Source organism: Shewanella sp. 4t3-1-2LB (assembly GCF_017368415.1).
Lineage (GTDB): Bacteria > Pseudomonadota > Gammaproteobacteria > Enterobacterales > Shewanellaceae > Shewanella > Shewanella fodinae.
The window spans coordinates 1-57391 of the sequence record NZ_JAFNJD010000022.1 but is presented as its reverse complement, the minus strand read 5'-3'; the positions used below and the strand labels follow the sequence as shown (position 1 = coordinate 57391).

Annotated in this window: 56 protein-coding genes (1 of these 56 cut by a window edge); 32 read left to right on the top strand and 24 right to left on the bottom strand. The window is 49.3% G+C overall.

Going from position 1 to position 57391, the window contains the following annotated elements:
• From hemW to J3L11_RS09790, 7 genes are all read right to left on the bottom strand, one after another.
• A protein-coding gene (gene hemW, locus J3L11_RS09820) for a radical SAM family heme chaperone HemW (protein ID WP_207570872.1) crosses the window boundary here: on the bottom strand, positions 1-68 show its start. 1066 nt of this gene lie to the left of the window's left edge; only the first 68 of its 1134 coding nucleotides appear in the window; it begins with the start codon at positions 66-68; its stop codon lies off the left edge, out of view.
• Positions 68-670 (bottom strand): RdgB/HAM1 family non-canonical purine NTP pyrophosphatase, encoded by a 603-nt coding sequence (gene rdgB / locus J3L11_RS09815; RefSeq protein ID WP_207570871.1) that lies wholly within the window; start codon positions 668-670, stop codon positions 68-70. Before rdgB ends, hemW begins: the two co-directional genes overlap by 1 nt.
• A gap of 67 nt (positions 671-737) precedes the next feature.
• Positions 738-1169, bottom strand: a complete 432-nt coding sequence (locus J3L11_RS09810; protein WP_133039381.1) for a DUF4426 domain-containing protein — start codon at positions 1167-1169, stop codon at positions 738-740.
• A gap of 83 nt (positions 1170-1252) precedes the next feature.
• Complete coding sequence (gene yggU / locus J3L11_RS09805) at positions 1253-1540, bottom strand: DUF167 family protein YggU (protein ID WP_189617119.1); 288 nt, start codon at positions 1538-1540, stop codon at positions 1253-1255.
• A complete protein-coding gene (locus J3L11_RS09800) occupies positions 1540-2088 on the bottom strand; it encodes a YggT family protein (RefSeq protein WP_133039383.1) in 549 nt (182 codons plus the stop codon). Before J3L11_RS09800 ends, yggU begins: the two co-directional genes overlap by 1 nt.
• A 25-nt stretch (positions 2089-2113) precedes the next feature.
• Positions 2114-2938 (bottom strand): pyrroline-5-carboxylate reductase, encoded by an 825-nt coding sequence (gene proC / locus J3L11_RS09795; protein WP_189617118.1) that lies wholly within the window; start codon positions 2936-2938, stop codon positions 2114-2116.
• 95 nt (positions 2939-3033) lie between these two features.
• On the bottom strand, positions 3034-3741 hold the full coding sequence (locus J3L11_RS09790; RefSeq protein ID WP_207570870.1) for a YggS family pyridoxal phosphate-dependent enzyme: 708 nt from the start codon (positions 3739-3741) through the stop codon (positions 3034-3036).
• 37 nt (positions 3742-3778) lie between these two features.
• On the opposite strand from J3L11_RS09790, the gene J3L11_RS09785 reads away from it, so the two are divergent.
• The 4 genes from J3L11_RS09785 to J3L11_RS09770 all read left to right on the top strand — a co-directional run bounded on the left by J3L11_RS09785 (position 3779) and on the right by J3L11_RS09770 (position 7781).
• Positions 3779-4816: a type IV pilus twitching motility protein PilT gene (locus J3L11_RS09785; RefSeq protein ID WP_133039386.1), complete on the top strand. Its 1038-nt coding sequence runs from the start codon at positions 3779-3781 to the stop codon at positions 4814-4816.
• Positions 4817-4825: 9 nt separating this feature from the next.
• Positions 4826-5938 carry a PilT/PilU family type 4a pilus ATPase gene (locus tag J3L11_RS09780; RefSeq protein ID WP_133039387.1) on the top strand — a complete coding sequence of 371 codons (1113 nt, stop codon included), beginning with the start codon at positions 4826-4828 and terminating at the stop codon, positions 5936-5938.
• A 114-nt stretch (positions 5939-6052) separates the two neighbouring features.
• On the top strand, positions 6053-7150 hold the full coding sequence (locus J3L11_RS09775; RefSeq protein ID WP_207570869.1) for a hypothetical protein: 1098 nt from the start codon (positions 6053-6055) through the stop codon (positions 7148-7150).
• 70 nt (positions 7151-7220) lie between these two features.
• Positions 7221-7781 carry a glutathione peroxidase gene (locus tag J3L11_RS09770; RefSeq protein ID WP_207570868.1) on the top strand — a complete coding sequence of 187 codons (561 nt, stop codon included), beginning with the start codon at positions 7221-7223 and terminating at the stop codon, positions 7779-7781.
• A 55-nt stretch (positions 7782-7836) separates the two neighbouring features.
• Here the strand turns inward: J3L11_RS09770 and ruvX are convergent, their stop codons facing one another.
• The 4 genes from ruvX to J3L11_RS09750 form a co-directional block, all read right to left on the bottom strand.
• Positions 7837-8259, bottom strand: a complete 423-nt coding sequence (ruvX, locus tag J3L11_RS09765) for a Holliday junction resolvase RuvX (RefSeq protein WP_133039389.1) — start codon at positions 8257-8259, stop codon at positions 7837-7839.
• Entirely contained in the window at positions 8256-8816 is a 561-nt protein-coding gene (locus J3L11_RS09760) for a YqgE/AlgH family protein (RefSeq protein ID WP_207570867.1), read from the bottom strand. The genes ruvX and J3L11_RS09760 overlap by 4 nt, the downstream gene beginning before the upstream one ends.
• A 25-nt stretch (positions 8817-8841) precedes the next feature.
• Positions 8842-9171, bottom strand: coding sequence for a stress response translation initiation inhibitor YciH (yciH, locus tag J3L11_RS09755; protein WP_133039391.1), 330 nt, complete (start codon positions 9169-9171; stop codon positions 8842-8844).
• Between the two features lie 186 nt (positions 9172-9357).
• Positions 9358-9681: a hypothetical protein gene (locus J3L11_RS09750; RefSeq protein WP_207570866.1), complete on the bottom strand. Its 324-nt coding sequence runs from the start codon at positions 9679-9681 to the stop codon at positions 9358-9360.
• Between the two features lie 174 nt (positions 9682-9855).
• Between J3L11_RS09750 and J3L11_RS09745 the strand changes: the two genes are divergently transcribed.
• The 3 genes from J3L11_RS09745 (at position 9856) to tpx (ending at position 12117) form a co-directional block, all read left to right on the top strand.
• Complete coding sequence (locus J3L11_RS09745) at positions 9856-10416, top strand: DUF4136 domain-containing protein (protein ID WP_133039393.1); 561 nt, start codon at positions 9856-9858, stop codon at positions 10414-10416.
• 237 nt (positions 10417-10653) lie between these two features.
• Entirely contained in the window at positions 10654-11478 is an 825-nt protein-coding gene (locus J3L11_RS09740) for a mechanosensitive ion channel domain-containing protein (RefSeq protein WP_133039394.1), read from the top strand.
• Positions 11479-11541: 63 nt separating this feature from the next.
• Positions 11542-12117, top strand: coding sequence for a thiol peroxidase (tpx, locus tag J3L11_RS09735; RefSeq protein ID WP_133039395.1), 576 nt, complete (start codon positions 11542-11544; stop codon positions 12115-12117).
• A gap of 48 nt (positions 12118-12165) precedes the next feature.
• On the opposite strand, the gene J3L11_RS09730 is transcribed toward tpx, so the two are convergent.
• A complete protein-coding gene (locus J3L11_RS09730) occupies positions 12166-12801 on the bottom strand; it encodes a trimeric intracellular cation channel family protein (RefSeq protein ID WP_189617113.1) in 636 nt (211 codons plus the stop codon).
• Between the two features lie 261 nt (positions 12802-13062).
• Between J3L11_RS09730 and ltaE the strand changes: the two genes are divergently transcribed.
• Both ltaE and J3L11_RS09720 read left to right on the top strand, forming a co-directional pair.
• The gene (gene ltaE, locus J3L11_RS09725; RefSeq protein WP_207570865.1) at positions 13063-14079 is read left to right on the top strand and encodes a low-specificity L-threonine aldolase; all 1017 of its coding nucleotides are present in this window, start codon (positions 13063-13065) and stop codon (positions 14077-14079) included.
• A gap of 219 nt (positions 14080-14298) precedes the next feature.
• The gene (locus J3L11_RS09720; RefSeq protein ID WP_207570864.1) at positions 14299-14667 is read left to right on the top strand and encodes a hotdog domain-containing protein; all 369 of its coding nucleotides are present in this window, start codon (positions 14299-14301) and stop codon (positions 14665-14667) included.
• Between the two features lie 232 nt (positions 14668-14899).
• Here the strand turns inward: J3L11_RS09720 and J3L11_RS09715 are convergent, their stop codons facing one another.
• Together J3L11_RS09715 and yegQ are read right to left on the bottom strand one after the other, a co-directional pair.
• Positions 14900-15157 (bottom strand): YfhL family 4Fe-4S dicluster ferredoxin, encoded by a 258-nt coding sequence (locus J3L11_RS09715; RefSeq protein ID WP_189617111.1) that lies wholly within the window; start codon positions 15155-15157, stop codon positions 14900-14902.
• Between the two features lie 12 nt (positions 15158-15169).
• Positions 15170-16546, bottom strand: coding sequence for a tRNA 5-hydroxyuridine modification protein YegQ (yegQ, locus tag J3L11_RS09710; protein WP_207570863.1), 1377 nt, complete (start codon positions 16544-16546; stop codon positions 15170-15172).
• A 302-nt stretch (positions 16547-16848) separates the two neighbouring features.
• Here yegQ and J3L11_RS09705 point away from each other — a divergent pair, with 302 nt between their 5' ends.
• Positions 16849-17691, top strand: a complete 843-nt coding sequence (locus J3L11_RS09705; RefSeq protein WP_189617109.1) for an HDOD domain-containing protein — start codon at positions 16849-16851, stop codon at positions 17689-17691.
• 77 nt (positions 17692-17768) lie between these two features.
• The gene (locus J3L11_RS09700) at positions 17769-19271 is read left to right on the top strand and encodes a bifunctional diguanylate cyclase/phosphodiesterase (RefSeq protein ID WP_207570862.1); all 1503 of its coding nucleotides are present in this window, start codon (positions 17769-17771) and stop codon (positions 19269-19271) included.
• Positions 19272-19405: 134 nt separating this feature from the next.
• Here J3L11_RS09700 and J3L11_RS09695 read toward each other — a convergent pair whose 3' ends face one another.
• The 3 genes from J3L11_RS09695 to ettA all read right to left on the bottom strand — a co-directional run bounded on the left by J3L11_RS09695 (position 19406) and on the right by ettA (position 25485).
• A complete protein-coding gene (locus J3L11_RS09695; RefSeq protein ID WP_189617107.1) occupies positions 19406-22513 on the bottom strand; it encodes a multidrug efflux RND transporter permease subunit in 3108 nt (1035 codons plus the stop codon).
• Positions 22500-23609, bottom strand: a complete 1110-nt coding sequence (locus J3L11_RS09690; protein WP_207570861.1) for an efflux RND transporter periplasmic adaptor subunit — start codon at positions 23607-23609, stop codon at positions 22500-22502. The genes J3L11_RS09695 and J3L11_RS09690 overlap by 14 nt, the downstream gene beginning before the upstream one ends.
• A gap of 208 nt (positions 23610-23817) precedes the next feature.
• Positions 23818-25485: an energy-dependent translational throttle protein EttA gene (gene ettA, locus J3L11_RS09685; protein ID WP_207570860.1), complete on the bottom strand. Its 1668-nt coding sequence runs from the start codon at positions 25483-25485 to the stop codon at positions 23818-23820.
• A 205-nt stretch (positions 25486-25690) separates the two neighbouring features.
• Between ettA and J3L11_RS09680 the strand changes: the two genes are divergently transcribed.
• Positions 25691-27160 carry a sensor domain-containing diguanylate cyclase gene (locus J3L11_RS09680; protein WP_207570859.1) on the top strand — a complete coding sequence of 490 codons (1470 nt, stop codon included), beginning with the start codon at positions 25691-25693 and terminating at the stop codon, positions 27158-27160.
• A 49-nt stretch (positions 27161-27209) separates the two neighbouring features.
• On the opposite strand, the gene J3L11_RS09675 is transcribed toward J3L11_RS09680, so the two are convergent.
• Positions 27210-29099: a peptidase M61 gene (locus tag J3L11_RS09675; RefSeq protein ID WP_347566508.1), complete on the bottom strand. Its 1890-nt coding sequence runs from the start codon at positions 29097-29099 to the stop codon at positions 27210-27212.
• A gap of 391 nt (positions 29100-29490) precedes the next feature.
• Here J3L11_RS09675 and J3L11_RS09670 point away from each other — a divergent pair, with 391 nt between their 5' ends.
• The gene (locus tag J3L11_RS09670; RefSeq protein WP_189617103.1) at positions 29491-29850 is read left to right on the top strand and encodes a DOPA 4,5-dioxygenase family protein; all 360 of its coding nucleotides are present in this window, start codon (positions 29491-29493) and stop codon (positions 29848-29850) included.
• 7 nt (positions 29851-29857) lie between these two features.
• Here J3L11_RS09670 and J3L11_RS09665 read toward each other — a convergent pair whose 3' ends face one another.
• On the bottom strand, positions 29858-30421 hold the full coding sequence (locus tag J3L11_RS09665) for a hypothetical protein (RefSeq protein WP_207570858.1): 564 nt from the start codon (positions 30419-30421) through the stop codon (positions 29858-29860).
• A gap of 135 nt (positions 30422-30556) precedes the next feature.
• A complete protein-coding gene (locus J3L11_RS09660; RefSeq protein ID WP_207570857.1) occupies positions 30557-31627 on the bottom strand; it encodes an FAD:protein FMN transferase in 1071 nt (356 codons plus the stop codon).
• 176 nt (positions 31628-31803) lie between these two features.
• On the opposite strand from J3L11_RS09660, the gene lgt reads away from it, so the two are divergent.
• The 4 genes from lgt to J3L11_RS09640 all read left to right on the top strand — a co-directional run bounded on the left by lgt (position 31804) and on the right by J3L11_RS09640 (position 34746).
• The gene (lgt, locus tag J3L11_RS09655) at positions 31804-32580 is read left to right on the top strand and encodes a prolipoprotein diacylglyceryl transferase (protein ID WP_207570856.1); all 777 of its coding nucleotides are present in this window, start codon (positions 31804-31806) and stop codon (positions 32578-32580) included.
• A gap of 135 nt (positions 32581-32715) precedes the next feature.
• Positions 32716-33279 carry a cytochrome b gene (locus J3L11_RS09650; protein ID WP_189617099.1) on the top strand — a complete coding sequence of 188 codons (564 nt, stop codon included), beginning with the start codon at positions 32716-32718 and terminating at the stop codon, positions 33277-33279.
• Between the two features lie 158 nt (positions 33280-33437).
• Positions 33438-34202: a CPBP family intramembrane glutamic endopeptidase gene (locus J3L11_RS09645; protein WP_207570854.1), complete on the top strand. Its 765-nt coding sequence runs from the start codon at positions 33438-33440 to the stop codon at positions 34200-34202.
• Between the two features lie 85 nt (positions 34203-34287).
• On the top strand, positions 34288-34746 hold the full coding sequence (locus J3L11_RS09640) for a YaiI/YqxD family protein (RefSeq protein ID WP_189617097.1): 459 nt from the start codon (positions 34288-34290) through the stop codon (positions 34744-34746).
• A gap of 236 nt (positions 34747-34982) precedes the next feature.
• On the opposite strand, the gene flhA is transcribed toward J3L11_RS09640, so the two are convergent.
• Entirely contained in the window at positions 34983-37079 is a 2097-nt protein-coding gene (gene flhA / locus J3L11_RS09635) for a formate hydrogenlyase transcriptional activator FlhA (RefSeq protein ID WP_207570853.1), read from the bottom strand.
• Between the two features lie 1084 nt (positions 37080-38163).
• Here flhA and J3L11_RS09630 point away from each other — a divergent pair.
• From J3L11_RS09630 to fdhF, 13 genes are all read left to right on the top strand, one after another.
• Positions 38164-38793 (top strand): 4Fe-4S dicluster domain-containing protein, encoded by a 630-nt coding sequence (locus tag J3L11_RS09630; RefSeq protein WP_189617095.1) that lies wholly within the window; start codon positions 38164-38166, stop codon positions 38791-38793.
• Positions 38790-40814 carry a hydrogenase 4 subunit B gene (gene hyfB / locus J3L11_RS09625; RefSeq protein WP_242695174.1) on the top strand — a complete coding sequence of 675 codons (2025 nt, stop codon included), beginning with the start codon at positions 38790-38792 and terminating at the stop codon, positions 40812-40814. Before J3L11_RS09630 ends, hyfB begins: the two co-directional genes overlap by 4 nt.
• Positions 40815-40824: 10 nt before the next feature.
• Positions 40825-41775: a respiratory chain complex I subunit 1 family protein gene (locus tag J3L11_RS09620; RefSeq protein WP_278250731.1), complete on the top strand. Its 951-nt coding sequence runs from the start codon at positions 40825-40827 to the stop codon at positions 41773-41775.
• 15 nt (positions 41776-41790) lie between these two features.
• Complete coding sequence (locus J3L11_RS09615) at positions 41791-43230, top strand: hydrogenase 4 subunit D (RefSeq protein WP_189617093.1); 1440 nt, start codon at positions 41791-41793, stop codon at positions 43228-43230.
• A 12-nt stretch (positions 43231-43242) separates the two neighbouring features.
• Positions 43243-43893 carry a hydrogenase 4 membrane subunit gene (hyfE, locus tag J3L11_RS09610; RefSeq protein WP_133039419.1) on the top strand — a complete coding sequence of 217 codons (651 nt, stop codon included), beginning with the start codon at positions 43243-43245 and terminating at the stop codon, positions 43891-43893.
• A gap of 5 nt (positions 43894-43898) precedes the next feature.
• Positions 43899-45509, top strand: a complete 1611-nt coding sequence (locus tag J3L11_RS09605; protein ID WP_189617092.1) for a hydrogenase 4 subunit F — start codon at positions 43899-43901, stop codon at positions 45507-45509.
• Positions 45502-47232 carry a hydrogenase large subunit gene (locus J3L11_RS09600; RefSeq protein ID WP_207570852.1) on the top strand — a complete coding sequence of 577 codons (1731 nt, stop codon included), beginning with the start codon at positions 45502-45504 and terminating at the stop codon, positions 47230-47232. Before J3L11_RS09605 ends, J3L11_RS09600 begins: the two co-directional genes overlap by 8 nt.
• Positions 47233-47250: 18 nt before the next feature.
• Positions 47251-47799, top strand: a complete 549-nt coding sequence (locus tag J3L11_RS09595) for a formate hydrogenlyase complex iron-sulfur subunit (RefSeq protein WP_189617090.1) — start codon at positions 47251-47253, stop codon at positions 47797-47799.
• On the top strand, positions 47796-48569 hold the full coding sequence (locus J3L11_RS09590) for an NADH-quinone oxidoreductase subunit B family protein (RefSeq protein ID WP_207570851.1): 774 nt from the start codon (positions 47796-47798) through the stop codon (positions 48567-48569). The genes J3L11_RS09595 and J3L11_RS09590 overlap by 4 nt, the downstream gene beginning before the upstream one ends.
• Positions 48566-48970, top strand: a complete 405-nt coding sequence (locus tag J3L11_RS09585) for a formate hydrogenlyase maturation HycH family protein (RefSeq protein ID WP_133039424.1) — start codon at positions 48566-48568, stop codon at positions 48968-48970. Before J3L11_RS09590 ends, J3L11_RS09585 begins: the two co-directional genes overlap by 4 nt.
• Positions 48963-49466: a hydrogenase maturation peptidase HycI gene (hycI, locus tag J3L11_RS09580; RefSeq protein WP_207570850.1), complete on the top strand. Its 504-nt coding sequence runs from the start codon at positions 48963-48965 to the stop codon at positions 49464-49466. Before J3L11_RS09585 ends, hycI begins: the two co-directional genes overlap by 8 nt.
• A 190-nt stretch (positions 49467-49656) precedes the next feature.
• The gene (gene hydN / locus J3L11_RS09575; RefSeq protein WP_133039426.1) at positions 49657-50202 is read left to right on the top strand and encodes an electron transport protein HydN; all 546 of its coding nucleotides are present in this window, start codon (positions 49657-49659) and stop codon (positions 50200-50202) included.
• Between the two features lie 20 nt (positions 50203-50222).
• The gene (gene fdhF / locus J3L11_RS09570; RefSeq protein ID WP_207570849.1) at positions 50223-52400 is read left to right on the top strand and encodes a formate dehydrogenase subunit alpha; all 2178 of its coding nucleotides are present in this window, start codon (positions 50223-50225) and stop codon (positions 52398-52400) included.
• Positions 52401-52529: 129 nt separating this feature from the next.
• Here fdhF and J3L11_RS09565 read toward each other — a convergent pair whose 3' ends face one another.
• On the bottom strand, positions 52530-53642 hold the full coding sequence (locus tag J3L11_RS09565) for an iron-containing alcohol dehydrogenase family protein (RefSeq protein WP_207570848.1): 1113 nt from the start codon (positions 53640-53642) through the stop codon (positions 52530-52532).
• Between the two features lie 328 nt (positions 53643-53970).
• Here J3L11_RS09565 and J3L11_RS09560 point away from each other — a divergent pair, with 328 nt between their 5' ends.
• Together J3L11_RS09560 and J3L11_RS09555 are read left to right on the top strand one after the other, a co-directional pair.
• The gene (locus tag J3L11_RS09560) at positions 53971-54171 is read left to right on the top strand and encodes a hypothetical protein (protein ID WP_207570847.1); all 201 of its coding nucleotides are present in this window, start codon (positions 53971-53973) and stop codon (positions 54169-54171) included.
• A gap of 133 nt (positions 54172-54304) precedes the next feature.
• Complete coding sequence (locus J3L11_RS09555; protein WP_207570846.1) at positions 54305-54958, top strand: thiol:disulfide interchange protein DsbA/DsbL; 654 nt, start codon at positions 54305-54307, stop codon at positions 54956-54958.
• Positions 54959-55038: 80 nt separating this feature from the next.
• Here J3L11_RS09555 and J3L11_RS09550 read toward each other — a convergent pair whose 3' ends face one another.
• Both J3L11_RS09550 and J3L11_RS09545 read right to left on the bottom strand, forming a co-directional pair.
• Positions 55039-55650, bottom strand: coding sequence for a Yip1 family protein (locus tag J3L11_RS09550; protein ID WP_207570845.1), 612 nt, complete (start codon positions 55648-55650; stop codon positions 55039-55041).
• Positions 55651-55796: 146 nt separating this feature from the next.
• The gene (locus J3L11_RS09545) at positions 55797-56729 is read right to left on the bottom strand and encodes an AEC family transporter (RefSeq protein ID WP_207570844.1); all 933 of its coding nucleotides are present in this window, start codon (positions 56727-56729) and stop codon (positions 55797-55799) included.
• Positions 56730-57391: the final 662 nt, after the last annotated feature.

Sequence of the window (57391 nt, the reverse complement as noted above, 5' to 3'; positions counted from 1 at the left end):
CAATAAGGGCATTTACGTACACACCAAGGAATATGAATATAAAGGCTTAGTGGTGGCAGCTGTAACATCAGTCAATGATCCCTTGCTGACGGAAAGTTTCCAGCAATAATTTTAGTGCCTTACCTCTATGGCTGAGTTGATTTTTCTCATCACTGCTGAGTTCTGCCGCGGTCTGTCGGAAACCTCTTGGAATAAACACTGGGTCATAGCCGTGACCATGTGTTCCTTTGGGTTCAGCCGCAATCTCACCTTCCCAGGCCGCCTGACAGATAATAGGTGTTGGATCGGCCGCATGACGCATATACACCAGTACGCACTGAAAGCGTGCGCGGCGAGGCGCTGGAACATCCTTGATGGCGTCTAGCAGCTTCCGGTAATTAGATTCAGCGGTGGCATACTCGCCGCTATAACGGGCCGAGTAGATGCCGGGAGCTCCGTCGAGTGCGTCCACCTCCAGTCCTGAATCATCAGCAATTGCCGGTAATCCGGTCGCGAGTGCTGCGTGGCGAGTCTTGATAATGGCATTTTCCACAAAGCTCAGGCCATCTTCGACAGCTTCTGTGATATCAAAGGCACTTTGGGGCAATACTTCCACGTTAAAACCCGCCAACATATCGGCAAATTCCGCCAGCTTGCCTTTATTTCCACTGGCTAACACAATTTTTTTCATGGGATTTTCCTGCGCTGCGTTGTTGACCATGATAGCCAACCCTTGCTGCGATTGACAAAACATCATCTCAGTCGTTAAAGAATTTCTGGCTGAAATCAATGGTGGTGTTGAGATCGTTCTTGTTACGGATCACCAGCTTGAAACGGATCTCTTCTGTGTCACGATAAGGACATTCCGCCAAGTAATAAACCGAATGGCCTTCGCGTATTTCACGGAATTTCAGTTTGAAGCGAGCATCAAGAATATTGGTGGCAATACCGCTGATTTCCACCGCAATCATGGGACTTCCCGGTTGATTACGGTCTTGTACTACCACGTTCAGAAACCCGGTATAGGGGCTGCGGTCGATGCCATAGTTATGGGCGATAGCAGGCGTCAGAAAAGTGCTTGGCAACGCCATATAGTGAATATCGTAATGGCCCACCTGCAATTTCTGCTCTGCATAGGCAACACTGACTGCGGCCAGCCATAACACAATGAACAAGAGGAATCGGCGCACTGATATAATTAAGTCTTTACTGTAACATGTGGCGGATTATAACCGCTTAGCCGGCGGAAGCCTATGGCAGTAGACGCGATGACTCAGAGCAGTTGTTGAATGAACTCAGGTAACTCTCGGGGGGCACTGATACGCACCTGTTTATGCCGTCCGAGTTCGCCTTTGATTATTGTCACCTGGTTTTTCGGCACCTTAAATGCTTTGGCCAGCCATTTTTCTAGATAGGCATTGGCTTTGCCATCAATCGGTGGAGCCGTTATGGCGACTTTCAACTCGTCGCCATGCATGCCAACCCACTGATCTCGGCTGGCTTTTGGTTGGATATAGAGGTTGAGCAGCAGATCCTGCTGCTCTTGTACAATTGCAGGCATCAGGCCATGGCCCAGAACGGAACATATTGGGCCAACAGCATGTTGAGAAAGTTAAGACCAATCATCAGTAACAATACTGACAGATCCAGCCCACCCATAGGTGGAATTATGCGACGGATAGGGCTGAGGATTGGCTCGGTCAGTTGGATCAGTACATACTCAAACGGATTACTGCCTTGGCTTACCCAGCTCAAAATCGCACGGATAATCAGGATCCAGAACAGTAATACACCCGCTTCTTTGATGACAGAAACAATTGCAAAGATAATCGTTGTGCCAAAATCAAAGCTCGCGCCCGCTATCAGCGACAACGACAGTATTTTGAGGACCACTACCGCTAATGCCAGTACGATAGAGGCGGTATCAATCGTACCTATGGCCGGCAAAATGCGCCGCATCGGTGCCAGGATTGGGTGGGTGGCTTTGACAATAAACTGGCTGAACGGATTATAAAAATCTGCCCGAGCCAACTGCAGCCAGAAGCGCAAAATCACCACCATCAGATATAGATCAAACAGGGTGTTAACTAAGTAAGCGAATGCATTCATGGATGTTATCGTTCTCTATGGTTGATCAGAATTCTTGCGCCATTGCTTCAGCTCTGGCAATACAGTTGTTCATTGCTTGTTTTACCAGCCCTGAAAGATTGCCTTGTATAAAGGTTTCGACCGCTTCATGAGTAGTACCACCTTTTGATGTTACATTTTGTCGCAGCTGTTGCGGCGATAGTTGTGGGTTTTCCAGTAACATTTTGGCGGCACCTAAAGCGGCTTGCTGTGCCAGTGCTCTAGCCGTCTGCTGTTCCATGCCTAATTCGGTTGCTGCCTTTATCATAGCTTCGACAAACAGGAAAAAGTAGGCCGGAGAACTCCCTGCAAGGGCAATGACCAGATTCAAATCCGCTTCTTTCTCTACCCACACTGCTTGTCCGCCACTGGTCATGATGAGATTGCAGATAGCTTTGTCTTCATCGTTAATATTCGCTGGTGCGAACATCCCACTCATACCTGCGCCAATCTGCATTGGGGTATTGGGCATGGTGCGGATCAATTTCACGGGTTGTGCCAGATAGTCACTGTCGCTGTAGCGTGCGGCACTAATACCTGCGGCAATGGTGATAAGTAGTTTGTTGGACAAATCCAGTGACTGCAATGCTGCACACACTTGTTGCATCAGTTGTGGCTTCACCGCTAATACAATTACATCTGCAGCTTTGGCCGCAGCCAAGTTATCTGTGGTCACCTTAATGGCAAAGTCTGCCTGTAGCGCTTGCAGTTTGCCGGTGCTGGGGTTACTCGCCTCAATCAATTGCGGGGAATAACCACTGTTAACTAGGCCGCTGATGATGCTGCGGCTCATATTACCGGCGCCGATAAAACAGATGCGCTTGTCTGACATAAAATCCTCTGTCTGCCTGAAATTCCGCGGAGCTTCACCGCGAATGCCAATAGTATTTGGGCTTAGGGTAGCAAAAACAAGGGCACTACGGCCAATCAAGCTGGTTTTTGACCATAATCTCTTGCGCCAAAGATGGCACTGCCAATGCGTATCATGGTGGCGCCGTTAGCAATCGCTAACTCTAGGTCGTGACTCATGCCCATGGACAAGGTATCAACCAGAGGAAACGCCTGTTTAAGTTGTTGAAACAGTTGCTGCATTTGCTGAAATTCGCTCAGGAGTTTGGTACCTTCCTCGGCGCTGGGAATGGTCATCAGACCGCGCAATTTCAGGTGAGGTAACTGCTGGATTTCGCTAGCGAGCGCCAGCATATCCTTGGCATTCGTAACCCCAGATTTGGAGGCTTCGCCGCTCACATTTATCTGGATGCAGACATTCAGTGGTGGCAAAGTGTCAGGCCGTTGTTCGTTAAGTCTATGGGCGATTTTGCTGCGATCTACCGTGTGCATCCAGTGAAATAATTCGGCCACAGGACGGCTTTTATTTGATTGCAATGGCCCGATAAAATGCCACTCTATATCTGAATACTGTTGACTGAGCTCGAGAATTTTTTGCTGCCCTTCCTGTACATAGTTTTCACCAAAGCAGCGCTGGCCAGCAGCATAAGCGGCAATAATATCGGATACCGGTTTTGTTTTACTGACTGCCAGCAATGTGATGTCAGTCGCTTGTCTTGCGTTTTGCCTAGCCGCCAGTGTCATCCGGCGCTGGGCGAGCGCCAGTCTCTCTGCTATTGTTGTCATGATGTTAATCTTTCGCTTGTAAGGGATATCCCGTTCTATGGAAATCACTGAATTATTGGCTTTTAGTGTAAAGCATAACGCCTCGGATCTGCATCTGTCTTCCGGGGTACCACCGCTGATCCGCGTTGATGGGGAAGTACGAAAACTCAATGTTCCAGAGCTGACGCATCAGGATGTTCATCGGTTGGTGTATGACATCATGAACGACAAACAGCGCAAGGATTATGAAGAGTATCTGGAAATTGACTTCTCCTTTGAAGTACCCAATCTGGCACGGTTCAGGGTGAACGCCTTTAACCAGGCCCGTGGCGCGGCCGCTGTCTTTCGTACTATTCCCAGTGATATTTTGACGCTGGAACAGTTAGGTGCACCAGAAATTTTCAAGAAAATTTCCTCATATCCTCGTGGATTGGTGTTGGTTACCGGGCCGACCGGCTCGGGTAAAAGTACTACCTTGGCGGCAATGATTGATTACGTGAATGATAATCGTCGTGATCATATTCTGACCATTGAAGACCCTATCGAATTTGTGCACAAAACCAAAAATTGTCTGATCAATCAGCGCGAAGTCCATCGTCACACTTTGAGTTTTGCTGCCGCGTTGCGCAGTGCCTTGCGTGAAGATCCGGATGTGATCTTGGTGGGTGAAATGCGTGACCTAGAAACCATTCGCCTAGCGCTGACCGCCGCTGAAACCGGTCACTTGGTGTTTGGCACCTTGCATACAACTTCAGCGGCCAAGACCATTGACCGTGTGGTTGACGTATTCCCATCGGGAGAGAAAGACATGGTGCGCACCATGTTGTCTGAGTCATTGCAAGCGGTTATCTCGCAGACGCTGATTAAGAAAATTGGCGGCGGCCGGGTGGCAGCTCACGAGATCATGATTGGTACGCCAGCTATTCGTAACCTCATCCGCGAGGATAAAGTGGCGCAGATGTATTCTGCGATTCAGACTGGTATGGCGCACGGTATGCAAACGTTGGAACAGAGCCTGCAACATCTGGTCGCCAGAGGGGTCATTACCCGTGAAGATGCGCTATCCAAGAGTTCCAATAAACAACTGAATCTGTAAGGAGCGGTGATGGACGTCAGACCTTTTCTTGAGGAAATGGTAGCCCGCAAAGCCTCCGACCTGTTTATTACGGCAGGCTTTCCTCCTAGCGCCAAGATTGATGGTGAGTTGCGGCCGCTGGCAGAAAATCCTTTCACACCGGCACAGGCGCTGGAATTTGTTGAATCATTGATGACACCAGAGAACAAAAAAGCCTTTCATGACAGCAAAGAGTGTAATTTTGCTATTGGTGTTAAAGATTTAGGACGGTTTAGGGTTAGTGCTTTCTGGCAGCGTGAAGCCGCTGGCTGTGTGATGCGGCGTATTGAAATTCGTATCCCCACAATGGAAGAACTGAGTCTGCCAGCGATTCTCAAAGATCTGGTGATGAGTAAACGTGGGCTGGTGATTATGGTCGGTGGCACGGGTACCGGTAAATCTACTTCGCTGGCGGCACTTATTGGCTATCGTAACAGTAATTCCAAAGGGCACATTCTGACTATCGAAGATCCCATCGAGTTTGTGCATCAGCACCGTAAGAGCATTATTACTCAGCGCGAGGTTGGCATTGATACCGAATCTTTTGATGCAGCGTTGAAAAGCTCTCTGCGACAGGCGCCAGATGTGATTCTTATTGGTGAAATCCGTAGCCAGGAAACGATGGAATTTGCGCTGTCTTTTGCTGAAACTGGCCACCTGTGTATGGCGACATTGCATGCCAATAATGCTAACCAGGCGCTGGACCGCATCATGCACCTCGTGCCAGAAAGTAAGCACCGACAGTTGTTATTTGACCTGTCATTGAATTTACGTGGCATTGTGGCGCAACAGTTGATCCCCAAAGCGGATGGTAGCGGTCGCCGTGCGGCCATTGAAATTTTGATCAATACTCCCCGAGTCGCCAGTATTATTCAAAACAACGAGTTACATCTACTGAAAGAGACTATGGCTAAATCGAATGAGCAAGGGATGCAGACGTTCGATCAGGCGCTGTTTAAGTTGTTTAACGATGGTGAAATCACCTACGCCGAAGCGTTACGTCATGCCGATTCTCCAAATGACCTGCGTTTGATGATCAAACTACAAAGTGGCTCTACTGGCTCTACTGGAGCGATGGAAGGCGTCACACTGGATATGGATTGAATATAATAAATAGAGGTTTTTTACTATAAATATTTCATTTTCATTGTGTAATTCGAATTTAAATTAATTTTTTGTTAGTATCCATCGCCATTTTTTATATAAACGGAGAAGAGGATGAGAATTAGCAAAAGACTAGGGGTTGTGGTTACGACCTTGGGATTTTCCTTTCCGGTTTTGGCTGTGCCTGTTTCCGATAAGCTGGATATTGGCGGGGCGGTACGTTTGAACTATGGCTGGAAGGATTACGATAACAATGCCAAGTTTGAATTTGAACTGTTCCGCGCCGATGTTAACTATGATGATGGACAGTTGTTTGCTTCAGCGCAGTATCGCTGGTATCAGGATCAGGACGTTATTCATCACGCATGGATGGGTTATAAGTTTTCGGAACAGTCCAGCGTGAAAATTGGGGTAACCCAAGTTCCTTTTGGCTTGTTACCTTATGCGTCGCATTCTTTCTGGTTCGGCGGCACTTATTATCTTGGTTTTGAAGATGATTATGATGCCGGTGTCCATTGGCAATACGAGCAGGATGGTTGGCGCTACGATTTAGCCTATTTCGCTAATGATGAATATGGTGACGGTAGCCGCTTCAAGCGTTATTCCTTTGACACTGCCACTACAGCCGCGAGTCCCTATGAAGAAGCAGGACAGCTCAATGGCAGAATTGAGCGGAGTTTTAGTAGTGGTGGTATCAGTCATAAGCTCGGCGCCTCTTTGCAGCTTAATCGGTTTGATTATCGCCCGGTAACAGATGCAGTGGCGGGAAGTGATAGCGATGGTTTTGCTGTAGCTACACACTGGCAAATGGACTGGCAAGGCTGGCAGACACAGTTGCAGTATCTGCATTACGATAATGATATCGCTGGCGGTCGTATGGCAATGTCTGCTTTTGCCTATCCATTTGAAGTGGCAGCTAAAGCGAATGTGCTCAGTGCCAATCTGTCTCGCAGTATGGATGTGCACTGGGGGCCGGTCTCCAATATCACCTGCTATAACGATTTCACCCACATAGCGGTATCTGGCACTGGTCTCGATGACTCCATCCAGAACGTGACTGGTTGCTCAATCACTGCGGGGAAATTCTACAGCTACGTTGACTGGATTGCGGGCAAAAACATGTGGTTTGCTGGTGGCCCGGGGATTGGTATTGATGATGGCAATAACGGTTGGCATTCGCGCCTGAATATTAATATCGGCCTTTATTTTTAACCCTTGTCGTCAGCCTTGTGCTAGCCTCTGTCAGAAATCTCATTTATTTATTAATACCGAGGGACAGAGTATGAAAGTGCAAGGCTATCTGCCAATGATGTTGCTATGGGCTGCATCGGCTACTGCAGCCCAATGCCCGGATTATCTCAATCTGCAACTGCGAAAGTTACATTCCCAGGAAATGGTCGACTTGTGTGCTCTCACTCAAGGGAAACCTGTGTTGATAGTGAATACTGCCAGTCATTGCGGCTTTACCCCACAGTTTAAAGGGCTGGAAGCGTTACATGAAAAATACCGTGATAAAGGTTTGGTGGTGATTGGCTTCCCTTCTGATGATTTTTCCCAGGAGGAAAAACAGGAAAAAGACACAGCGAAAATCTGTTACATCAACTACGGAGTAACTTTCACCATGATGGCGACATCAGCGGTGCGAGGCAGTGATGTTAACCCGGTCTTTGCCTATCTGGATGATAAAGCTGGCTCGCCAAAATGGAATTTCTTCAAATATCTGGTCAGTGGTGATGGTAAAAATGTGCAGCAGTTTAATTCTCGGGTTACGCCTGACAGCAAAGAACTCAACGATGCAATTGATAAATTGCTGGCAGCTGAAACTGCATCAACACCGCATTAGCGGTCGTTTTGTCGTAACTAAAAGGTGTGGTTTGCTAGCATCTTATTATTAACACTCAAGCTCCATACTGATTTTCAAAAAAGCTTTCAATAATCAGTACTGCAGAGACAGCATCCACTTTGCTTTTACCTAAGGCTTTAAAGCCACCGAGTTCGAATAATCTGGCTTTGGCATCCGTGGTGGTCAGTCGCTCATCCTGAGTGACTACCGCCACTCCAAAGCGACCATGGATGCGATTAGCAAACTTACGGGCGCGCTGTGTCATTTCCTGTTCACTGCCATCCATATTTAACGGCAAGCCAACCACCACCAGATCAGGTTGCCATTCCTGTAACAGCGCCGCAATCTGCTGCCAGTCGGGTACGCCATCATTGGCTTTGAGTGATAACAGCGGCTGAGCACTTGCCGTGATCTCTTGTCCTACTGCTACGCCGATGCTTTTGGTGCCAAAATCGAAACCAAGTACAGTTTTACTCATGCATGACCTATATCGCCGGACATTTGCCAGGCATCAAAACCCAGCGAATGAGTTGCTTTTTCCCAGCGTTCTTCGAAAGGGGTGTCAAACAGCAGCGCTTTTGTTGCCGGTATCGTTAACCAAGAGTTTTCTGCTAATTCCTGTTCCAGCTGATTACGACTCCAGCCTGCATAACCCAGCACCACCAGAAAATGTATTGGCGCTTTGGCCGTGCCTAAAGCCGCCAGAATATCTCGGGAGGTTGTGAGCATGAGTTCATCACTGACCTGATTGCTGTTCGCCCAATGTGGCTGGTTGCTGTGCAACACAAAACCACGCTCTGGGTTAACTGGCCCGCCAATCAGCACTTGATTTTCCAGCGATGGAATAATTTGCGGTGCTTCCTTTAAGTCCAACTGTGCCAGCAATTCCTGGACTTCCAGACCTATCGGGCGATTGACCATCAACCCCATTGCGCCTTTGGCATCATGTTCACAGATATAAATCAATGAACGCTCGAAAAATGTGTCGTTCAGCGAGGGCATGGCGATAAGGAAATGGTTTTGCAAACTGTCCATTCAACGACTCCTGGTTAGCGGTTTGTTAGCCACCGGCCAACTTCACCTGGTAACCCATTTTTTCCAGCAGGGTTTTAAGTTGCTCTCGATTATCAGTCTGAACCTCGATAGTAAACTCCTTGACTGTACCACCACAACCGCATTGTTTTTTTAGCTTTTGCGCTAAGGCTTTCAACTCATCAATATTCAGAGCGAGCCCGCTAATAACCGCAACGCCTTTGCCTTTGCGCCCTTTGCTGTCGCGATGAATTCGTACTATGCCATCTCCTTTTGGGATTTCTGGCGCAGGCGCGGTTTCGGTAATACGGCCCTTATCTGTACTGTATACCAAGGTAACATTGGGGTCGGATTTCATGGCGATATTCCTGACGTCATCATGCTAATAGTCTAACAGATTTACTATACAGGCCCATAGTTTACAGTATGAGGCTGCTCCTAAAAAAAAGACCACCAATTGGTGGTCTGAAACTGACTTTAATTGCAGGGATATAAAATCAGTATGGGTTGTCTCATTAGAGACACAGATGAGGAAGTATTAAGTTCACCCTAGCACTGTGCCCAGTAACACTGAGATCATGGACAACAGTGCACAGGCTAACACCCAGGGACGCCAGGCCGGGATAAGTAATGTTAATGGTGTCAGTACAAAACCTACGGCGGCAAGGCTGAAAAATGAAAATGCATTAGTAAACAAGTGGCCACCGAGCCAGCACAGTATAGTTAATGGCAGTAATAGCCAAGATTTATGCAGATCTAGTGATGATAATCCTGGCATATTGAGGTTTTCAGATGATGATGTGAGTCGGCTGGGTACGGTCAGTAACAGCAAGCCGGCGATGACGAAGACACTTAAGAACCAAACCATGATCATCTTCCTTAATTTGTTAATGATAATTATTATCATTTATGATTTAGGAAAGATCAAGTGATATTGAAATAAGATGCAACTTTTTAACGGTTGTTGTTGAGTTCACTGACTTGTAAGCTGTCTAACTGAAGAGATTGCGTGTTGTTAACGCGGAAGCGAAAGGTGAGTCCCATGAAAAAACTGATTTTTGCGGCATTAGTGCTGTTGATGGGTGGCTGTAGTGCTCTGGATACCGGCTGGGATTACAACCCAGAGGTGAATTTTTCACAGTACAAACACTATGCCTGGGTGCCTGCAACCAAAGAGAATGGTGCGGAATATCAATTAAACGGATTGCTGGATCAACGTGTGAGGGAAGCCGTTGATACGGAAATGGCTCGCAAAGGCTATGTCAAAGTCGCTGCGAAAGATGCCGATGTTCTGGTCAATTATCTGACTAAAACAGACAAACGTTTTAAAGTCGACAGTATTAATTCTGGCATGGGGTATAGCCCATTTTGGGGACCACGCTGGTATTTTGGCGGTTCAATCCAGAGCAATACGCAAGTGAAAGAGTATGAAGTTGGAACTCTGATCCTTGACTTAGTGGATGCTAAAACCAACAAGCTTATATGGCGCGGTGCCGCTAATGGCGTGATCCGTGACTACAAGACCCCTCAGCAACGTATTGCTAAAATGAACGAAGCGGTTACCGGAGTATTAGCGAATTTTCCTCCAAAACCAGAAAAATGAGCGTTATATCCAACCCACAAAAGGCGGCCTCAAGTCGCCTTTTTCATTAGCGCAATTGTTTAGCGCTCATGACTTGTGTTTGTAGCACGTCAGTTAATGAATTCCAGATGCAAGCCTGTTCACAAAAGGTTATCTTATTAGGCGATCCCGCTGGGATGCGCAAGCCGACAAGGACGCCTCTGACCGCAGCATCGGGTTAGTCAAATTGTTAATATTAAAGGTAAAGGGAGTACGTGAATGGATAACATCGAAGAGCTGATGAAACAGGTGCCGGAATTGGTGGCAGTGTATGGCCTTAAAATTATTCTGGCACTGGTAATTTTCTTCGTTGGTAAGTATTTTTCCGGCGTTGCTAAAAAGATCACTGAGCGTCTGCTGAACAATCGTAAAGTGGATAAAACGGTATCCACCTTTGTTGCCAATATGGCATGGGCGGTGGTGTTTACCTTTACCGTGATCGCGACCTTGGGACAAGTGGGGATCCAAACTGCATCGCTGGTTGCGGTGCTCGGTGCTGCAGGTTTGGCGGTTGGTTTAGCGCTGCAAGGTTCATTATCTAATTTCGCGGCGGGAGTGTTGTTGGTGATGTTCCGCCCCTGTCGGGTTGGGGATTATATTGAAGCTGGCGGCGTTGCGGGTATTGTGGACGAAATTACTATCTTTGCCACTCGCCTGAAGAGTCCTGATAACAAGGTGATTACCGTTCCAAACTCGTCCATTATGAATGGCAGTATCGTCAACTATTCCATGATGGATAAACGGCGTCTGGATTTGACCATTGGAGTTTCTTACGATGCTGATATCCGTAAAACCAAGCAACTGTTGTGCGATATTCTCGAAAGCAACGATAAGGTGCTGAAAGATCCAGCGTATACAGTTGGTTTGGCCGCATTAGGTGATTCTTCAGTGAATTTTGTGGTGCGTCCTTGGGTAAATGCCGCTGATTATTGGCCTACTCACTTTGAATTGATGGAGCAGATCAAACTGGCATTGGATGAAAACGGTATCGGCATTCCTTATCCACAAATGGATGTCCACATCAAAGAGATGCCTGCCAAGTAATCAGATTTCGATAAAGACCGGCTCTGTGCCGGTTTTTCATTAGCACTATTGGAGGAGGCGATTATGTATAAGTATGCGGCATTATTGGCGTTGACCTTATTAGGACTCAGCGGCACAGCACAGGCAACGGAAGTTACCCTAGCAGGGAAAAATGTGTCACTACTTGGCAAAATGCCGCAGTTAGGGCAGATGGCTCCGGGATTTAGAGTCGTTGACGATAAATTCCAGCCAGTAAGTCTTAGCGATTTTAAGGGGAAAACGGTACTTATCAGTGCGGTGCCCAGTCTTGACACTGGGGTGTGTGCATTGCAAACCAAACGTTTTAACAGTGAAGTGGCAAATTTTGATGCTGCGTCTGTGGTGATGCTCAGTATCAGTGAAGACTTACCTTTTGCGCAAAAACGTTTTTGTAAGGTAGAAAATGTAGATAATATCAAAGTGTTATCAGATTCCGTTTGGCGTGATTTTGGCGAAAAATATGGCCTCGTCATAAAAGATATGGGGATTTTGGCTCGCTCAATTTTTATCATCGATCCCCAAGGGAAACTGCAATATCTGGAGTTGGTTCCAGATGTTAGCCATCATCCAGACTATGATAGGGCATTGGCTGCGTTAGCAGAGATCAGCAAGCAGTCCTAAGCGGCTTTTATGAGACGCCAGTGCTATGGCCGGCGTCTAATAAATTCACTACTCATGGTGTTGGTCGGTGGAATAGTGAAAGGTTGGAACGGACCAACAGAAGCGAATTGCCAGCATCCGCAGACTAAAACCCAGCCAAAGGCTGATGCCAAGGCTGAGCCAGGGTTCAGTTCCGGTTATCTGTAACATCACGTAGCAACTGGCGGTAACGATGGCCACAATGCCATAGAGTTCTTTACGGAAAATCAGTGGCATCTGATTGCAGAGAATATCGCGGAACACGCCGCCAAATACCCCGGTAATGACACCCATTACTACAGCCACGGCAGGGCTAAAACCAAGTAATAGCGTTTTTTGTGCCCCAATGACAGAGAATACGGCCAGGCCTAAGGCATCGATGGTCAGAAACAGTTTTGCCAGATAGCGCATCAGTGGTGCTATCACTACCGTAAGCAGGGAGGCGAGTACAATGGCTAACAGATAGTGCCAGTTCTCTACCCAGATAAGTGGATAATTCCCCAGCAACATATCGCGCAGTGTGCCGCCACCTATGGCGGTGGCACAGCCCACAATAACCACACCAAACAGATCCATGCGTTGCTTCCCAGCGGCCAGCGCGCCAGTCATGGCTTCAGCAATAATACCGACAAACCACAACAGCAATACAAATTGAGTGTCCTGCATTTTATATCCAGACGAACGAGAAAGTGGGCATTTTGAATGATGTTACAGCAAAACCCAAGTGAGATATTTTTATTTGTACATCAATAAAACTAATGACTAATTTTTATATTTTACTGATTATTAATGGTTATTTTTAAAATATTGATATTTTTGAATAGTAAATATTGGTGTATTCGCTCATGCAGTATTTATGGTTCCGTGCTGTACAGCTACTAAGTGGCAGCGTAAAGTTTAATCCCCCAGATTTTAGCGGATAAAGTGATGATTGATTTACGAAGTGACACGGTGACACAGCCTACGGCAGCAATGCGAGCAGCGATGGCTAGTGCAGTTGTTGGCGATGATGTCTATGGTGATGATCCGACCGTCAACCATTTGGAACAAATGGCGGCAGAGATGCTCGGTTTTGATGATGCCTTGTTTACGACTTCTGGCACCCAGGCAAATCTGTTGGCATTGATGTCACACTGTCATCGTGGTGATGAATATATTTGCGGGCAACAAGCACATAACTATAAATACGAAGCTGGTGGTGCGGCGGTATTAGGTAGCATCCAACCTCAGCCTATTGCTAACCAAGCCGATGGTAGTTTGCTGTTGGCTGACGTGAGTGCTGCCATCAAACCGGATGATTTCCATTTCGCGCGGACCCGCTTAATCAGTTTGGAGAACACGATTGGTGGCAAAGTGCTGCCACAACAGTATCTGGCTGATGCTCAGCAATTGGCGTTTTCAAAAGGGCTTAAAATCCATTTGGATGGAGCTCGCGTTGCTAACGCTGCAGTTGCTCAAGGACTGGCGATTGCCGATATTATGCAGTTCTTTGACTCCGCGACCCTGTGTTTGTCAAAAGGGCTGTGTGCCCCGGTGGGATCTCTGTTATTAGGGGATGAACACTTTATTCAACGCGCTCGGCGTTGGCGTAAAATGTTGGGTGGCGGTATGCGTCAGGCGGGCATTTTGGCGGCTGCCGGTGAACTAGCGTTGACTCAGCAGGTGGCGCGGTTGGCAGACGATCACGCCAATGCCCAGATACTGGCCGAAGGCTTATCGCAAATCGCGGAGTTAACTGTTGATCGGTCGCTGGTGCAAACCAACATGGTATTTGCCGAACTGGACAGCAAAGTAGATCCTCAATTACTGACAACAAAGCTGGCTGAAGCTGGGGTGCGGATCAGCGCCAGCAAATCATTGCGGTTGGTGACCCATAACGATATTGCTACCGCTGATATCTATAAAACCATTGCAGCCTTTAAACACTGCTTGGCACATGTTTAATCAGGCGTTAGGGGAGCGTCAATTGCTCCCTTTTTCTGTGAGCTTACATGACCGCTGTCAACAGCGCTGTTACGGTGCAGTCATTGACTAAAAATGGTGCATCAGTACACATTTTCTTTCATCTTTAAAATCCAACCATTTGAATCTTATCAATAAATAAAACTGGCGCTGTACTTGCTAACTCACTGATATATGTGTTTTAGAAAGGGACGCGTCAGTATGAAGTACTATAGTCGCCGCTTGATTAAGCATGAACATCTGAACCCGGCAGGCTCACTTTTCGGTGGTCAATTGCTCAGTTGGATCGATGAGGAAGCGGCCATCTTTGCCGGATGTCAGATGAAAAGTCGCAACCATGTCACCAAGTTGATATCTGAAATCAACTTTATGACAGCCGCAAAATTAGGGGATGTGATTGAGTTTGGTTTAGAACTGATAAGTATGGGCCACACCTCGATTACGGTGCGCTGTGAAGTGCGCAATAAGCAAACCCTGGCACCTATCGTTAGCATCGACAAGATGGTGTTTGTCAATGTCAACGAGGCAGGTCTGCCCGTTCCCCACGGTGCAACTGCCGACGCAGCTTAAGGTTAGCGTCAGTCTTATTGTATCTTTTGTTTTACTCATTTGACCGCATCGCGCGAGGCAAGACCAACGTCCCAGGTAACATCTCGCGCGGTGTGGCCAATCTCAGTCAGTCTTTGCGTTGCGGCTTGTGTGGCTGATATTCCTGTCTCGTTTTACGTGCGTTCGGCACAGACGATCAGTCACGGCAGAATTCTCAATAAGTGCTAATGTTCTTGATGCTTCTGACGACGGCTTAATCTTTTAGCTTGCCAGTCAATCGGGCATATTTCAGTAGCAGCTCATCGTGACTCTCTAGCCGTTGAGGGTCAACCTCAATGCAATCGATAGGACAGACGGAAACGCAGGTTGGTTTATCATAGTGACCAACACATTCGGTGCAGCGCTCGGGATCGATAAAGTAAATTTCTTCTCCCATGCTGATCGCCTGATTCGGGCATTCAGGCTCACACATATCACAGTTGATACAGGTGTCGTCTATCAGTAACGCCATGGTATGTCTCAGTTATTCGCTTTGGTGTGGATTGCGGGTGTCCTGACCTGTTGGCAGATTGCGCAGCAAAATACCATGCTCAAGAGCCACTTCCTGCGGTACTGGTAAGTAAACAGTATGGCCATTGCCTGGGCCGCAATCAATGGCTTCACCTTTGCGATTCCGCAGTGATTCAATGGTGAGGCTGATGTTACCTTGTGGTGTCATCAGTTCGACACTGTCACCGACACTGAATTTATTTTTCACTTCGATTTCGGCCAGCCCGTCAGCATTGCGTTTACCCGTCAGCTCTCCTACAAACTGCTGACTGTCGCTGACAGAGTAACCGTAATCATAATTCTGATATTCATCGTGTACGTGACGACGCAGGAAACCTTCGGTGTAGCCACGATGTGCCAATCCCTCCAGTTGCGTCATCAGACTGCGGTCAAAGGAATGACCAGCAGCGGCATCATTGATTGCCTGACGATAGAGCTGTGCGGTGCGGGCCACATAGTAAAATGATTTGGTACGGCCTTCGATTTTTAGAGAATCCACGCCCATGCGCGCTAGGCGTTCTACATGCTGTATGGCACGTAAATCTTTAGAATTCATGATGTAGGTGCCGTGTTCATCCTCAAACGCTGGCATGTATTCCCCGGGACGATTGCCTTCCTGTAACAGGAAGATTTTATCAGTTGCTGGACCTTCGCCGAGGGTCGGCTTTTCAATCTGAACCGCAGTGTCATTGACTGGATTAACGGCAATGATGTCACCTGAATCGTTTTGGGTGGCTTCATGAATATCGTACTTCCAGCGGCAGGCATTGGTGCAAGTGCCCTGGTTGGGGTCGCGTTTATTAATATAGCCGGAGAGCAGGCAACGCCCAGAATACGCCATACACAGCGCGCCATGGACAAACACTTCCAGTTCAATGTCCGGGCAGCGTTGGCGGATCTCTTCGATTTCGTCCAGTGACAGCTCGCGTGACAGAATTACCCGTTTAATTCCCTGGCTTTCCCAGAATTTGACTGAAGCCCAGTTAATCGCGTTCGCTTGCACCGACAGATGAACTACCTGCTCTGGAAATGCTTCGCGCACCATCATGATGAGGCCGGGATCAGACATGATTAATGCGTCTGGTTTCATGGAAACCACAGGTTCCATGTCTTTGATGTAGGTTTTCAACTTAGCGTTATGTGGGGCAATATTGCTGACCACATATAATTTTTTGCCAAGCTGATGAGCTTCATCGATGCCGGTGGCCAAGTTCTCCATATTGAAGTCATTGTTGCGTACCCTCAAGCTGTATCGCGGCTGGCCGGCATATACGGCATCGGCACCGTAGGCAAAGGCGTAGCGCATATTTTTCAATGTCCCGGCAGGGGACAACAGCTCTGGTTTGAACATAACTTACTCTCACTATTGGAAGTCCGGCAGCCACGAATGCGTGACAGGCGCCGCATTTTACTGAATATCAGCCTGTCGATGCAAATGAAAGACCGATTAATTTACTCTGGTTTTTTAGCCTAGGCTCTGACATAGAAAAAGGCGCTATTCCCGATAACATATCGGTGGATTCCCTGATTAGCTAAATCCTGTGGAAATACCGGCAGATATCACGGAACACCAGCGATATCTCCTCCCTGTCGCAATGGAAGCTGATATAATGAATCACATATTTTAAACATCAAGGTTACATTGGGGCGCGCATGTCAACAGAGCACCAGCTGTTGGTCAGTCTTCTGAAGAAGTTGAAATACGATACTCTGGTACTGCCAACCCTACCGGAAGTGGCAATTCGAGTGCAGGAAGTGATGAGCCGTCAGGATTCCAGTTTGAAGCAGATTGCCGAAGTTATCGGGCAGGATGCGGCGATTTCGGCTCGATTAATCAAGGTGGCCAATAGCGCCTTATATAGCCGTGGGGTTAAGGCTGAAAATATCAGCCAAGCGGTGACTCGTATCGGACTGGCACAGATTAAGTCCATTGTTACTTCTATTGCGATGGAGCAGTTGTTTATCTCCACCAACGAAATGGTGTGGGAGGTCATGGATGAAGTCTGGGGCACTTCAATTGAGGTGACCGCGGCGGCGGCCTCTATGTTGTTAATGTATAAAGCTCAGCACCCGGAAATCCAGCTCAACTATGATACGCTGACATTGGCCGGTCTGGTACACAATATCGGGGCGCTACCGGTGCTGACGGAAGCCGAGTCTCATCCTGAATTCTTTAGCAGCATCGGTCAATTACGCGCACTTGTGCGCAAATTGCAAGGGCCTATTGGCCGCGCGGTACTGAACAGCTGGTCGTTTACGCCAGAAGTCACCGAAGTCGTCGAACGCTGGGCGGATTTGCATTACTTACCGGAACAGGTCACTTATCTGGATTTTATCCGTGCTGCGGCATTTTATATCGGAGAGTTGCGTGCGGGGCCTGAGCTGCAACAACGGTTGGATGTGTTTATCAGCAAAGGGCTGCCGGTGACTCCTGATGACCTAGCAAGTGATGAATTTTTGGAACATTTCCACTCAATAAAAGCCAGTTACGATTAGCATTAAATCGGGTATGCTGCGAATACACCGTAATTCGAATCACACCGGACGGGTGTTTGGTGAGTTGGGGATAGCAGATGAATTTTGGGTTGATAGGATTGTTGACCATCAGTGTGCTGGCAGGAGCCATCATTTGGATACGTTATCACCGACTTAAGCAGTTTGTGGCACGGTTGGCAGACGATTTGCGGTTTCAGGTTGAGCAGCGTCAGCCTCTAGAGATCCTCTCCGTTCCTGAACGTGCCGTGCCGCTGTACCTCGCCATCAAATCCCTGTTGCGGCAACTCCCTTCTAACATTGGTCGGGATCCCTTGACCGGACTTCCTAATCGTCAATGGTTCAAACGTGCGATTACCCCGCTAATGCCGGTTACCAGCGGTACGCTGGTGATGTTGGATATTGACCGTTTCCGTCTAGTTAACGATTTGTTTGGTTTCAGCACCGGTGACGAATTACTGCAGGGCTATGCTGCCCGATTACGCCAGAGCCTGTCGCAACCACGTTTGGTGGCGCGCATGGACGGAGACGAATTTATACTTTTCTACGAGCAGCCTCTGGCAATTGAGGCGCTAAAGGGGTTACAGCTGGAGTTACAGCAGCCATATCTAGTAGACAAAACTCCTATAGGGATCAAGGTCAGAGTCGGTTATTTGCAACTGGAAGCACACCACGCCGATATCAGTTTGATGTTGAAAAGAGTGGATTTAGCCGTTAAAAAGGCGCGCGATAGCCGCAATGGCATTGCCGGTTATGAAACGGGGGATGACAGCTTGCATTTGCGCGAGATGCAGATCATTCATGGCTTACCTAAGGCTCTCCACAACAACCAACTGTACTTGGTTTATCAACCGAAAGAGAGCCTGCATTCCGGTAAATGTAAGCAAGTGGAAGCGCTGCTTCGCTGGGAACATCCACAGCTGGGTATTGTTCCACCGGCGGAATTTATTCCGCTGGCGGAGTGTGCGGGGATGATTTCATTGGTGAGTCATTGGGTACTGGAAAAGGTACTGCTGCAACAGCAGCAGTGGCGAGCTAATGGCGTCGAAATCAGAGTGGCAGTGAATCTCGCTGGCAGCGATTTTGAGCAGGATATTGTGACCTGTATTGAACGGAAGCTACAGCAGTACCAACTTCCGGGTGATGCATTGGCGTTGGAGATAACTGAAGGGGTGCTGATTGCCAATACTGGCGGTACCCGCGATAAGCTGCAACAGTTGCGGCAGATGGGTATTGAAGTTGCCATTGATGACTTCGGTACTGGGCACTCGTCGCTGGCGTATCTAAAAGATCTGCCGGTGGATGAAATCAAGATAGATAAAGCTTTTGTTGATGATTTACTGTTGGATTGCCGTGCTGAATATATCATGCAATCCACCATCAATTTGGCACACCATCTGGGCTTCCGGGTGACTGTTGAAGGGGTGGAAAATTCATCTCAGCGTGAAGCACTCAAAAAGATGGGCGCTGATTTGCTACAAGGCCAGTTATTTGCGCATCCGATGCGGGCCGCAGAGCTGGTTTACCATAGTCATCGGCTGAGCCTGGGCAATGGTCTGCCGTTAACCCATGCAATCAGTTAATGACGTTGGCCCGCGGCATCATTCAATCAACGCCGTTATCAACGGCAGAAAAGGTGTTTGCCAAATGACAATGCCAAAGGGACGCCCCACTGGGGCGTCCCTTTGGTTTGATATTGCTCAGTCTTCACTTGGGTTTAGGTATTCGGCTCGTTTTTCTGTTTTGCTAAGGCGTCGTTAAGTTGTGCCTCAACCCAACCGGGCGACTTAGTGTTATAGGACAGCAAGCGATACATAGCGGGGATCACCAATAGTGTCACAAAGGTAGCGAAAGCCATACCAAAGAAAACGACCGTCCCCACAGCTTGACGACTTTCTGCTCCAGCACCGCTGGAGAGGATCAATGGGATTGCTCCTACTAACGTGGTAAAAGCCGTCATTAGAATCGGCCGCAGTCGCCGCGCTGAAGCGTCAACAATCGCCTGTTCAAAGGCTAGACCCCGATCGCGTAACTGGTTGGCAAACTCCACAATCAGAATACCGTTTTTAGTCACCATGCCAATCAACATAATCATGCCAATCTGGCTGTAGATGTTCAGCCCTTGCTGTGTCAGCCATAACCCCAGGAAACCACCAAATACCCCCATGGGCACAGTGAACATCACCACCAGTGGATTGATAAAACTCTCAAACTGCGCCGCAAGAACCAGATAGGCGACCAACAATGCTAACCCGAACACTACCAATACACTGCTCTGGTTCTCCTTGAAATCTTTTGACTCGCCGGAATAGCTGATACTGATATCGCCAGGCAGTAGCTCTATTGCTTTATGATCCAGAAACATAAGCGCTTCGCCCAGGGTGTGACCCGTATTGAGGTTGGCACTAAGGGTGATGGATTTTTTCTTATCCGTGTGACTCAGACGTTGAGCCGATGCTTCCTCTTCAACATGTGCCACACTGTCCAGTGTCACCAATTGGCCTTTGGCGGTGCGTACGTAAATTTTGCTTAAGTCCGTCATGCTGTTGAAATGATTTTCGTCACCACGCAGATAAACATCATATTCTTCGCCACGTTCCACATAGGTGGTTTGGGTGCGTCCCCCCAGCATCACTTCGAGGGTGTCTGATACATCGGAGACGCTGATCCCCAGTTCGGCAGCTCGCTGGCGATTGACTGTGACTAAGAGTTCCGGGGTGGTTTCAGCGTAATCCAAATCAGCGCCATTCATGATGCCGCTATTGTTGGCCTGCTGTTGTAGCAGCTGCGCCCATTTGAACAGCTCTTTGTAATCTGAGCCACCAATGACGAATTTCACTGGTTCGCTGGAGCCGCCACGAAATCCGGGCAGCATGGGGCGCACCATGATATCGGGAATATCTTTCAATGCTTGCGTGACGATCCCTAGGATCTGTTGCGCATTCATCTGCCGCTGTCCCCAGTCTGGCAGGCGCATGATCACAAACCCTGTCTGGTCACCCGCGCGGCCACCAAATGCGGGCGCTTGGATGCTGAAGGATTTCAGCAGCCCCTGGTGTAACAGCGGCATCAACCGACTTTGTACAATATCCATGTTAGCGGACATGCGGTTGTAACTGGTACCTTCTGCCCCTTTGACAAAGGCATAAATCACTCCACGGTCTTCCATTGGAGCCAGTTGCGACGGCACTCTTTGCATCAACAGATAGCTGCCCGCAATACACGCCAGAATGACTAACGGCGCGGCCATCTTGTGCTGGATAGAGAATTGCACCGCACTGCGATAATAACGTTCGAGGTTAGCGAAGACGCAATCCAGCAACCGGTTCAGTGCATTGGGTTTTTCATTGGCTTTGAGCAGCTTGCTGGCTAATACCGGTGTCAGGGTCAAGGCCACAATGGATGAAAACACCACCGAAACTGCCAGCAGCACCGAGAATTCGGTAAACAACAGTCCTACCATCCCTTCCATAAAGGAGATTGGCAGAAATACCATTACCAGCACTGCAGTGGTGGCAATTACCGCAAAACCTACTTCGCGGGTGCCTTTATAAGCCGCAACCAATGGCGCTTCACCGCGTTCAATATGATGGAAAATATTCTCCACCACCACAATGGCATCATCCACCACCAGCCCAATTGCTAGGATCAGTGCCATTAACGTTAGCAAGTTGATGGAAAACCCCATGAAATACGCCACCATAAACGCGGAGATCAACGACACCGGTACGGTGACGGCGGGGATAAGTGTGGCGCGTACCTGTCCAATAAAGATATACAACACCAGTACCACCAACGCACCGGTGATATATAACGTGCTGTATACCTCATCAATGGCTTGGTCGATAAATACGGTAGCGTCGTAACCGATTTTCAGTTGTGTCCCTTTGGGAAGAAACTCTTGCAACTGCTTGACCTGCTGCGTCACAGCTTTGGCCACTTCCAACGGGTTGGCGTCTGACTGTGGAATGATCCCTAGGCTGATATTTGCGATGCCGTTACTCTTGTATGTCGAGTTTTCGTTTTGGGCGCCGATGTAGACATCGGCAATATCTTTCAAATAGATAGGTGTTCCGTCACTGGCTGTCCGTACCTGCAGATAATCAAAATCCTGAGGATGCAGATATAAACGTGCCGTACGCACTGTCATGGTGGTGGCATCGTTACGGATCTGGCCGCCGGGAGACTCCATGTTCTCGTTATTGAGCGCAGTAATCACATCATTGACGGTGATGCCACGGCCTGCCATCTCTTCGGGTTTGAGTTTTACGTACATCACCTGCGTGAGACCGCCGGAGATATTAATCGAGCTGACGCCACTGATCAGGTTGAACTTATCTTCCAATACCCGGCGCGAATAATCGGTCAGTTGGGTACGATCCATTTCTGTGGAACTCAAATCCACATAAATGGCCGGATCGCCGTTACCGTTATCTTTATAGACAATCGGGTCCAGCGCTTCTTCTGGTAAGCGCCGTTGTGCCCTAGCGACCGCGTCACGCACATCGCTGACACCCTCGGTGATATTCCAGCCAAGTTTGAAATTAACGGTGATGCGGGATGAGCCGTTACGACTGACGGAGGTGATCTGATCGATACCGCTGATGCCGGTCAACTGGTCTTCAATATTTTTGGTGACTTGGCTTTCCATGATGGAAGCGCTGGCACCTGTATACGTGGTGCGGATACTGACAACGGGTTTTTCCACATCCGGCATTTCGCGGACGGACAGTTTGCTGAAAGACACCAAACCAAAAACACACAGCAACAAGCTCAGTACAATAGCCACAATTGGGCGCTTTACCGAAACATCAGAGAGCAGCATTGCCTGGCTCCTGTTTCATGGTCTGGCTGGATTCTGGGTTCTCCGGTATGGTTTGCAGGAGTTTTACATGAACGCCATCGCGGATATTGACTAATCCCTGTACCACAATTTGATCACCCGCTTGCAACCCATCGGTAATCAAAACCAGATTGTCCACGCGGGCGCCCAGATGGACTTCTGTGCGGTGAGCTATCTGCTTATCATCGACTTTGTAGACAAAACGCTTGGTACCTGAATATTCCAGTGCTTGCACTGGGATCACTGGTTGGTGCACTGGCGGAAAGCTCATCACCGCTTCGAGCATCATGCCGGGCCGCAGTTTATTGTGTGGATTTTCAAACTGCACCCGCGTACGCACGTTAAGGGTCTCTTCATTGATGCGGGGGTCAATTGCGACGACCTTGCCTGGAAACTTTTCTCCCGGCCAGGCACCACTGGTGGCAGAAACTTCCATGCCTAGGCTTAACTGCGACAAATGGGCTTCTGGCACTTGCAGATCGAGTCGCAGTAGACTCAGATCATCTAGCGACAGCAAGGTATCGCCCTGACTCACCATCTTGCCACGACTGAAATCTACCAATCCCACAATGCCGTTGAACGGGGCTTTGATGTGATGATAAGACAGGTCTGCTTTGGCTGATGCTAGTCTGGCCGATGCAATGTCAACACTGGCGCGTTGGGCATCAATCTCGGTCTGGGTAATGGCATCACTGTGTGCCAGTTTTTCATATTCCCCCAACTTACGCTTTTCATCTGCCAGATAAGCGTCTGCTTCCATCACTGCGGCTGCGGCTTTGGCATCTTCTAACGCGACTAACAACTGACCTGCTACCACTTGTTGATTGGAACGTACGGCGATGGTTTCCACTTTGCCCGCTACTTGAGGCGCAATATATACCGAATGTTCCGCACTGAGCTTGCCCACCAGTTTGATGTCGGATGCCAACTCTTTATCAGCCACTTCGGCGGTGACTACCGGGATAGCCCTATCTTTTTCATTATGCGGTGCTGCTTGTTCTGGTGCTGATGTTTGCCAGCGATAAATGCCCGCGGCACACAAGCCGACTATCACGATAGTGAAGATAATTTTTTTCATAGGATCAGTACTGCTGCAGTTGTATATCCGCCCCCCGGATATTGGTAGCCATTTTAGGTGAGGGATGGTTAAAAACTAAGAGCTAGTGGGGGAAAAAGTGTAAACAAATACTCTGTGTTACTAACAGAATCGCAGCATTGCTATGTGTTGATAATGTGGCATATAAAAAAGGAGACATATGTCTCCTTTTTTACATTGAATGCGTGACTTACTTAGTCATGCGTTTGTATTTCAGTCGATGCGGTTCAATCACGTCCGCCCCAAAATTATCTTTCAGCCAGTTAGAATATTCGCTGTAGTTGCCTTCGTAGAAGTTCACTTTACCCTCATCACGGTAATCCAGAATATGGGTACAGATACGGTCGAGGAACCAGCGGTCGTGGGAAATTACCATGGCGCATCCAGGGAACTCCAGTAACGCCTCTTCCAGTGCGCGCAAGGTTTCCACATCCAGATCGTTGGTCGGTTCATCCAGCAGCAATACGTTACCGCCCGATTGCAGCAGCTTGGCCAGATGCACACGGTTGCGTTCGCCACCTGAAAGGGTGCCGATAACCTTTTGCTGATCGCCACCACGGAAGTTAAAGCGGCCAACATAGGCGCGGCTAGGGATTTCCAATCCGTTGATCCGCATGATGTCTTGTCCGCCAGAGATCTCCTGCCAGATAGTGTTTTTGGCGTTCATCGAATCACGGAACTGCTCAACCGATGCAATCTGTACGGTATCACCAATTTCCACTTCTCCTTTGTCTGGCGTTTCGGCACCGGTGAGCATTCTGAACAGAGTGGATTTACCGGCACCGTTAGGACCGATAATACCGACAATGGCACCTTTAGGGACAGTGAAAGACAGATCATCAATCAACACGCGATCGCCGTAGCTCTTGGTGAGATTACGGACTTCAATCACCTTATCCCCTAGACGTGGGCCTGGTGGAATAAACAGTTCGTTGGTTTCGTTACGGCGCTGGTATTCTTGGCTGTTCAGTTCTTCAAAGCGAGACAGACGCGCTTTGCCTTTTGACTGGCGGCCTTTGGCTCCCTGACGAACCCATTCCAGTTCTTTGGCAATAGTCCGCTGACGGGCATTTTCAGTTGCTGCTTCCTGTTGCAGCCGCTGATCTTTCTGCTCTAACCAAGAGGAGTAGTTACCCTGCCACGGGATACCTTCACCGCGGTCCAGTTCCAAGATCCAGCCTGCGGCGTTATCGAGGAAGTAACGGTCATGGGTGATGGCGACCACTGTCCCTGGATATTCGTGCAGGAACTGTTCCAGCCAAGCCACTGATTCAGCGTCCAGATGGTTGGTGGGTTCGTCCATTAGCAGCATTTCCGGTTTTTCCAGCAGTAGTCGACAGATGGCGACGCGACGGCGCTCACCACCGGAAAGCACTTCAATCTTGGCATCCCAATCTGGCAGGCGCAGCGCATCGGCGGCTCGTTCCAGAATGTTGTCCAGATTATGCGCATCATGTGCCTGGATGATCGCCTCCAGTTCGCCTTGTTCTTTGGCGAGTGCATCAAAATCGGCATCTGGTTCCGCATAAGCGGCATATACTTCATCCAGACGGGTCAGCGCATTTTTGGCTTCGCTTACGGCTTCTTCAATGGCTTCGCGCACGGTCTGCTGTGGATCTAACTGCGGTTCCTGTGGCAGATAACCGATTTTCAGCCCTGGCATAGGACGGGCTTCGCCGTCGAATTCCTTATCCACTCCTGCCATAATGCGCAGCAGTGAGGATTTACCAGAACCGTTAAGACCCAGAACACCGATTTTGGCACCGGGGAAGAAACTCAAAGAGATGTCCTTGAGAATTTGCTTCTTGGGTGGCACCACTTTGCCTACCCTGAGCATGCTGTATACAAACTGAGCCATAGTTACTCTCTGTGTTTTTGCTTGGCGGCAGTGTACTAAATTGCGGCGATTGCTGCCAATCCAGCCTTAATGGAAACGAGGACGTTTTTTCTGGGTATATTAGTAACAAATTGATAAAATTCGGGATGTTAATTTATTTTATCCCACCTTTAGTTTGTGCCGGTATCAGCGGTTTGATGCTGGTCGGTATACTGTGGAGCACTTTATGTTGAGAAGACACCAGCCACTGGCAAATGTTCGTAATAAGATGCTGTGGTTGTTCAGTGGCTTGTTGTTTTTAGTTTTTTTTGTGATGAGCTGGAGCAGCTACCATGTGGCGCAGAAGTCCATTTCGCGTCAAATTGAGCAGAATTCGCTGCCGCTTACCAGCGATAATGTTTACTCACAGATCCAACGGGATCTGGTACAGCCCATTTTTGTGGCAACGCTAATGGCGCATGACACCTTTGTCAGGGACTGGGCGCTACAACCTGCACCGCCAAAAGAACCCATGCAACGTTATCTGCAGGAAATAGACCGTCGTTTTGGCACCATTATCTCTTTCTTTGTGCTAGATAAAAGCCGTCGTTATTACCTGCCGGATACTGCAGATCACATTATTGATGAGCATAGTCATCGTTATGAATGGTATGAGCAAGTCAAGGCATTGCCACAATCCAAGCCTTATCTGGTGACGGTTGGCCCGGATGAACAACGTCCCGGTAAAATGGATATCTATATCGATCACCAAGTTTATGACTATCAACAGCAACTGATTGGGGTGACAGGTGTCGGCTTGTCAGTTGATAAAGTTGGCGAATTGATCAATCTCTACGAAAAACGTTATCAGCGCACCATCTATTTTGTCGACCAACAGGGAAAGGTGGTGTTACATGGTGAAAATTTCACTGGGGCAGCGACGTTGCAACAGATGCCAGGCATGCAACAAATAGCATTGCGTTTGTTATCCGCGCCGTCCGGCAGCTTTCATTACGTGCTTAGTGATGAAAAAGTCTATGTCAACGCACGCTTAGTGCCAGAATTTAACTGGTATTTAGTGGTTGAAGAACACGCATCACCCGCGCAGCAAGCGGTATTTCGCACTTTCATGATCAATCTCGCCATTGCCATAGTGATTACCTTGCTGGTGCTTGGACTCAGCTTGCTGACGCAGGGGCGTTATCAGCGCAAGCTAGCGGCTCAGGCGGCGTTAGACCCTTTGACTAAAGCGATGAATCGGCAGACTTGCGAGGAGTTTTACGAATTACTGCTAGAACAGTGCCGACACCAGCATCAGTCATTGTCGGTTCTGGTGTTCGATGTCGATTATTTCAAATCGGTGAATGACAAATATGGCCATGATATGGGAGACCTGGTGCTGAAACGTCTTGTCAAAGAGTTGCGCTCCCAAACCCGTTACGCCGATGCGGTATGCCGCTGGGGTGGCGAAGAGTTCGTGTTGTTACTAGGGAACTGTAACCGCGAGAAAGCGTGGAATCTAGCTGAACGTATGCGCCAGCGGGTTATGGCGCTAGATTTCAATGCGGGTACTGGTACTTTCCAGATCACCCTCAGTTGTGGTGTGGCAGAAGCAAGATTGGAAGAAGACCTCGCGGAGGTCGTTAAGCGGGCCGATGCGGCACTTTATCGTGCCAAGGACAGCGGCCGCAACCAAGTGTTGTATGCCGATGAGTAACTGTTCGCGCTAATAAAACGCCCGGAAAATCCGGGCGTTTTGCGCTAGTTTACAAGGCTTTTAATATTTCACTCAGATAGTCGGGTTGGCTTTCAATCCGTACCAGATGCGGGTACATCAGACCGCCGTGATAATTGATGCTGATGGTTTTATATTGATCAAACTCTTTAACCAGCAGTTCTACCGGCGCTTTGTTGGTTTTGGCTGCGGTAATGGCATCTTTTAGATATTCAGCCTTATAGGCTTCACCGTTGACGGCAATTAAGGTCATGCTAGGTGACAAGCCTGCATTAAACGCAGGACTATCCCATAACACGTCCTGCAATTTGCCGTCTTTATTGACAGAAAAACCCAAGGAATAGGTGAAGTCAAAGCGTTTAGCGCGATCTTCCATCGCTTTCACTGCTGCAGAGGGAGTGTCGTTATACTCCAACTTCCAGCCTTGATCTTTTAATGAGTCAGACAGATTAACATGGCCTTTCAGCCGCGCATTGATAAAACTGGCCCAGTCGTATTTCTGGATACCATCAAGCGTTGCCACAACATCATCAAACGTATAAGTGTTGATATCCCAGGCACCTGGATGCACACCAAAGAAGGCTTTGGCAAAATCATTAAGGGATTTTTTATCACCAGAGAGATTACGTAATTTGGCATCGACGGCGTACCAAATCAGCTGTCCTCCTTGGTAATAATCCTCACTCATCTGATAGTTGCGAAATGCCAGTGGTGATCGCTGGGCAATGGTCGGATCGTTAGTAGTATCCAGAATGGTACGCCATTTCATGCCAGGACGGCCTTTATCATATGTCGCACCGAGCAGTGCTAGCATATCCATGGCATTTTCTTGGCTCCACAGGCCGGAACGTGCGGCTACAATGTAACCCCAAAACTGTGTCTGCCCTTCGTAAACCCACAGCCCCTGATCTTGCTTCACTTGGTTGTAGGTCGGTGTCCACAACTCGGCCGGACGGCGGTATTTGCCATCCCAAGAGTGGTTGAACTCATGTGCCAGCAGATCGCGACCTAACCAGGATTTATCCCACTTAGTAAAGTAATCTTGCTTGCCACTGTTTTCGCTGGAACGATGATGCTCCAAGCCGATACCACCGAGCTTGTCAGTTAGTGCCAGCAAAAAGTCATAATGGTTGTAGTGGTGGGCGCCATAGAGCTTATACATCTGTTGTACCAGTGCTTTGTGCGCCTTGAGACCTTCGTCGCTGATTTCTAGATCTTTGGCCTTATCGGCAAACACGTTCAGATGTACCGGAGTGTCAGCACCGGGATCGAGATCCACCCGCTTATAATACTTACCAGCAAACATAGGGGAATCGACCAGATTTTCAAAATCGATGGTCTTAAAGCAGTAGCTGCTGTCTTTATGATGACTATCTTCCAGTGCGGTGGCATAGTGCCAGTCTTGTGGCAGTGTGACACAGGAATCTACCTTAATTTGCCGGGTGTAATAGCCCGCCGGATACAGGGCGACAGTATTCCATTGCAGGTTAAGCATTTCCGGGGTCATCACCACCCGACCTTGGCTACGGTCCTGGGGTGACAAAAATTTAAAACTCACTTCTACACTGTCAGCGCCTTTGGGGACATCAACATGAAATGCATACACATTTCCTGGGTCACGTTCCCAAGACAGCGGCTTACCATTAGCCTTAAATTCAAAACCGGCAACTTTATCAATGGGGCCGGTAGGTGAATGGTGACCAGGGATCCACGACGGATACAGTAACGTTAATGGCCCAGGTTTGGCGGGGATCACTTCGCTGATATTAAAAATGCGGTGTGACAGGTCGGTGGCGTCCACCTTGAGTTTAAGGGTACCAGGGTAGGCTTGATCCACTGGTGCCGGAATATCGGCAAAAGCAGACCCGGCCGCACCCATTAGCACGCTGAGAACAGCGGCCTTGACGGCAGAGTTATTCACTGGGAGCTCCTTTCTTCTTGTTGTCGGGCGCTCATTTCGGCGCCTCTTTTCAGTGCCGGTGTCCGGCAAAAAAATTATTGTTAGTTCCGGCGCTGTGGCTGGATTTTGACCTTTATTATTGAGGGTCGTTGGTATCGACGCCAGTATCAGCGGCAACTGATACAACATACACGGCGGAAAAACGCTTTTAAAGGCACAAACCGGACGCTAGGCAGGCTTAAGTGTTGCTGTTTGTTTCAAAAATCTAGTAGGTGGTGTGATTTGCCACCGCAAAATCGATAACTATCAGCATGCTTTATCGTAAAAATTGCGCTTTAATCTGTTAAAGCGCCTGAATAATTTTGTACAAGCGTGGTCGTGGGCAGCGCAATTCTTGCTGCAAGGAGCCGTTATGACAATTCCAGCGAACGAGTTTGCACATTATCATGCTCATTTATATTTCGATGAAACGACACAGGAGTTTGCGGCCGAACTGCGTTATACCATCAGTCATGAATTGGGCTTACCGGTTGGTCCGTTTAATACCCGTTTGGTGGGACCGCATTTGTGTTGGAGTTTTGAAACCGCATTTACCCAGGCTGAATTTCCTCAGTTTGTCCCCTGGATGGATCGGCATCGCAGAGGACTTTCGGTAATGATCCATGCGGTGACCGGCGCACATTATCATGATCATACCCAGCACATCTTCTGGCTGGGGAACCCTAAGCCACTAAATCTCAACGTGTTTAATCCAAGTGTTGCTGCGGATTAAGGGTAGTTTACAGTTGTTTAAGATTGATAGCATTGGCCAACTGTTCAATAACGGACTGCGCCGCGGTGTCGCCTCTAAGGGTTATCATGGCGTTACTGTGGGTGACAAACTGCAGTTCAAATTGATCGCCTTCAGTTTTTTGTACCGCGTTTAATCCCTGCACTTTTACCAGCTTGCCGCCTGACATGACGATCACCGAAGGATTACTCAGCATCGCGGTAAACGCCTGCAACATGGGCGAATCTAGCAGTATCTCAATATCAACGCTGTGCTGATCGTTATAGTAATTGCGTGACACACTAATGCCACCACCCAACACCGCACTAGCGGCAACATTAGTGTCAGCATCCCGTGCTTGCCAGCCAGTGGGAGCATCGGGAAATGCTTTGACGACTTCAGCCGCTTTTTGCTGCCGTATCAGCGTTGCCGCATAATCAAGTTGGGCGGCGGCTTGGGATAATTCTCCGGCCTGATAGTGTTTTGAAGCATTGTTGATAGCATCGGTGACATCATTCGCCTCGACAGCAAAACAGCTGAGTGTCAGGAACGCCAGGGCTGCAAGTCTGAACATTTTCATTCCTTTGATTGATAAATAACCATCGCCAGTATAGCTAGCCATTTCACACCTTGCTAGTGCCTATCTTGGTTTCGTTCCATGATCAAAATACAGTGACGAAATTTTTTTAATTATTTGAAAATAATCAGCTTAATTCTCAAATTTGACACGCTTGCTAGCCGTTAGAGCAGCACTTTTGCTATTGTGAAAGGCGTCTTTATCATGCTCAATAAAGAACACTTCCAATTGTTGTGCTTTGGCAACTTGCTGACCAGCATTCGGCCCCAGACACAACATGGCGGTGGCCCAGGCATCGCTGACTCTAGCGTCCGTCCCAAAAACGGAGGCGGATACCAGATTGTGGGTGACAGGCGCTCCGGTGCGGGGATCCAGAATATGGGAGTATTCTTTGCCGTTTTCGTCAAAGTGATGTCGATAAGTTCCAGAAGTGTCTAAGGTCACTCCATTTTCATCATTGATGGTGATGATACTGTAGGGTTGTCGTTCATCATCTTGTTTGTCGGGGCGATCAATCGCTATGCGCCACTTTTTACCGTCCGGTTTATGCCCGCGAATTTTCATATCTCCGCCAAATTCCACCAGATAGTTGGTGATGTGATGCTTTTCCAACACGGCGGCGAGTTTGCTGATGCTGTAGCCTTCTCCCATAGAGGAAAAGTTTAACTGCAGCCCTGGCAAGGTTTTACGGATACGTTGACCGGTATGATCAATTTCTATCTTGTCCATGCCAATGTCGGCTTTGATGGACGCAATTTCAGCGGCTGTAGGCAGATTGAATTCATCTTTCTGAAAACCCCACAGGTTGAATAATGGGCCGATCGTTGGGTCATAACAACCGCCGGTTTTATGATTGATATCCTTGGCAATCTCTATCAACTGAATAAAGTCGGCTGACGCTGGCTGCCAGTCGGTTGAGCTGCTGTGATTGAGTTTGGAAATATAGGAGTCATCCCGATAGGTGGATAGCTCTGCATCAATCTGTGCCAATGTGGCATTAAACGCTTGCTCAATATCTTGCGTTGGCACCATTTTTTCGGACCACCAACTGATGTGATAAGTCGTGCCCTGCGCGTATCCTTCTATTTTTTGTAGTTGTGGTGATGCAGAATAGTGCCGCAAGCCAAAGATAATGGCGATGCAGACCAGCAGGGATAGTAGGATTTTTAAAGGAGAAAGTCGCGGTTGTCCAGAAGTTGACACTGTGAAGCCCTGTGGCATAACAAGAGTGGCCCAAGTCTATCATTCGCATTTGGCCGACTCCAGCATCAGTCCCGTGCCGACGGGAACGCGCTAAGTTTATGAAATTTTTCACGAGGTGTGCCAGTGTCCCGTGAAGAGTGTTACGCTTCGCGGCAAAGCATTTTGATGGAGCGACAATGATCGACTGGAATCTCAATCCGATATTGGTACATTTTGGACCCATTGCAGTGCATTGGTATGGACTGTTTTTTGTTGGGGGATTTTTGTTGGGTTATCGCCTGATGCAGTGGATTTGTGTTCGAGAAGGTTTCGACACTGAGCCCCTTGATAATCTCCTGTTGTATATTTTTGCCGGAGCCATCATCGGTGCGCGGTTGGGCCATGTGATCTTTTATGATCCGGCTTTCTATTTTGCACACCCAATAGAGATCTTGAAAATCTGGCGTGGTGGTTTGGCTAGTCACGGCGGCACTGTGGGGGTCATTTTGGCGATTTGGTTATTTGTGCGAAAAAATTCCCAAATTGATTTGCTGTGGTTATTGGACCGATTGGTGGTGCCTACGGCGCTTACCGCTTGTTTTATCCGCCTTGGTAATTTTATGAATTCAGAGATCGTGGGATTGCCAACTCATGGTCACTGGGGCGTTGTGTTTGAAAGGATCGATAATTTGCCAAGACACCCGGTGCAGCTTTATGAAGCCGCTAGCTACCTGTTGATTTTTATCTTGTTGCTAATACTTTATCGTCGTAATGGTTTTCCAAAACGTGGCTTCAGTTTCGGCATTTTTATGGTGTTGGTTTTCGGTAGCCGTTTCCTCTTGGAATATGTTAAAACGCCGCAGGCAGCCTATGCTGCGGATTGGATGAGTGTCGGTCAGTGGCTGAGTATTCCGTTTATTCTATTAGGCGGGATATTCATCTGGCGTAGTTATCGACAGCCGATGCTTAGGTGAACTCGATAGGGTTTCTTTATTAGGATACATTGAAATTATCGAAAATATGCATTAATTGCTGCGATTTATTGGCATTTTAATTGTTAAAAAAGAGTTTATTATCAGCATTAGCTAATAACTTATAGAGAACACCTCATGGCAACTCAAAACAGATCATATACTGGAACTGCCAAAGCGCTGCATTGGGCGATGGCAATTGTAATTTTAACGGCTATGGCAATCGGCGCCTATTCAGGGCTGTTTTTGTCATATGGTATTGATGCGGCGCACGATCTGCAAAAAAGTGACACCATCACCTTGCATAAGTCGATTGCTACCATCAGCTTATTCTTGATTGTGCTGCGTATCATTTGGCGCGTGACTCATCGGCCGCCAGCGCTGACAGGTATGAGCCCAATGATGATAAAGGCCGCGCATGCCGGGCATCATCTGTTGTATCTGCTGATGGTATTAGTGCCGGTTGTTGGCTGGGCATATAGTTCTGCCGCAGGTTATCCTATTCCGGTGGCTGGTCTGTTCACCATTCCACCATTACTGCCTAAATCCCCAGATTTGGTGCCATACATTTCTACCATTCACAGTGTGTTAGCATATACCTTGTTGGTAGTGATTGTGGGTCACGTAGGCTTTGCGCTGAAACATTACTTTATTGATAAAGATGACACCTTGCAGTCGATGCTGCCGGGTCATAAGCAATAACTGGTTGCAAGCCTATATCAATATAGCCACAGATAGCTTGCTGTCGGTGGCTATTTTTTTAGGTGTTTTAAGACATAATATGTCAAATAAATCTTGCATCTAGTGCCGAATTCGCTAAGGTAGGTTGTATTGTTGACATAATATGTCTTGGTTAAGGAATGACATCGAAATATTATTTTAACTGGCCTTTGTTATGGTTGCTGTTTGTACTAGGTATTAGCGGTCAGTTATCGCTGCTACCAGTGCTCAATACATTGTTGTCTGCGGTGGTAGCTCCTTTGCCATTACCACAGTGGTCATTAATACTGCTGTCTATCTTGCAAACGACCGTGATATTGCTTTGTGCACTCATGCTAGGCAATTGGTGTAGTGTCAGAGTGGACTTGGGCGCTCCATTATTCGCGGCGTGGTTGGCGCGGAAGCCTATTCGATGGCGAGATGTGCAGGATCCATTACTGATGGCGGGACTGGTTGCCATCCTCTGTAGTATTTTGTTGTTATGTTTACAGCAGGTCGCTATTCCACGATTACCGGCAGATTTTATTGCCAACAGTAGTAAGTTGGATTTGCCACTTTACAGTCGGCTGCTGTATGGCGGCCTAACGGAAGAATTACTTGTCCGTTGGGGGGCCATGTCATTTTTGTTGTGGCTGTTTTATCGTATTTTTTGTCGCGGTAACTTGGCTCCCCCACGTACGTATATTTGGTTAAGTATTGTCTTATCTGCATTGCTTTTCGGTTTAGGGCATCTGCCTGCTGCATTAATGTTAACCACCTCTGCCAATTCATTTCTGTTCATTTACCTGTTGTTGGGCAATGGTATCTTCGGTGTTGCTGCTGGCTGGTTGTTCTGGCGTTATGGCTTGGAGGCGGCGATGTTGGCACACATGCTGATTCATCTGATGCTATATATGGCTAACTAACAGCCGTAAACTTAGGTGTATAGGTTATTGTGGGTCATTAAGGTAAAATTTCAAATATATTCAACATATTCCTGGTTCGAGTACTATGAAAATTTGGGTTGATGCTGACGCCTGTCCAGCAGTGATTAAAGAGGTACTGTATCGTGCCGCGGAGCGTTGTCAGGTGGCTGTGACATTGGTGGCAAATCAACCGCTACGAATACCAAAGTCTGCGTTTATCAACACATTACAAGTGATGAAAGGCTTTGATGTGGCGGATAATGAAATCGTAGCGCGAGTGGCCGCGGGCGATCTGGTGATCACCTCGGACATCCCATTGGCAGCCGACGTGTTGCAAAAAGGCGGCAGAGCATTGAGTCCGAGGGGGGACGCTTTTACCGCTGACAATATTCGGGCGCGTCTGACCATGCGTGATTTTATGGACACGTTACGTGCCAGTGGTATCGAGTCTGGTGGGCCTGCGGCACTGAACCAGGCAGACCGTCAAGCCTTTGCTAATGCGTTGGATAAGCTACTGGCGCAATATCAGAAATCCCGAAATTGATTTTGCGTTATTGTTTTTTGCATTTTGTATTAATCGTCTCGCGATACGCATCAGTCGAATCACTTAATGCTGGAATTTGAATTTAATTTATTGAGTTTTAATGATTTTTTGTTGTTTCAGTTGAGGAATGTTCTTCGACTCCGCACAAGGCTGTTGTGAGGCGTGCCCACGCTGAGCGATATTCAATGCCGTGTTAGCCAGGCTGGAAGCTCCCCGTGCAACGTGAAGGTTATTGGCTATACCAGCGCGGTTTCTTTATCGATCCCCAAGCGTTTCATGCGCGACAGTAGGGTGGTGCGTTTCAAACCGAGTTTGTGCGCTGCACCTCGCGGCCCAGCAACAATGCCGTTAGTTTCCTGCAACACGGCAACAATCCGCTGGTATTCGTCGTCTTCTTCGGCATTACGCTGTGGTTGCGGTTCGTAAGGGCTTAGCTGTAGTTCCTCTTCGGCTTCAAACAGGCCCAGTTCGGGAGGTAGTTGCAACACATGACCAGTGGTCAGGAGTACCGCCCGTTCAATAACATTCTGTAATTCACGAATATTACCCGGCCAGTCCATCTCCTGCAGTTGCCGCAACACCCTCGATGGGATGCTGTCGATGTTGCGCCCCATGTGCTTGCTGGCGCGGAACACAAAGTACTTTGCCAAGTGCGGAATGTCGTCGCGACGTTCACTTAACGGTGGCAAGCGGATAGGAAATACATTGAGACGGTAGAACAGATCAGAACGGAATTCCTTATCTGTCACCATCTGTTTCAGATCGCGATTGGTAGCCGCGATCAGGCGCACATCGACATTGATCAGCCGGTTGCCGCCAACCCGCTCAAACTCTTGTTCCTGTAATACTCGTAGCAGTTTAGGTTGCAGCTCCAGCGGCATATCACCGACTTCATCAAGGAACAAACTGCTTTGATGTGCCAGTTCAAAGCGCCCCATACGTTCTTTACTGGCGCCGGTAAAAGCACCTTTTTCATGGCCGAACAGATCGCTTTCCAGCAAGCCTGCGGGCATGGCGGCGCAATTCATTTTTATCATGCGTTTGCCGTTACGGGGACTTAGGCGGTGGATGGCACGAGCAAACACCTCTTTGCCTGTTCCGGTATCGCCGAGTAACAGCACACTGCAGTCGGTTTTCGCCACCAGCTCTACTTGCTTCAATACTTCAGTGATGGCTTTACTCCGGCCAATAATTTCATCAAATTGCTGATGGCTGAGACTCTCCACTTGTTCACTGAGATAGTTATTCTCCTGCACCAGATTATCTTTCAGGCGGTTGATTTCCTGGTAGGCTCGCGCGTTATCTACGGCGATGGCCGTGCGCTCGGCAACTTGTGCCAGCAACTGCAAGCGCGAACCTTGGAAACACGTTTCGTCAGCCTGCGCCAGCTTCAGCACGCCTAACACTTGTCCGGCAAATTTTATGGGGATCAGACACAGCAGGTGTGAATCTGCTGGCCACAGATTAAATAATTGGGTTTCGTTACAGGCCAGAGGATCGTCCTTTGACAATTGTCGTAACAGGATTTCGCCACTGTCGAGCACTTGTTGGCAAATACTGCGTGAAGCGCTGATATGGATCTGAGCTTCCTGTGGTTTGCCGGGCTGCACGAAAAAGGCGTTATAAAGCGTCAGATTGTTAGGGTCCGTTTCTGGCAAACATACGCTGATGGCGTTAATCCCAAAGTAACAGTGAATTTCTCTGGCGATTTTATCCACCAGCGATTCGACACTACGCTCGGTGATAACGGCGTTGGTGACATTGACCAGCACGTGGAAGTCATCGCGTTCTTCACACAATTGCCCTTGTTCAAAATTCAGTGCCAGCCGTGACTGCAGGTGTTCCAGCGCAATACCGATAGATTCGGCCACCAGTTCCAGATGGGCAATGTCGTCGTCTGTGAACTGCCCGGTATCATGGCGAGTGATCTCCAATAATCCCATGAGTCGGTGATGGTTCAGGATAGGCAGGGCCAGATAATCACCAAATGGCTGGGGACGGATGCTCACACTTAAACGCGGATAGCGTTGACGGTAGTCTTCACAACTAAGATGCAGCACCGTTCTGGATGCTTGCACTATGCGTAACGGGCCGTTTTGCAGTAAGGAGGCTTCGTCAAAACTGCGGATGCTGCCATCATCAGCTTCGAGGTAAAGCCGTGGTACTGCCATCGGGCCATCCACTAGCACCGAACAGTCATAGGGTAATCCTATTTCAACAAAATGCTGATTCAGGCTCTGCAGCATAGTATCAACACTGGCTTGATCCAGCAGTTGATGCGTCAGCCTCAGGCAGCTTTTCTGTTCACTAAGGTATTGAAATCGCTGTGCCATAGTTCCAAATTCTATTACAACAACATAAAGGCCATTGTGCCGAGACAGGGTTGTTTTTGACAGCTGTCACTCGGTACACAGCGCATCCATGCAGTTCGCTAAGACGGACGATTTATTAAAACATATTCTCATCTATCAAAATGCGATTACATCCCAACTCTCCAGGGGTTCCTGACGTAATTGCAGTGTTAGTCACAAACTACCTGAATTATATGAATTAGGGCAAGCCAGCCTGGTTGGCGAAGTAACTGAATGGGTCATTATGGCCTGCAATGTTGTTGGCTTGCTGGCATGTGAACCGGGTAAAGAAAATGGTGAAAGCATCTGTATGGGAATGTTGCATAAAAAGTTTTCCTTAAGGCGCGGTACGCCCTCGTTATTATTAGTTTGCCTAGCGAACCACCGCAATTTCGTCGGCTACGCCTTGGATAAGACGTCACACACTTTTTACGATCATCAGTTTGTGCCGATCACTGCAAAACCACAGCGGTTAATTAACCGCATTTCTCCCCAAGGAGCGGTAAATACGCGGTGTTGCTAACTCGAAATACCGATGACCAGTGCGGTGTATCTCAATATGTTCCTTCAACATGGCAGCGCGGTTGGCATAGAAGTATTCGTTGCCATTACCACCACTTTTCCTTATCTGGCGCGTTAGCACATATAGAACTCAGCAAAAATAGTGCCAGCCATACCATTGAGTTAACCGCAGGTTATCAAGCGGTGTCACTACTGTCGAATTCAGCTAGTGTCGAAGCTCAATTGAACGTTATGTTACCCCGGAATTTATTGCAACTATATGAAATTAAACGGTTAAAAAATATTTTTCGCAGTTGGCGCAGAAAATGCTCACTAGGGACATTGGTCAGCCATTTGGGGTGGCCGTTTAACCGGAGCATTGCTCGCCGGGATGCAGGTCAGACGATCAGCAATATAGCCCGATACGCGCAAAGCCCCGCTTCATGGGAAGTTGTCCCGGTTTTTAGCTCAGGGTTACAGGTGTCGACAGATCTGTCAGTGGCAGCTAAGTCGTCAAAAGTGACGAAATGGGCTCAAGGTGGGATCAAGTGCTTAGAGAGAGTATATGAACCGTTTTGTCATTGCCGATCCGCAACTGTGCATCGGCTGCAATACCTGCATGGCGGCGTGTTCAGAGGCACACCGGCTACAAGGGTTACAGACCGAACCAAGACTGGTGGTGATGCGTAGTGCTGAAGAATCAGCGCCACAGATGTGTCATCAGTGTGAGGATGCCCCTTGTGCCACTGTGTGTCCCGTCAACGCTATCCGCCGTGAGGATGAAGCCATCGTACTCAACGAAAGCCTGTGTATTGGCTGTAAGCTGTGTGCTATTGCCTGTCCGTTCGGTGCCATTACCCTCAGTGGTTCTAAACCACTGGATATTCCATTGGATGTCTGCACGCCTTTGGCGGCTCCAGCCCCACGTCCCCCTCGTGCCATCAGCCCGCTATTGGACTGGCGACCTGGGATACGAGCTGTTGCGGTGAAGTGCGACTTGTGTAGCTTCCGGCCGGAAGGCCCCGCCTGCATTGATACCTGCCCGACCAGTGCCATTGTACTGGTGAGCGACGCGGAGCTTGCTAAAGCGTCGGCGCGTAAACGGCAGTTGGCGTCGCTGCCCAATTCCGGGAGCTGGCATGCTCAGTCTGCCACTGGCACTGTTGCTGCAACTGATGAGGGGCAAAAATTATGATGACGCCATTAAGCTGGTTGGGACTCTCGTTGGCGCTCTACATGGTTGGCGCCCTGTTGTCGCTACTGTTGTGCCGCAATGAGGCACTGGCGATTCGTGTGAGTGGCTTACTGTCGCTCGTCGGCGGGATTGCTGGGGTTATCGCAGCGTTGCCAGTACTGCTAGACGGAGAGGTTATCACTGCCGATTATGCCGGACCTTTTGCGGCGTTTGCGCATCTGACACTGCGACTGGATATGCTGGCAGCGTTTATGGTGCTGGTCATTTCCATTCTGGTGGTGGTGACTTCGCTATATTCATTCGCTTACCTGCAGGAATATCGTGGAAAAGGTGCCTGGGCGATGGGGTTCTTCATGAACCTGTTTATCGCTTCTATGGTGGCGCTGGTGGCTGTAGATAACGCCTTCTACTTTATCGTGTTGTTTGAAGCGATGTCTCTTAGTTCCTATTTCTTGGTGATCTCGGAGCAGGATGATGAAGCGGTAGGGGCAGGGTTGTTGTACTTCTTTATCGCCCATGCGGGATCTGTGCTGATCATGCTCGGTTTCTTCCTGCTGTACCGTCATGCGGGAAGCTTAGATTTTGCCGCCTTCCGTGAAGCGCATTTGCCCGTCGGTGAAGCGTCTGCAGTGTTCTTGCTAGCGTTCTTTGGCTTTGGTGCCAAAGCTGGGATGCTGCCGCTTCACGGGTGGTTGCCTCGCGCTCACCCGGCTGCGCCTTCTCATGCATCCGCCTTGATGTCTGGGGTGATGGTGAAGATAGGGATCTTCGGTATCATCAAGGTGGGCATTGATTTGCTGGGGGCGACCGAAGTGTGGTGGGGCGTAGTGGTGCTGGCCTTCGGCGCCGTCTCCTCCGTACTCGGTGTGTTGTATGCACTGGCCGAGCACGACATCAAACGTCTGCTGGCTTATCACACCGTTGAAAACATCGGCATCATCCTGATGGGCGTGGGTGCCGGGATGATAGGGATTGCCACCCATCACCCATTGCTGGCGCTACTGGGATTGCTAGGGGGATTGTATCACCTGATCAACCATGCGCTGTTTAAAGGCTTGTTATTCCTCGGCGCTGGCGCGGTTATCTACCGCACCCACACCAAGGATATGGAGCAGATGGGCGGACTTGCCAAACTGATGCCGCGGACAGCGGTGGCGTTCCTCATCGGCTGTATGGCAATTTCCGCACTGCCGCCACTGAACGGTTTTGTCAGTGAGTGGTTCACTTATCAGTCCCTGTTCACCATGAGCCACGACGGCAGTGTGGGCCTAAAACTGGCAGGTCCGGCCGCTATCGTCATGTTGGCGATTACCGGGGCGCTGGCCGCCATGTGCTTCGTCAAAGTGTATGGTATTTGCTTCTGTGGTGCGCCGCGTAGTGAAAAAGCTGCCAATGCCCGTGAAGTGCCTTTCAGTATGACCAGTGCCATGTGGCTACTCGCCATTCTGTGCGTACTTCTGGGGGTGGGTGCCGCCGTGGTTGCGCCAGTGATCACCAATATCGCTGCGCAACTGAGTCATACCTCGGCCATTGCGATGGCCAGTGGTGCCAGCGTGTTCCCGGGCGATGTGACTCAGACCAGCCTTAACACACCGTTGCTGTTTATCTTGCTGCTGGCGCTGCCGTTGTTGCCGCTGATTATCTACAGCGTCAAAGGTGGCAGTGATCGACTGCGCTTTACCCGCCGTGGTACGCCTTGGGCTTGTGGTTATGGCTACGAGGCCAAAATGGCCTTGTCTGCTGGAAGTTTTGCGCAGCCATTGCGGGTGTTGTTTGCGCCGCTCTATCGCTTGCGTAAGACACTCGACCCTGCGCCCATGTTGCAACGGTCTCTAGCTGCCACTACTGACGCAGCTGCCAAAGTTGAACCAGTCTGGGATGAACATCTGGTATTGCCAGTTGTGAGTGGGGTGCAACGACTCAGTCGTCTGGTGCAGTGGATCCAGTATGGCGATTTTCGTGCCTACTGCCTGTATGTGGTCGCAGCGCTGGTTGTGCTGTTGATCGTCACCATGGCCTAAGGAGTAGAGGATGATGATGCAAAATTCCTTGGTACTGGCACTGATTGCAGGACTGCTGCAAGCGGTGTTGTTAATGGCCGTGTCGCCACTGTTGTCAGGCCTGTCGCGGGTGATCCGCGCCAAGATGCACAGCCGCAAAGGGCCCGGTGTGTTGCAAGAATACCGCGATATTATGAAATTGCTCACCCGCCAGGAAGTTGCGCCTAGCAACTGTGGTGGGGTATTCCGGGTGATGCCGTTTGTGCTGCTTGGCACCATGTTGCTGGTGGCAATGACCTTGCCGCTAGTGACTCAGGTATCACCGATGGCGGCGGGTGGTGATGTGATCACCTTACTTTATCTGTTCGCGGTTTTCCGTTTCTTCTTCTCGCTAGCAGGGCTGGATTCTGGCAGCACCTTTGCCGGTATTGGTGCCAGCCGTGAGCTGACGCTGGGGATCTTGGTGGAACCCATTCTGATGTTAGGTCTGCTGGTGGTGGCGCTGATAGTGGGGTCTACCAATATCAGCAATATCAGCAGCACCTTGGCATCGCAGCAATGGGCAGCCCCAACCGCTACTGCCATGGCGCTGCTGGCCTGTGCCTTCGCCGTGTTTATCGAGATGGGCAAAATCCCGTTCGATGTGGCCGAAGCCGAGCAGGAACTGCAAGAAGGTCCGCTATCTGAATACTCTGGTGCCGGTCTGGCGCTGGTGAAATGGGGCATCAGCCTCAAACAGGTAGTGGTTGCCGGATTGTTTCTCGCCATCTTCGTGCCGTTTGGTAAAGCCGACACCCTCACTGTTGCCAGCCTGTTGCTAGGAACCTTGGCCTTTGTGGTCAAGCTGGTACTGGTGTTTGTGGTGGCCGCCGTGATTGAAAATACGCTTGCCCGTGGTCGTTTCCTGTTGACCGGACGGGTGACCTGGATGGGCTTCGGCGTTGCGGCGCTGGCGTTCATGTTCTATCTGACCGGGCTATAAGGAGTCAGCATTCTTATGGAGAATATTGCGCTTGCGACCATGCTGCTGCCGTTTATCGGCGCACTGTTGATCGCTTTGATGCCACAGCGACACGCCAAGGTGCTGTGCACGCTGTTCGCGCTGCTGGCCACTTTGGGTATGGCGGCTCTGGCCTACGCCTATCTGGACAGCGGTAAAACCGATGTGACGTTCACCCTATACAGTTATGGGCATACCCAGCTGTTTGGTTTTGTGATGGATCGCGTCAGTCTGTTGATTGGTTTTGCCGTGGTGTCCCTCGGCTTTCTGATCAGCCTTTATTCCTGTGGTTATCTCACGGTTGGCAACCGGGAACATCCGCACGAAGGCAGTAATCGTTATTATGCCTTGTTGCTGGTGTTCATCGGGGCGATGGCGGGCTTGACGTTGTCATCCACCATCCTCGGACAACTGTTGTTTTTCGAAATCACTGGCGGCTGTTCTTGGGGGTTGATTGGCTACTATCAGAGTCCCAAGTCATTGCGTTCAGCTTTGAAAGCCTTGCTGGTGACTCACATCGCCTCTGTTGGTTTGTATCTGGCGGCGGCTTGGCTGTTTGCCAAAACCGGGACTTTTGAGCTAACGGCTATCAGTCAGCTCAGTGATGCCGACAAGCTGGTGGTGTTCGGCGGTGTACTGTTTGCAGCCTGGGGTAAATCAGCACAACTGCCACTGCACATGTGGTTGCCAGATGCGATGGAAGCGCCAACGCCAGTCAGTGCCTACTTGCATGCTGCTTCCATGGTGAAAGTGGGCGTTTACATCTTTGCCCGCGCCATTATGTCGGCGGGGACTGTGCCTCATGAAATCGGGGTAGTCGGCGCGGTAATGGCAACCATCACTATGGTGTATGGCTTCCTGATGTATCTGCCGCAGAAAGATATGAAACGTCTGCTGGCCTATTCCACTATTGCGCAGTTGTCTTACATCTTTCTGGCACTGTCACTGTCCATCTTCAATTCGAAAATGGCCTTTGATGCCGGTATTGCTTACATCTTCAACCACGCTTATGCCAAGAGCTTGTTCTTCCTTGTGGCTGGTGCCCTCAGTTATGCCTGTGGCACCCGTATGTTGCCACAGTTGAAAGGCCTGTTGCGTTGTATGCCGCTATTGGGCATTGGCTTCTGTGTGGCGGCAATGGCGATTGCCGGGGTGCCACCGTTTAACGGCTTCTTTAGTAAATTCCCGCTGTTTGCGGCGGGCTTTGAACTGAGCCATGAGCACTGGTGGCTGTTACCGCTGTTGATTATTGCGCTGATTGAATCGGTCGCCAGTTTTGCCTGGTTGCTGTTGTGGTTCGGTCGTACCGTGCCCGGTGAACCCTCAACTGAAGTGGCTAATGCGTCCGCGGTGCCAATGTCGATGAAGATAGTGCTGGTGGTGTTGATTGTGATGTCGCTGATCTCCAGCGTTATTGCGGCAACCTGGCTGGCGTAAGGGAGAAATCATATGACTGGAACATTGCTTGTCAATAACCTCGCCGGGCTGATGATTGTCACCTCCATGCTGGTGATTGCTGCGAAAAAACCGACGCTATCCGCCGGTCTGTATGCGCTGCAGTCGTTGGTGTTGGTGGGTATTTTCATCACGCTGGCGAATATGTTCGGGGCCCATGAGTTGTATATGTGGTCCATCAGTGCCTTCATTACCAAGGTGGTGCTGGTGCCACTGATCATGTATCGCGCCTTTTGCAAACTGGCAGATCCTAAAGCTGATGGCGGTGTTATTAGCACGGCGGCACTGTTTATGATCGCTGCCGCGATTGTGCTGGTGAGCTATTTTGCGGTGCAGCCGGTACAACTGCCAATGCTGACTGAGCTCAAGCCGGTGCTGGCGGTGTCGCTAGGGCATTTTCTTATCGGGCTGCTGTGTATTGTCAGTCAGCGCAATATCCTCAAGCAGGTGTTTGGTTACTGTCTGATGGAGAACGGCGCACATCTGACCCTCGCTTTGCTGGCACATGGTGCCCCAGAACTGGTGGAAATCGGCATTGCTACTGATGCCATTTTCGCCGTGATCATCATGGCGCTGATGGCGCGGCGTATATACCGCACCATGAACACTCTTGATGTTCAAAAACTGATCTCATTGAAAGGGTGAACAACATGGCTACATTGGATCTTTTTATCACCCTGCTGGCCATTCCACTCGTGACCTCGCTGCTGGCGTTTGCCTGTCGTCTAACTGGCGACGGCTCGCAAAAACTGGTCACTATGGTGCATGCTATCGGCAGTACCTTGCTACTGGTCACTTCACTGGTGGCCGTGTGGACCGTCTATCGTCAGGGCGAATTACTTGCCGCCCATAACTGGCTGCATCTTGATGGACTGAGTGCGCTGTTTCTGGCCATTCTCGGTATCATCGGCTTTATTACCGGTATCTATTCCATCGGTTATATGAACCATGAAGTCGATGATGGTGAAGTCAGTGTCGGCTCACTTTGCAGCTACTACGGCTTTTTCCATCTGTTCCTGTTCACCATGCTGTTGGTGATCACCAGCAACAATCTGATTGTGATGTGGGCGGCGATTGAAGCCACCACCCTCAGCTCAGCGTTTTTGGTGGGGCTTTATGGGCAGCAGTCATCACTGGAAGCGGCCTGGAAATACATCATCATCTGTACCGTAGGGGTGGCGTTCGGTCTCTACGGTACTGTGTTGGTGTACTCCAATGCGGCCAATGTGATGGCCAATCCAGGCGATGCGATCTTCTGGACCGAAGTGCTGCATCATGCGGGTGAACTGGATAGTACGCTGATGCACCTGGCGTTTATTTTCGTGCTGATCGGTTTTGGGACTAAGACGGGGCTGTTCCCCATGCATGCTTGGCTACCGGATGCTCACAGTGAGGCGCCAAGCCCTACCAGTGCGTTGCTGTCAGCAGTATTACTGAACTGCGCGCTGCTGGTGATTGTGCGTTATTACATTCTGATTAGCGCTGCCATTGGTAACGAATTCCCACAGCGGCTGCTGCTGATATTTGGCCTGTTGTCCGTGGGCGTCGCCGCTTTCCTCATTTTGGTTCAGCACGACATGAAGCGTCTGCTGGCCTATTCCAGTGTGGAAAACATGGGGCTGATTGCGGTGGCCTTAGGGATCGGTGGCCCGCTGGGCATTCTGGCCGCCATGCTGCACACCTTGAACCACAGTCTGGCAAAAACCCTGCTGTTTTGTGGCTCAGGCAACGTCCTTTTGAAATATGGTACCCGCGATATGAATGCCATTAAAGGGTTGTTGCGGGTGGCGCCTTTCTCGGGGGCGTTACTGGCGGGCGGTGCCTTGGCTCTTGGCGGCATGCCACCATTTAACGTCTTCCTCAGTGAGTTTATGACAGTCACCGCAGGTATTCATGCTGGTCACTTGTGGTTGGTATTACTGCTGCTGGCACTGCTGACCATTGTGTTGGCGGGACTGGTACGGATGGTAGTGATGTCGGTGCTGGGTAAGCAGCCTGACAATGTCAGCAAAGGTGAACTTGGTTGGCTGACGACAGCGCCGCTGGCGTTGCTACTAGCGCTGATGTTGCTGATGGGCACCCATATTCCACAACCGGTGACACAGTTGCTGCAACAGGCCACCACCATTGTGCTGAACGGTGATAAAGCCGGTGAAGCCGAATTGCGGGCGCTGTCGGTACCGGGTATGTCAACTACCGGGGCTGTCAGCACCACCGCTTCTCAATCAACCCCTTCCCAGCAGGAGATGTACCGTGACTAATCAAAACACTGTTGCCAATGCCGACCATAAAGCCGCCGGTTATCTGGCCCGGGTCAGAGCACAGTTTCCAAACGCCGTTCTGGAAGAGGAAAGACAGACTCAGGATCAGGTCACCATTACCGTAAAAACCGGATTATTGCCGGAAATTGTGGAATATCTGTATTACCGCCAGGGGGGCTGGTTGAGTGTGCTGTTCGGCAATGATGAACGCACATTGAATGGCCATTTTGCCGTGTATTACGTGCTGTCGATGGAAGCGGGTGAAAAGTGCTGGATTGTGGTGAAGGTGTTGGTGGATGCCAATACGCTCGAATATCCGGCGGTTACGCCACGTGTGCCTGCGGCCGTGTGGGGCGAGCGCGAAGTTCGTGATATGTACGGCCTGCATCCAGTTGGACTGCCGGATGAACGGCGCTTGGTACTGCCAGATGACTGGCCAGAAGATCTGTTCCCGCTGCGTAAAGACAGTATGGATTATCGCCAGCGTCCCGCGCCGACAACGGATCGCGAAACCTATCCGTTTATCAACGAACTGGGGAGCGACAAAAACCGCATCGTGCCCATCGGCCCACTGCATGTGACTTCTGATGAGCCGGGACACTTCCGTCTGTTTGTGGATGGTGAACGTATTATCGATGCTGACTACCGTTTATTTTATGTGCATCGAGGCATGGAAAAACTGGCGGAAACCCGTATGGGTTATAACGAAGTGACCTTCCTGTCGGATCGGGTTTGCGGTATTTGTGGGTTTGCCCATAGCACAGCTTACACCACCTCGGTTGAAAACTCGCTAGGCATTAAGGTGCCAGCGCGGGCACAGATGATCCGCGCCATTCTGTTGGAAGTGGAGCGGTTACATAGCCACCTGCTGAATCTAGGCTTGTCCTGCCACTTTACCGGTTTTGACTCTGGGTTTATGCAGTTCTTCCGCGTGCGTGAAGTGTCCATGAAAATGGCCGAAATTCTCACCGGCTCCCGCAAGACTTATGGTTTGAACCTGATAGGCGGGGTGCGTCGCGACTTACTCAAAGATGACATGCTTGCCACCCGTAAACTGGCGCAGGAGATGCGCCGTGAAGTGAACGACCTGGTCGATGTGTTGCTGAGTACACCCAACATGGAAGAACGTACCGTTGGTGTCGGCATTCTTGACCCGCAAATCGCCCGCGATTTCAGTAACGTTGGTCCTATGGTACGTGCTAGTGGTCATGCCCGTGACGCTCGTGCCGATCATCCGTTCGTGGGTTACGGTCTGTTACCGATGCAAGTTCATAGCGAACAGGGCTGCGATGTGTTGTCGCGCCTGAAAGTGCGCATTAATGAGGTTTATACCAGCCTCAATATGATCGATTACGGGTTGGATAATCTGCCTGGTGGGCCGTTGCAGGTGGATGGTTTTACCTATCAGCCACATAAGTTTGCACTGGGCTTTACTGAAGCACCGCGTGGCGATGACATCCACTGGAGTATGACCGGAGATAACCAAAAGCTGTTCCGCTGGCGTTGCCGTGCGGCGACTTATGCCAACTGGACTACGCTGCGCTATATGCTGCGGGGCAATACGGTCTCCGACGCACCGCTGATTATTGGCAGCCTCGACCCTTGCTACTCCTGCACTGACCGCGTCACTTTTGTTGATGTCAACAAGCGCTCTAGCAAAACCGTGTCCTACAAAGAGGTGGAACGTTACGCCATCGAGCGTACCAATTCCCCGCTGAAGTAGTCTGCCAAGGAGTCAATTATGCTGAAATTTTTGAAAAAGGCGCTGCAGACTGGCGTGGTTACCGGCACAGATCCGCTGACCCCACCAGAGGTAGACAAAAACTTTCGCGGCAAACCTGAACAGGACCCGTCCCAGTGTATCGCCTGTGCGGCCTGTATGAATGCTTGCCCGGCGAATGCGCTGACGGTGCAAACCAATCTGGTTAGCGGTATGCAAGAGTGGTCATTGTTCCTCGGTCGCTGCATCTTCTGCGGTCGCTGTGAAGAAGTTTGTCCAACCCATGCCATCGTGTTGACGCAAGAAGTACAGATGGCGGTGTGGCGTAAAGAGGACTTGTATCAGAAGTCAGCGTTTCCGCTGGCAACTTGTGCTGAGTGCGGTAAACCGTTCGCCGTCGCTAAAGAGTTGCAATACGCCGAAGATCTGTTGATGGCAACTGGCCAGTTCGAAGATCGTGAGGCGCTGCATCAGCAGCTTCACACCTGCCCGCATTGTAAACGCGCGCACAATATCACCCAGTCACAGCGCATCAATCTGAGCCGGTTATTACGGGAGCCAGTGCTATGAGCTTAACTTTACCAGACACACGAGATGCCAACGGTATGCCTATTCCACTGACCGTGGATGAAAGCATCGCTAAGATGAAGGCATCTTTGCTGAAAAATATAGGTCGTTCGGCTTATGTTTATCGCGTTGATTGCGGGGGGTGTAACGGCTGTGAAATTGAGATTTTTGCCAGCATTTCCCCCCTGTTTGATGCTGAACGTTTCGGCATCAAGGTGGTGCCATCTCCGCGGCATGCCGACATCTTGTTATATACCGGTGCGGTCACTCGTGCTATGCGCGTACCAGCTTTAAGAGCCTATGAGTCTGCGCCGGATCCCAAAATCATCGTTTCCTACGGCGCCTGCGGTAACAGTGGTGGTATCTTCCATGATCTCTACTGCGTCTGGGGCGGTACCGACAAAATCGTACCTGTGGATGTTTACATTCCGGGGTGCCCGCCAACGCCGGCGGCAACCTTGTACGGTTTCGCTATGGCACTGGGACTGTTGGAGCAGAAAATTCACGCCCGTGAACCCTCTGCCATCGACAGTCATCCAGCCCAGCTTCGCCATCCGCAAGTGGCACCACAACTTCGGGTTGCAGTAGAGCGTAAGGCGCGTGAATTAGCGGGTTACCGTTACGGACGGCAGATTGCCGATAAGTATCTGGAACTGCTGATAACGCCCGACAGCGATGCGGCTGTGGCGCAGTATCTGACCATGCAGAGCGACCCACGGCTGAATGAGATCATCGGTCAATTACAACAGGTTACAGGAGCACTACGGGCATGAGCGAATCGGTTACCTTTTTCATCCTCAATCAGAAGTTTGTCGATGACAAGGATGCCAAACCAGAATCGCAACAGCTGGTGTATTACGGTCTGGCCATCGGCCATCACTTAGGGGTGATTGACTGTTTTAAACCCGCATTAACTTGTCCATTGGAACGTTATCAGGAATGGCTTGCTGCCATTCCTGACGAGCAGGCCCGTCAGAAACTGGCGGGCATTCCTAAGTATGGCGAAATCGTGATCAACAGTACTCATGTGGTGATGCTGGCCAAGGGATTGGCGGCAATGGATGACACTGTCGATAGCGAGATCCTGCACTGGCGCGATCAGCTGATGACTATGCTGGAGATGATCCAGACCGAAACTGCAATTCACCTGATCGTCAGGAGGCTCCATGACTAAAGCAAACCCGGACACCGACCGCGCAGCCAAAGTACTGCTGTGTGTTGGTAACAGCATGATGGGCGATGATGGTGCTGGCCCCTTACTGGCTCAGCAGTTGGCCGACAGGCCGATTTATGGCTGGCAAGTAGTGGACGGCGGCAGCGCCCCGGAAACCGAAACCGTACATATTCGCGCATTGGCACCCAGAGTGTTGGTGGTGGTGGATGCGACTGAAATGGGCCTCAATCCCGGAGAAATTAGGCAAATTGACCCTGATTGTATTGGTGAAATGATGCTGATGAGTACCCATAGCATGCCGCTCAATTATCTTATCGATGATTTACGTGAGGCGGTGGATGAAGTGGTAATGATTGGCATCCAGCCAGACATCGTCGGTTTTTGTTATCCCATGACGCCAGCGGTCAGCCAAGCTGTGGCGGCGCTGTACCAGATGTTTTCTGACAACAATTGGCGGCAGATCCCGCAGCTGAGTGTCGAGGGTGAGTGCTGCTGACACTCGACAGTTTTGTCGAAGTGACGTGACGACAGTGCCGTGAATTTTGGTCTTAGTCTTATGTTCTTTATGTAACCTAATGTTTTTAAATGGGAAAAATAGTTGGCTTGAATTATGTATTAAAGCCATAGAGTGTGTAGGTGCTTTGTAATAACAGGTAACAAGAGCCTGTGGAAAACCGGAGAGTATTATGAATCGTTTTATTCTCGCTGATGCCAATAAGTGTATCGGCTGCCGCACCTGTGAGGTAGCCTGCGCTGTTGCCCATCGCCCAGACGGGGACGTGACTGGTGTCAGCGCCGTAAACTTCAATCCCCGTATCCACGTTGTAAAAGGGGGTGACATCAGTACTGCGACAGCGTGCCGTCAGTGTGAAGATGCTCCCTGTGCTAACGTTTGTCCCAATAACGCTATTCGCCGCGAACATGGCTTTGTGCATGTGCTGCAGGATCGCTGCATCGGTTGTAAAACCTGTGTGGTGGCCTGTCCGTACGGCGCCATGGAAGTGGTAACCCATCCGGTGGTGCGCAATACCGGCGCTGCCGTTAATGTCCTGGTTGAAAAAGCCCAGGCCAACAAGTGCGACCTTTGCTACACCCGCCCACAAGGGCCGGCTTGTATCGAAGTTTGTCCGACAGAAGCACTCAGATGTATTGACCGCAATGAACTTGAGGCCATGAGTGCTGAAAAACGCCGCCGCGCCGCACTGGACGCCGGGGCTCAGCTCTACTCTTAAGCTGGTAAAGGTAGATAACTATGGAAAAAGCAACCGTTGTATGCCCGTATTGCGGTGCGGGATGCAAGATGAATCTGGTGGTGGATAACGGCAAGATTATCCGCGCCGAGGCCGCAAATGGCTACACCAACCAAGGGGAATTGTGCCTCAAAGGCTATTATGGCTGGGACTTTCTCAACGACACCAAACTGCTGACTCCGCGTTTGCGCGAGCCAATGATCCGTCGCAGCAAAGGGGCACCCTTTGAAACTGTGTCCTGGGATGAAGCAATCAAATTTGTCGCTAAACGTTTTTCTGAAATCAAACAGAAGTTTGGCCCTCGTTCCATTATGACCACAGGATCTTCACGTGGTACTGGTAACGAAACCAACTATGTGATGCAAAAATTTGCTCGCGCAGTGATCGGCACTAATAACGTCGATTGTTGCGCTCGAGTCTGACACGGCCCATCCGTCGCAGGTCTGCGCGCTACACTGGGCAACGGCGCTATGAGCGTCTCGTTGGACGATATTGAAAATTCAAAATGTTTGTTTGTGTTCGGTTATAACGGCGCGGATTCTCATCCGATTGTGGCTCGGCGTATTGTCAAAGCCCGCCAGAAAGGCGCCAAAATTGTGGTGTGTGATCCACGTAAGATTGAAACCGCACGCATTGCTGACCAGTTCCTGCAGTTGCACAACGGCAGCAACATGGCATTGATCAACGCCTTTATTTATACCCTGATCGAAGAAGAGCTGTATGACAAAGAGTTTGTCGCCAAATATACCGAAGGCTTCGATGGTCTGTGGGATGTGGTGAAAGACTATGCTCCGGAAGCTGTAGAAGCAGCGACTGGCGTACCGGCAGCGCAGATCCGTCAAGCGATGCGTACTTACGCTGGGGCCGAATCCGCTGTCATTATGTGGGGTATGGGGGTAACACAGTACGGTCAGGGCACTGAAACCGTTAAAAGTCTGGCGGCGTTGGCATTGCTCACTGGCAATCTAGGCCGTGCCGGGGCTGGGGTAGCGCCTGTCCGAGGACAGAATAACGTCCAGGGGGCTTGTGATATGGGCGTGCTGCCGGATCTGTTCCCAGGCTATCAGTCCGTAGCCGACCCGGCTATCCGCGAGAAATTCGCCAAAGCCTGGGGTATTGATCCGGCGCAGATGGATCCTGAACCTGGGGTGCGTTTGTCACTGGTACCGCACCTAGCAATGGAAGGCAAAGTCAAAGCCTACTACATCATGGGTGAAGACCCGATGCAGACCGAAGCGGATACCAGCTCAGTGCGTAAAGGCTTGGAAGCACTGGATTTGTTAGTGGTACAAGACATCTTTATGACCAAGACCGCCGAAATGGCCGATGTGATTTTGCCAGCCACCTCTTGGGGTGAGCATAGCGGTGTCTATACCTGTTGTGACCGTGGTTTCCAACGTTTCTATAAGGCAGTGGAACCTAAGTACAACGTTAAACGTGACTGGGAGATCATCTCGCTGATAGCGACTGAGATGGGTTACCCAATGCACTATGACAACGATCAGCAGATATGGGACGAACTGAGAGAACTGTGTCCAATATACTACGGTGTGACCTACGAGAAGATGGGCGAACTGGGGCATATTCAGTGGCCGTGTCCGACACTGGAGCATCCAGGAACACCGATTTTGTATACCGATTTGAAGTTTACTGCAGTTGCTTCTGGTAAGGGACAGCTGCTGACTCATCAGTGGCGTAAACCGGCGGAGCTGACAACACCGGATTACCCGCTGGTACTGAGTACCGTTCGTGAAGTGGGCCATTACTCTTGCCGCTCGATGACAGGTAACTGTGCGGCGCTGAAGGCACTGGCAGATGAACCGGGGTTTGTGCAGATCCATCCAGATAATGCACGGCAACTGGGGATCCAGGACCAGGCACTGGTTTGGGTTGAGTCACGTCGTGGTAAAGTGATTACCCGCGCCAACTTTAATGAACGCGTCAATCGCGGAGCCGTGTACATGACTTACCAATGGTGGGTCGGTGCCTGCAACGAACTGACACAGGAGAATATGGATCCGGTCACTAACACGCCGGAGACTAAATACTGTGCCGTAACCCTGAAATCGATTGACGATCAGAACTGGGCAGAAAGCCATGCGGAGCAGATTTATCAGGATCTGAAGGCGCGTCTGCGCAGTGTGGTAGAGAATGCCAAACCGGCAGCCGTGGCGATGTAGTTGCCACAACATGTTGTTTGTTATGCGTTAACACGTTAATACTCACACTTAACTTTTGGGGACAGTTTACTGTCCCCACTTTTTTGGTCTCGACGGACATTGACGTTGCCGCGTCGTTTTTCCGTAACATTACTTTGCTAACTGTCCGAGACGATCGGTTTCAACAATCGCTTCAATGAACTTTTCTTTCGTAGGTGTCCCAGGGGCATGGCGCCATTCAATCACCGATGCGGCTTTATCGGCAATAATTGGTAGGTCATCTGTGGTTAAATCGATATCAGCCAAGGTGATAGGCAGCCCCAAAGATTTATTAAAGGCTAAAATCCGGTTAAATTCGGTATCATTAGCATCATATTTCAACAAACACAGCACACCGAAAGCGACGATTTCACCATGTAAATGTGACTCACATGCCGGGATCAAGGAACTGCCGTAATACACACAATGCGCCAGTGAACTGTTGTAGTAATACTGGTCGGCCGGGGCAATTTGATCGCTGATATGCACTGTGCAGTTGGACACAATCCCCGTGAGCATGATGATATCCAGTACCACTTCTTCTAGCTCCGCAGAAACTCGATGACTGCGGCAGTCTGCCAGCGCCTTTTTAGCGTGCTTCAGCAGTGGTGCGGTGCAGGTTTTGGCAACGCCTAACCCTAATTGGGGCAGATGTGACAGTTGCTTGTCGCGGCAGCAATACGCCACTTCATACTCTTTGCTTAAGGCATCGCCTATCCCTGCCCAGAACAACGATACTGGTGATTCAGCAATAATCTGGGTATTGATAAAGGTATGTAGTGGCGGATGATTTTGATAAGCGTAGTCCTTGAACGAACCATCCTCATGATACATAACGCTTAACGAGGTACAAGCGGCACAATTTGATGCCAATGTTGGAAAGGTAAACACGGGTTTATCGAGCAAGGCGCCCAAGACTTTTACCGTATCACAGGCGCGTCCACCACCGACAGCAAAGATCATATCCGCCTGCTGCACCAGTGGGTCAGCTTGTAGACGCTGGACATTTTCCATAGTCGCATTGCCACCATACCAGAGAAAGCCTAACAATGTGATTGCTGTGTGTTCGACACTGTCGCTCAGGGCCTGCCGCGCTTTGGACATGGCAATTTTGCCACCCACCACCACGGCCTTTTTGCCATAGGGGGCTGTGATATAAGCAATTTTGTCGTAGGCATCTGCGCCAACGGTATAGTTGGGAAGGTAAATGGTCTGGTTTGACATCGTTGGATCCTGTTTACGCACTCATTTTTGATGAATAACTATTGATAATGCTTTGACAGTAATACACTTTTTATCTGCCGATGTCATAAAAATTGTGAGGGTTCAACCGCCAGATATTCTGTTAATAACGCTATACGGATGATAAATATCCACGGCTAAGATAATGTGAGAGTAGGCGTCAACAAGTCAGCATTTTTTGTGATGACGATGCGGAAGTAACCGAGATCATGGCTTACATCGTGGCGTTTAGCCGGTGTCGTTGTAGGTTAATAATCTTTTTATAACAATTGGTTAATCCAATTTATAGGCAGAGTGAGGCGTCATCAACATGAAATTCCTGCTCGTTGTGATTGGTTTCATTATGGTTAGCGGTTGCAGTTGGCATGGCACTCGTGTGGGGGCTCAAGTTTCGCCACATGGCACGGCCGTGGTGGTTAACGGTAAAACGAAAGATGGCGATATCAAGGTATCTGATATCCCTAAAACGGAGCATCCGTTAAGCAACAGCAAAGGAGCTGGTAAATCGTAATTTGCTACTGCGGTATTTGGTAGAGTTAACAGAAGTTAATGTTTTAACGGTGTTTGTTGCTGGTATTACGCAATATCTTTAGGCACTATTTCAGACATTTGATAACAGGTATTTTGCAGGGAATAACGTGGTAATGAAACGTCGTATGTGGCTATTGGCCAGTGTGTTACTGGCTGGGATGAGTGTTGTGGTGGGCACGAGTGCCGAAACGCTGCAGTTTAAAGAAGGACAGGATTACATCACCGTAAATCCAGCCGTCAAAGCGCCAGGCGTGAAGGCTCCGTATGTTATTGAATATCTGTGGCTGGGGTGCCCTCATTGTCAGGCGATGAATCCTATCGTCGAGAAATATGAACAGGCTAACCCTAAAGTAACATTTGTGCGCCGTCCTGCTATCGGGCGCGATCGCTGGGTGTTTGATGCGCATGTGTTCTACGCACTGGAGCAGAGTGGTAACAGCAAACTCGTCTATAAAATCATGGCGTTTTATCATGATTTTGCAGCATCTGAGCGGCGCTTACCGGATAGAGTAGATCTCAAATCGTTCCTAGTGGAGCACCACATTGATGCCGACAAGTTTTATAGGGCGATGGATAGCGATGCCACGTTAGACAAACTATCGCTAGCCTTTAAAGATCAAGACAGCCTTGGCATTAAAGGTGTGCCCGCATTTCTGGTAGGTGGTAAGTATATCGTTAATCTTACTTCCATCACACATGCTAAAGATCCAGAGGCCTATTTTGCCGCGCTGGTAGATTATCTGTTGACGCAAGCCGGAAAAAATTAAGGTGGCGATACGTGCTATAAGCAAGGGACAACATTATGTTGTCCCTTGTCATTTCGATAGCCAAGCCACCGTGACGAGCGTTAGCGGAAGAAATGCCAGATAACACTGTTTTCTGACCCCATGCTCCACAGCAGCACGACCACTGCCAACAGCACTTCCAGTACCAGCACTCCCACGCCCAGTGTAACGCCCGACAGGATAAATCCTTGCTTGTGGCTGATCCCTAAAAAGCTTGGTGTTCCGGTATATAACAGATAGGCGGTATAGAGTACCCCAACAATCAACGCTAGCAAGCACAACCAGAACACCGGATAGATGGCAAATATACCGCTGAGAAACATCGGCGTGCCTACATAGCCAGCAAAAATAATGCAGTCTTTACGACTCGGTCGATTTGGGATATTTCGCGCTAACCAGTGCAGCAGGCTACCGACAACTCCCACCGCCAATAGTATCAGCGCATAGAAAGCTATCCCTAACGCTAAACCATTTAGCGTGGACACTTTGAAGGATTCTTCACCACCATATGTCCAGCCGAACTGGGTCGTGCCAATAAATGAACTCAATACCGGAATTGCCGCCATCCACAGTGTATGGTGTGCATACATGTGGCCAATGGTTTCGTGCTCAGCATTGATATTGTGCCATTCGTGTTCGGGATGCAGCATGAGTCCCCATACATGATTACTCATAACAGACCTCTCAGCTTTTTGCAGCGAAATGCTAATTACTGCTTAAAAATTGATCTACATCAATAAGTGTAGTCAGTGTGTCTGAAGAAGTGCAATTGAAGATAAAACCATGCGCTTGCGGTGTTTCCCATCACCTCACTTGTTTGTCAGATTATCCCAAAATACGTCAATGTGCCGAATGCGGCTGCGGTTATCGGTAGCGATACCAGTGTGGTTACTGCAATGATACTAGCGGCGAGCCGATGATCGCCACCAAGATACCGTACCATCACGTAACTTGCCGCCGCGGTAGGCGCGATAGACAGTAGCAGCACTATGCCTAGATTCATTCCCCTAAATCCCATCAAATAGGCCGATAACACCATAAAGCCAGGATACAGCAGACACTTGCACAGGGTACTGATACCTATGTTGAACCAGTCTGCACTGAAAGAACGGAATTGCAGCGAGGCTCCAGTGCAAATAAGCGCTAGCGGCAGCGTTAGTTGCGAAAAATATTTACCGGTTCGAATCAGCACCTCCGGTAGCTGGATTTGCCAGTAAGAGATAGGTAACGCCAGCAGAATGCCGATAATCAGCGGATTTGTGACAATGCCTTTAATGTGTTGCCGTACGGAACGCTTACCGTCCAGATAGAAATTCAGGACGAACACAGACAGCACATTAAACAAAATGGTGATACATCCCAGGTATACCGAGGCCGCAGCGAGTCCGTCATTGCCATAGGTATTGGTACAATAGGCAAGCCCAATAATGCCCATATTGGCGCGAAAACTGCCCTGAGTGACCACGCCCCTGGCGTTGGGTGGTGATACAGTGAAATGGCAGAACAGCATCAATAATAGGAAAAAGGCCAAGGTTGCTATCGCGCCAGTCAAGATAAGCCTGAAATTCGCGGCATGGGAAAAATCTGCCTGACTGATAGACAGAAATAGTAACGCTGGCAGTGCCGCATTAAACACCAACTTGGAACCCGCCTCGATAAACCCTTCATTGAGCATTTTTATGCGGAAAAACACCCACCCCAGTAACAACAGAATGAGCACAGGCAACAGCGTATTAGTGATAAAACCAAACATCAGGATCCCTTTAGTGGCAATGTGGCTCGGTATAAGCTTCCATCGGTGAATAGTGACATCATATCAAAGGCTTCTAGAGTTAATAGCCAAGCAATGTTGGTTTTGATCGGGGTAGCTAACGCTTTATTCATCGCTTTAACGCATTTGCACTTGGGTTGCGACCACTTTTACAAATCGGTAATGGTGAATTTTGGCCGTCAAAATCTGTATTATCAGGAACGATTCATGCTGAGATAGAACATCAGCGGTGCGTATGATTATCCCCGATAACTCCTAGTATTTGATAGTAAATCTTATGGATTTTTCAGTTGGCTGATTTCTTTGAGAGTGGCATTTTTCAAGATAATTTATCAATTGCTACTTCAATATGAACGAAAATAATAATGTGATATTTCAATTGATATTGCCTTGAAAAATATACTTGAGCTATTTACATCGGTATTGACGTAAATATTGTGTATTAGGAAATTATTCATGTGGTGATGTACAAAACACTGCAAATTGGGAATGGTTATCATTTATCCTGTATACATTTTAACCGTCATTCCGCAGCTAATTCCAGAATTTAAATAGCGTGATCTGGCGATCAGTTTTTCATAAAAACCACGGCACCATCTTGACCGCGATCGACAGTTTTGATCTATTGCTGCTATTTGACGGTC

What these genes read in the sequence shown, in the direction of transcription:
- J3L11_RS09615 (WP_189617093.1), top strand. Translation starts at nt 41,791, where the DNA reads ATGGAGAATATTGCGCTTGCGACCATGCTGCTGCCGTTTATCGGCGCA.
- J3L11_RS09585 (WP_133039424.1), top strand. Translation starts at nt 48,566, where the DNA reads ATGAGCGAATCGGTTACCTTTTTCATCCTCAATCAGAAGTTTGTCGAT.
- J3L11_RS09545 (WP_207570844.1), bottom strand. Translation starts at nt 56,729, where the DNA reads ATGTTTGGTTTTATCACTAATACGCTGTTGCCTGTGCTCATTCTGTTG.
- J3L11_RS09770 (WP_207570868.1), top strand. Translation starts at nt 7,221, where the DNA reads ATGAAAGTGCAAGGCTATCTGCCAATGATGTTGCTATGGGCTGCATCG.
- J3L11_RS09750 (WP_207570866.1), bottom strand. Translation starts at nt 9,681, where the DNA reads ATGGTTTGGTTCTTAAGTGTCTTCGTCATCGCCGGCTTGCTGTTACTG.
- J3L11_RS09740 (WP_133039394.1), top strand. Translation starts at nt 10,654, where the DNA reads ATGGATAACATCGAAGAGCTGATGAAACAGGTGCCGGAATTGGTGGCA.
- J3L11_RS09715 (WP_189617111.1), bottom strand. Translation starts at nt 15,157, where the DNA reads ATGGCGTTACTGATAGACGACACCTGTATCAACTGTGATATGTGTGAG.
- J3L11_RS09670 (WP_189617103.1), top strand. Translation starts at nt 29,491, where the DNA reads ATGACAATTCCAGCGAACGAGTTTGCACATTATCATGCTCATTTATAT.
- hyfE (WP_133039419.1), top strand. Translation starts at nt 43,243, where the DNA reads ATGACTGGAACATTGCTTGTCAATAACCTCGCCGGGCTGATGATTGTC.
- J3L11_RS09565 (WP_207570848.1), bottom strand. Translation starts at nt 53,642, where the DNA reads ATGTCAAACCAGACCATTTACCTTCCCAACTATACCGTTGGCGCAGAT.
- ruvX (WP_133039389.1), bottom strand. Translation starts at nt 8,259, where the DNA reads ATGAGTAAAACTGTACTTGGTTTCGATTTTGGCACCAAAAGCATCGGC.
- J3L11_RS09645 (WP_207570854.1), top strand. Translation starts at nt 33,438, where the DNA reads ATGACATCGAAATATTATTTTAACTGGCCTTTGTTATGGTTGCTGTTT.
- J3L11_RS09680 (WP_207570859.1), top strand. Translation starts at nt 25,691, where the DNA reads ATGTTGAGAAGACACCAGCCACTGGCAAATGTTCGTAATAAGATGCTG.
- J3L11_RS09760 (WP_207570867.1), bottom strand. Translation starts at nt 8,816, where the DNA reads ATGGACAGTTTGCAAAACCATTTCCTTATCGCCATGCCCTCGCTGAAC.
- J3L11_RS09590 (WP_207570851.1), top strand. Translation starts at nt 47,796, where the DNA reads ATGAGCTTAACTTTACCAGACACACGAGATGCCAACGGTATGCCTATT.
- J3L11_RS09785 (WP_133039386.1), top strand. Translation starts at nt 3,779, where the DNA reads ATGGAAATCACTGAATTATTGGCTTTTAGTGTAAAGCATAACGCCTCG.
- J3L11_RS09705 (WP_189617109.1), top strand. Translation starts at nt 16,849, where the DNA reads ATGTCAACAGAGCACCAGCTGTTGGTCAGTCTTCTGAAGAAGTTGAAA.
- J3L11_RS09790 (WP_207570870.1), bottom strand. Translation starts at nt 3,741, where the DNA reads ATGACAACAATAGCAGAGAGACTGGCGCTCGCCCAGCGCCGGATGACA.
- J3L11_RS09730 (WP_189617113.1), bottom strand. Translation starts at nt 12,801, where the DNA reads ATGCAGGACACTCAATTTGTATTGCTGTTGTGGTTTGTCGGTATTATT.
- ltaE (WP_207570865.1), top strand. Translation starts at nt 13,063, where the DNA reads ATGATTGATTTACGAAGTGACACGGTGACACAGCCTACGGCAGCAATG.
- J3L11_RS09775 (WP_207570869.1), top strand. Translation starts at nt 6,053, where the DNA reads ATGAGAATTAGCAAAAGACTAGGGGTTGTGGTTACGACCTTGGGATTT.
- J3L11_RS09780 (WP_133039387.1), top strand. Translation starts at nt 4,826, where the DNA reads ATGGACGTCAGACCTTTTCTTGAGGAAATGGTAGCCCGCAAAGCCTCC.
- J3L11_RS09700 (WP_207570862.1), top strand. Translation starts at nt 17,769, where the DNA reads ATGAATTTTGGGTTGATAGGATTGTTGACCATCAGTGTGCTGGCAGGA.
- J3L11_RS09690 (WP_207570861.1), bottom strand. Translation starts at nt 23,609, where the DNA reads ATGAAAAAAATTATCTTCACTATCGTGATAGTCGGCTTGTGTGCCGCG.
- J3L11_RS09630 (WP_189617095.1), top strand. Translation starts at nt 38,164, where the DNA reads ATGAACCGTTTTGTCATTGCCGATCCGCAACTGTGCATCGGCTGCAAT.
- yggU (WP_189617119.1), bottom strand. Translation starts at nt 1,540, where the DNA reads ATGCCTGCAATTGTACAAGAGCAGCAGGATCTGCTGCTCAACCTCTAT.
- yciH (WP_133039391.1), bottom strand. Translation starts at nt 9,171, where the DNA reads ATGAAATCCGACCCCAATGTTACCTTGGTATACAGTACAGATAAGGGC.
- J3L11_RS09695 (WP_189617107.1), bottom strand. Translation starts at nt 22,513, where the DNA reads ATGCTGCTCTCTGATGTTTCGGTAAAGCGCCCAATTGTGGCTATTGTA.
- hycI (WP_207570850.1), top strand. Translation starts at nt 48,963, where the DNA reads ATGACTAAAGCAAACCCGGACACCGACCGCGCAGCCAAAGTACTGCTG.
- proC (WP_189617118.1), bottom strand. Translation starts at nt 2,938, where the DNA reads ATGTCAGACAAGCGCATCTGTTTTATCGGCGCCGGTAATATGAGCCGC.
- ettA (WP_207570860.1), bottom strand. Translation starts at nt 25,485, where the DNA reads ATGGCTCAGTTTGTATACAGCATGCTCAGGGTAGGCAAAGTGGTGCCA.
- J3L11_RS09800 (WP_133039383.1), bottom strand. Translation starts at nt 2,088, where the DNA reads ATGAATGCATTCGCTTACTTAGTTAACACCCTGTTTGATCTATATCTG.
- tpx (WP_133039395.1), top strand. Translation starts at nt 11,542, where the DNA reads ATGTATAAGTATGCGGCATTATTGGCGTTGACCTTATTAGGACTCAGC.
- J3L11_RS09595 (WP_189617090.1), top strand. Translation starts at nt 47,251, where the DNA reads ATGCTGAAATTTTTGAAAAAGGCGCTGCAGACTGGCGTGGTTACCGGC.
- hydN (WP_133039426.1), top strand. Translation starts at nt 49,657, where the DNA reads ATGAATCGTTTTATTCTCGCTGATGCCAATAAGTGTATCGGCTGCCGC.
- J3L11_RS09720 (WP_207570864.1), top strand. Translation starts at nt 14,299, where the DNA reads ATGAAGTACTATAGTCGCCGCTTGATTAAGCATGAACATCTGAACCCG.
- rdgB (WP_207570871.1), bottom strand. Translation starts at nt 670, where the DNA reads ATGAAAAAAATTGTGTTAGCCAGTGGAAATAAAGGCAAGCTGGCGGAA.
- J3L11_RS09640 (WP_189617097.1), top strand. Translation starts at nt 34,288, where the DNA reads ATGAAAATTTGGGTTGATGCTGACGCCTGTCCAGCAGTGATTAAAGAG.
- flhA (WP_207570853.1), bottom strand. Translation starts at nt 37,079, where the DNA reads ATGGCACAGCGATTTCAATACCTTAGTGAACAGAAAAGCTGCCTGAGG.
- J3L11_RS09620 (WP_278250731.1), top strand. Translation starts at nt 40,825, where the DNA reads ATGATGATGCAAAATTCCTTGGTACTGGCACTGATTGCAGGACTGCTG.
- hyfB (WP_242695174.1), top strand. Translation starts at nt 38,790, where the DNA reads ATGATGACGCCATTAAGCTGGTTGGGACTCTCGTTGGCGCTCTACATG.
- J3L11_RS09745 (WP_133039393.1), top strand. Translation starts at nt 9,856, where the DNA reads ATGAAAAAACTGATTTTTGCGGCATTAGTGCTGTTGATGGGTGGCTGT.
- J3L11_RS09605 (WP_189617092.1), top strand. Translation starts at nt 43,899, where the DNA reads ATGGCTACATTGGATCTTTTTATCACCCTGCTGGCCATTCCACTCGTG.
- J3L11_RS09555 (WP_207570846.1), top strand. Translation starts at nt 54,305, where the DNA reads ATGAAACGTCGTATGTGGCTATTGGCCAGTGTGTTACTGGCTGGGATG.
- yegQ (WP_207570863.1), bottom strand. Translation starts at nt 16,546, where the DNA reads ATGTTCAAACCAGAGCTGTTGTCCCCTGCCGGGACATTGAAAAATATG.
- J3L11_RS09560 (WP_207570847.1), top strand. Translation starts at nt 53,971, where the DNA reads ATGAAATTCCTGCTCGTTGTGATTGGTTTCATTATGGTTAGCGGTTGC.
- J3L11_RS09650 (WP_189617099.1), top strand. Translation starts at nt 32,716, where the DNA reads ATGGCAACTCAAAACAGATCATATACTGGAACTGCCAAAGCGCTGCAT.
- lgt (WP_207570856.1), top strand. Translation starts at nt 31,804, where the DNA reads ATGATCGACTGGAATCTCAATCCGATATTGGTACATTTTGGACCCATT.
- J3L11_RS09550 (WP_207570845.1), bottom strand. Translation starts at nt 55,650, where the DNA reads ATGAGTAATCATGTATGGGGACTCATGCTGCATCCCGAACACGAATGG.
- J3L11_RS09665 (WP_207570858.1), bottom strand. Translation starts at nt 30,421, where the DNA reads ATGTTCAGACTTGCAGCCCTGGCGTTCCTGACACTCAGCTGTTTTGCT.